The 56,540-nt window shown below is 73.8% G+C and carries 54 protein-coding genes and 1 other RNA gene (1 of these 55 running past the window's edge); 35 read left to right on the top strand and 20 right to left on the bottom strand.

Features of this window, described 5'->3' with window-relative positions; translation table 11 throughout:
• Positions 1 to 208: 208 nt before the first annotated feature.
• Positions 209 to 1,669 (top strand): FAD-binding oxidoreductase, encoded by a 1,461-nt coding sequence (locus tag HL189_RS02090; protein WP_369132043.1) that lies wholly within the window; start codon positions 209 to 211, stop codon positions 1,667 to 1,669.
• 49 nt (positions 1,670 to 1,718) lie between these two features.
• Here HL189_RS02090 and HL189_RS02095 read toward each other — a convergent pair whose 3' ends face one another.
• Positions 1,719 to 1,871 carry a hypothetical protein gene (locus HL189_RS02095; RefSeq protein ID WP_369132044.1) on the bottom strand — a complete coding sequence of 51 codons (153 nt, stop codon included), beginning with the start codon at positions 1,869 to 1,871 and terminating at the stop codon, positions 1,719 to 1,721.
• Between the two features lie 202 nt (positions 1,872 to 2,073).
• On the opposite strand from HL189_RS02095, the gene HL189_RS02100 reads away from it, so the two are divergent.
• From HL189_RS02100 to HL189_RS02140, 9 genes are all read left to right on the top strand, one after another.
• Positions 2,074 to 3,006, top strand: a complete 933-nt coding sequence (locus HL189_RS02100) for a hypothetical protein (RefSeq protein ID WP_369132045.1) — start codon at positions 2,074 to 2,076, stop codon at positions 3,004 to 3,006.
• Positions 3,007 to 3,549: 543 nt separating this feature from the next.
• Positions 3,550 to 4,218 (top strand): gluconate 2-dehydrogenase subunit 3 family protein, encoded by a 669-nt coding sequence (locus HL189_RS02105; RefSeq protein WP_369132046.1) that lies wholly within the window; start codon positions 3,550 to 3,552, stop codon positions 4,216 to 4,218.
• 2 nt (positions 4,219 to 4,220) lie between these two features.
• Entirely contained in the window at positions 4,221 to 5,993 is a 1,773-nt protein-coding gene (locus tag HL189_RS02110) for a GMC family oxidoreductase (RefSeq protein WP_369132047.1), read from the top strand.
• 13 nt (positions 5,994 to 6,006) lie between these two features.
• Positions 6,007 to 6,963: an aldo/keto reductase gene (locus tag HL189_RS02115; RefSeq protein ID WP_369132048.1), complete on the top strand. Its 957-nt coding sequence runs from the start codon at positions 6,007 to 6,009 to the stop codon at positions 6,961 to 6,963.
• 63 nt (positions 6,964 to 7,026) lie between these two features.
• Entirely contained in the window at positions 7,027 to 8,541 is a 1,515-nt protein-coding gene (locus HL189_RS02120) for a sugar ABC transporter ATP-binding protein (protein ID WP_369132049.1), read from the top strand.
• A gap of 152 nt (positions 8,542 to 8,693) precedes the next feature.
• Positions 8,694 to 9,752, top strand: a complete 1,059-nt coding sequence (locus HL189_RS02125) for an ABC transporter permease (RefSeq protein ID WP_369132050.1) — start codon at positions 8,694 to 8,696, stop codon at positions 9,750 to 9,752.
• Positions 9,749 to 10,792, top strand: coding sequence for a substrate-binding domain-containing protein (locus HL189_RS02130; protein WP_369132051.1), 1,044 nt, complete (start codon positions 9,749 to 9,751; stop codon positions 10,790 to 10,792). Before HL189_RS02125 ends, HL189_RS02130 begins: the two co-directional genes overlap by 4 nt.
• A gap of 213 nt (positions 10,793 to 11,005) precedes the next feature.
• Positions 11,006 to 12,166 (top strand): nitrilase-related carbon-nitrogen hydrolase, encoded by a 1,161-nt coding sequence (locus HL189_RS02135; protein WP_369132052.1) that lies wholly within the window; start codon positions 11,006 to 11,008, stop codon positions 12,164 to 12,166.
• A gap of 184 nt (positions 12,167 to 12,350) precedes the next feature.
• Positions 12,351 to 13,340, top strand: coding sequence for a LacI family DNA-binding transcriptional regulator (locus tag HL189_RS02140; RefSeq protein WP_369132053.1), 990 nt, complete (start codon positions 12,351 to 12,353; stop codon positions 13,338 to 13,340).
• A gap of 29 nt (positions 13,341 to 13,369) precedes the next feature.
• Here the strand turns inward: HL189_RS02140 and HL189_RS02145 are convergent, their stop codons facing one another.
• Positions 13,370 to 13,882 (bottom strand): DinB family protein, encoded by a 513-nt coding sequence (locus HL189_RS02145; protein ID WP_369132054.1) that lies wholly within the window; start codon positions 13,880 to 13,882, stop codon positions 13,370 to 13,372.
• A gap of 177 nt (positions 13,883 to 14,059) precedes the next feature.
• Here HL189_RS02145 and HL189_RS02150 point away from each other — a divergent pair, with 177 nt between their 5' ends.
• From HL189_RS02150 to HL189_RS02170, 5 genes are all read left to right on the top strand, one after another.
• Entirely contained in the window at positions 14,060 to 14,461 is a 402-nt protein-coding gene (locus HL189_RS02150) for a hypothetical protein (protein WP_369132055.1), read from the top strand.
• Between the two features lie 130 nt (positions 14,462 to 14,591).
• Complete coding sequence (locus HL189_RS02155) at positions 14,592 to 15,404, top strand: CPBP family glutamic-type intramembrane protease (RefSeq protein WP_369132056.1); 813 nt, start codon at positions 14,592 to 14,594, stop codon at positions 15,402 to 15,404.
• Between the two features lie 44 nt (positions 15,405 to 15,448).
• Complete coding sequence (locus HL189_RS02160) at positions 15,449 to 16,684, top strand: serine hydrolase domain-containing protein (protein ID WP_369132057.1); 1,236 nt, start codon at positions 15,449 to 15,451, stop codon at positions 16,682 to 16,684.
• Positions 16,685 to 16,810: 126 nt separating this feature from the next.
• The gene (locus HL189_RS02165; RefSeq protein WP_369132058.1) at positions 16,811 to 17,011 is read left to right on the top strand and encodes a hypothetical protein; all 201 of its coding nucleotides are present in this window, start codon (positions 16,811 to 16,813) and stop codon (positions 17,009 to 17,011) included.
• A gap of 46 nt (positions 17,012 to 17,057) precedes the next feature.
• Positions 17,058 to 17,369 (top strand): ATP-binding cassette domain-containing protein, encoded by a 312-nt coding sequence (locus HL189_RS02170; RefSeq protein WP_369132059.1) that lies wholly within the window; start codon positions 17,058 to 17,060, stop codon positions 17,367 to 17,369.
• Between the two features lie 15 nt (positions 17,370 to 17,384).
• Here HL189_RS02170 and HL189_RS02175 read toward each other — a convergent pair whose 3' ends face one another.
• A complete protein-coding gene (locus HL189_RS02175; protein ID WP_369132060.1) occupies positions 17,385 to 17,618 on the bottom strand; it encodes a hypothetical protein in 234 nt (77 codons plus the stop codon).
• A 99-nt stretch (positions 17,619 to 17,717) separates the two neighbouring features.
• Complete coding sequence (locus HL189_RS02180; RefSeq protein ID WP_369132061.1) at positions 17,718 to 17,954, bottom strand: hypothetical protein; 237 nt, start codon at positions 17,952 to 17,954, stop codon at positions 17,718 to 17,720.
• 247 nt (positions 17,955 to 18,201) lie between these two features.
• Here HL189_RS02180 and HL189_RS02185 point away from each other — a divergent pair, with 247 nt between their 5' ends.
• Positions 18,202 to 19,989 (top strand): putative bifunctional diguanylate cyclase/phosphodiesterase, encoded by a 1,788-nt coding sequence (locus tag HL189_RS02185; protein ID WP_369132062.1) that lies wholly within the window; start codon positions 18,202 to 18,204, stop codon positions 19,987 to 19,989.
• A gap of 26 nt (positions 19,990 to 20,015) precedes the next feature.
• Here the strand turns inward: HL189_RS02185 and HL189_RS02190 are convergent, their stop codons facing one another.
• Positions 20,016 to 20,303, bottom strand: coding sequence for a DUF6343 family protein (locus HL189_RS02190; RefSeq protein WP_369132063.1), 288 nt, complete (start codon positions 20,301 to 20,303; stop codon positions 20,016 to 20,018).
• 45 nt (positions 20,304 to 20,348) lie between these two features.
• Between HL189_RS02190 and prfB the strand changes: the two genes are divergently transcribed.
• The 8 genes from prfB to HL189_RS02230 all read left to right on the top strand — a co-directional run bounded on the left by prfB (position 20,349) and on the right by HL189_RS02230 (position 27,735).
• Positions 20,349 to 21,461 carry a peptide chain release factor 2 gene (gene prfB / locus HL189_RS02195; protein WP_369132064.1) on the top strand — a complete coding sequence of 371 codons (1,113 nt, stop codon included), beginning with the start codon at positions 20,349 to 20,351 and terminating at the stop codon, positions 21,459 to 21,461.
• Between the two features lie 122 nt (positions 21,462 to 21,583).
• Entirely contained in the window at positions 21,584 to 22,273 is a 690-nt protein-coding gene (gene ftsE, locus HL189_RS02200) for a cell division ATP-binding protein FtsE (RefSeq protein ID WP_369132065.1), read from the top strand.
• A 57-nt stretch (positions 22,274 to 22,330) separates the two neighbouring features.
• Positions 22,331 to 23,215 (top strand): permease-like cell division protein FtsX, encoded by an 885-nt coding sequence (gene ftsX / locus HL189_RS02205; RefSeq protein WP_369132066.1) that lies wholly within the window; start codon positions 22,331 to 22,333, stop codon positions 23,213 to 23,215.
• A gap of 148 nt (positions 23,216 to 23,363) precedes the next feature.
• Positions 23,364 to 23,840 (top strand): SsrA-binding protein SmpB, encoded by a 477-nt coding sequence (gene smpB / locus HL189_RS02210; protein WP_369132067.1) that lies wholly within the window; start codon positions 23,364 to 23,366, stop codon positions 23,838 to 23,840.
• Positions 23,837 to 24,757, top strand: coding sequence for an NADP-dependent oxidoreductase (locus tag HL189_RS02215; protein WP_369132068.1), 921 nt, complete (start codon positions 23,837 to 23,839; stop codon positions 24,755 to 24,757). The genes smpB and HL189_RS02215 overlap by 4 nt, the downstream gene beginning before the upstream one ends.
• Positions 24,758 to 24,837: 80 nt before the next feature.
• Positions 24,838 to 25,734, top strand: coding sequence for an amidohydrolase family protein (locus HL189_RS02220; RefSeq protein ID WP_369132069.1), 897 nt, complete (start codon positions 24,838 to 24,840; stop codon positions 25,732 to 25,734).
• A gap of 11 nt (positions 25,735 to 25,745) precedes the next feature.
• Positions 25,746 to 26,735: a GNAT family N-acetyltransferase gene (locus tag HL189_RS02225; RefSeq protein ID WP_369132070.1), complete on the top strand. Its 990-nt coding sequence runs from the start codon at positions 25,746 to 25,748 to the stop codon at positions 26,733 to 26,735.
• Positions 26,736 to 26,805: 70 nt separating this feature from the next.
• Complete coding sequence (locus HL189_RS02230; protein WP_369132071.1) at positions 26,806 to 27,735, top strand: FRG domain-containing protein; 930 nt, start codon at positions 26,806 to 26,808, stop codon at positions 27,733 to 27,735.
• A 22-nt stretch (positions 27,736 to 27,757) separates the two neighbouring features.
• Here the strand turns inward: HL189_RS02230 and HL189_RS02235 are convergent, their stop codons facing one another.
• Positions 27,758 to 28,573, bottom strand: a complete 816-nt coding sequence (locus HL189_RS02235; RefSeq protein WP_369132072.1) for an ArsR/SmtB family transcription factor — start codon at positions 28,571 to 28,573, stop codon at positions 27,758 to 27,760.
• Between the two features lie 63 nt (positions 28,574 to 28,636).
• Here HL189_RS02235 and HL189_RS02240 point away from each other — a divergent pair, with 63 nt between their 5' ends.
• The 3 genes from HL189_RS02240 to ssrA all read left to right on the top strand — a co-directional run bounded on the left by HL189_RS02240 (position 28,637) and on the right by ssrA (position 31,323).
• Positions 28,637 to 29,503: a hypothetical protein gene (locus tag HL189_RS02240; protein ID WP_369132073.1), complete on the top strand. Its 867-nt coding sequence runs from the start codon at positions 28,637 to 28,639 to the stop codon at positions 29,501 to 29,503.
• A gap of 248 nt (positions 29,504 to 29,751) precedes the next feature.
• Positions 29,752 to 30,888: a magnesium and cobalt transport protein CorA gene (locus HL189_RS02245; protein ID WP_369132074.1), complete on the top strand. Its 1,137-nt coding sequence runs from the start codon at positions 29,752 to 29,754 to the stop codon at positions 30,886 to 30,888.
• 58 nt (positions 30,889 to 30,946) lie between these two features.
• Positions 30,947 to 31,323, top strand: a transfer-messenger RNA (tmRNA) gene (gene ssrA, locus HL189_RS02250).
• A gap of 130 nt (positions 31,324 to 31,453) precedes the next feature.
• Here the strand turns inward: ssrA and HL189_RS02255 are convergent.
• Positions 31,454 to 32,269 carry an alpha/beta fold hydrolase gene (locus tag HL189_RS02255; protein ID WP_369132075.1) on the bottom strand — a complete coding sequence of 272 codons (816 nt, stop codon included), beginning with the start codon at positions 32,267 to 32,269 and terminating at the stop codon, positions 31,454 to 31,456.
• A gap of 58 nt (positions 32,270 to 32,327) precedes the next feature.
• On the bottom strand, positions 32,328 to 34,178 hold the full coding sequence (locus HL189_RS02260; RefSeq protein WP_369132076.1) for a helix-turn-helix domain-containing protein: 1,851 nt from the start codon (positions 34,176 to 34,178) through the stop codon (positions 32,328 to 32,330).
• 128 nt (positions 34,179 to 34,306) lie between these two features.
• Between HL189_RS02260 and HL189_RS02265 the strand changes: the two genes are divergently transcribed.
• From HL189_RS02265 to HL189_RS02285, 5 genes are all read left to right on the top strand, one after another.
• Entirely contained in the window at positions 34,307 to 35,500 is a 1,194-nt protein-coding gene (locus tag HL189_RS02265) for an NAD(P)-binding protein (protein ID WP_369132077.1), read from the top strand.
• A 48-nt stretch (positions 35,501 to 35,548) separates the two neighbouring features.
• A complete protein-coding gene (locus HL189_RS02270) occupies positions 35,549 to 36,580 on the top strand; it encodes an alcohol dehydrogenase catalytic domain-containing protein (RefSeq protein WP_369132078.1) in 1,032 nt (343 codons plus the stop codon).
• A 91-nt stretch (positions 36,581 to 36,671) separates the two neighbouring features.
• On the top strand, positions 36,672 to 37,811 hold the full coding sequence (locus tag HL189_RS02275) for a DUF3500 domain-containing protein (protein ID WP_369132079.1): 1,140 nt from the start codon (positions 36,672 to 36,674) through the stop codon (positions 37,809 to 37,811).
• Positions 37,812 to 37,872: 61 nt separating this feature from the next.
• On the top strand, positions 37,873 to 39,927 hold the full coding sequence (paaZ, locus tag HL189_RS02280; RefSeq protein ID WP_369132080.1) for a phenylacetic acid degradation bifunctional protein PaaZ: 2,055 nt from the start codon (positions 37,873 to 37,875) through the stop codon (positions 39,925 to 39,927).
• Positions 39,928 to 40,201: 274 nt separating this feature from the next.
• Complete coding sequence (locus HL189_RS02285) at positions 40,202 to 40,903, top strand: acetate uptake transporter (RefSeq protein WP_369132081.1); 702 nt, start codon at positions 40,202 to 40,204, stop codon at positions 40,901 to 40,903.
• 286 nt (positions 40,904 to 41,189) lie between these two features.
• Here HL189_RS02285 and HL189_RS02290 read toward each other — a convergent pair whose 3' ends face one another.
• The 7 genes from HL189_RS02290 to HL189_RS02320 all read right to left on the bottom strand — a co-directional run bounded on the left by HL189_RS02290 (position 41,190) and on the right by HL189_RS02320 (position 46,095).
• The gene (locus tag HL189_RS02290) at positions 41,190 to 41,957 is read right to left on the bottom strand and encodes an LLM class flavin-dependent oxidoreductase (protein ID WP_369132082.1); all 768 of its coding nucleotides are present in this window, start codon (positions 41,955 to 41,957) and stop codon (positions 41,190 to 41,192) included.
• 71 nt (positions 41,958 to 42,028) lie between these two features.
• Positions 42,029 to 42,217: a hypothetical protein gene (locus HL189_RS02295; protein WP_369132083.1), complete on the bottom strand. Its 189-nt coding sequence runs from the start codon at positions 42,215 to 42,217 to the stop codon at positions 42,029 to 42,031.
• Positions 42,218 to 42,601: 384 nt separating this feature from the next.
• On the bottom strand, positions 42,602 to 43,666 hold the full coding sequence (locus HL189_RS02300) for a DUF2254 family protein (RefSeq protein WP_369132188.1): 1,065 nt from the start codon (positions 43,664 to 43,666) through the stop codon (positions 42,602 to 42,604).
• A complete protein-coding gene (locus tag HL189_RS02305; protein WP_369132084.1) occupies positions 43,666 to 43,794 on the bottom strand; it encodes a DUF2254 family protein in 129 nt (42 codons plus the stop codon). Before HL189_RS02305 ends, HL189_RS02300 begins: the two co-directional genes overlap by 1 nt.
• 349 nt (positions 43,795 to 44,143) lie before the next feature.
• Positions 44,144 to 45,427 carry an NAD(P)/FAD-dependent oxidoreductase gene (locus HL189_RS02310; protein ID WP_369132085.1) on the bottom strand — a complete coding sequence of 428 codons (1,284 nt, stop codon included), beginning with the start codon at positions 45,425 to 45,427 and terminating at the stop codon, positions 44,144 to 44,146.
• Between the two features lie 130 nt (positions 45,428 to 45,557).
• A complete protein-coding gene (locus HL189_RS02315) occupies positions 45,558 to 45,890 on the bottom strand; it encodes a TraR/DksA family transcriptional regulator (protein WP_369132086.1) in 333 nt (110 codons plus the stop codon).
• A gap of 79 nt (positions 45,891 to 45,969) precedes the next feature.
• On the bottom strand, positions 45,970 to 46,095 hold the full coding sequence (locus tag HL189_RS02320) for a hypothetical protein (RefSeq protein ID WP_369132087.1): 126 nt from the start codon (positions 46,093 to 46,095) through the stop codon (positions 45,970 to 45,972).
• Positions 46,096 to 46,438: 343 nt separating this feature from the next.
• On the opposite strand from HL189_RS02320, the gene HL189_RS02325 reads away from it, so the two are divergent.
• From HL189_RS02325 to HL189_RS02335, 3 genes are all read left to right on the top strand, one after another.
• Positions 46,439 to 49,222: an AAA family ATPase gene (locus HL189_RS02325; RefSeq protein ID WP_369132088.1), complete on the top strand. Its 2,784-nt coding sequence runs from the start codon at positions 46,439 to 46,441 to the stop codon at positions 49,220 to 49,222.
• 99 nt (positions 49,223 to 49,321) lie between these two features.
• Complete coding sequence (locus HL189_RS02330; RefSeq protein WP_369132089.1) at positions 49,322 to 50,896, top strand: FAD-dependent monooxygenase; 1,575 nt, start codon at positions 49,322 to 49,324, stop codon at positions 50,894 to 50,896.
• A 108-nt stretch (positions 50,897 to 51,004) separates the two neighbouring features.
• Positions 51,005 to 51,400: a hypothetical protein gene (locus HL189_RS02335; RefSeq protein WP_369132090.1), complete on the top strand. Its 396-nt coding sequence runs from the start codon at positions 51,005 to 51,007 to the stop codon at positions 51,398 to 51,400.
• Between the two features lie 16 nt (positions 51,401 to 51,416).
• Here HL189_RS02335 and HL189_RS02340 read toward each other — a convergent pair whose 3' ends face one another.
• The 5 genes from HL189_RS02340 to HL189_RS02360 form a co-directional block, all read right to left on the bottom strand.
• On the bottom strand, positions 51,417 to 52,130 hold the full coding sequence (locus HL189_RS02340) for a Clp protease N-terminal domain-containing protein (protein ID WP_369132091.1): 714 nt from the start codon (positions 52,128 to 52,130) through the stop codon (positions 51,417 to 51,419).
• Positions 52,131 to 52,221: 91 nt separating this feature from the next.
• Entirely contained in the window at positions 52,222 to 52,899 is a 678-nt protein-coding gene (locus tag HL189_RS02345) for a fasciclin domain-containing protein (protein ID WP_369132092.1), read from the bottom strand.
• Positions 52,900 to 53,049: 150 nt separating this feature from the next.
• On the bottom strand, positions 53,050 to 54,711 hold the full coding sequence (locus HL189_RS02350) for a molybdopterin-dependent oxidoreductase (RefSeq protein WP_369132093.1): 1,662 nt from the start codon (positions 54,709 to 54,711) through the stop codon (positions 53,050 to 53,052).
• Positions 54,712 to 54,803: 92 nt separating this feature from the next.
• Positions 54,804 to 55,256 (bottom strand): DUF6869 domain-containing protein, encoded by a 453-nt coding sequence (locus HL189_RS02355; RefSeq protein ID WP_369132094.1) that lies wholly within the window; start codon positions 55,254 to 55,256, stop codon positions 54,804 to 54,806.
• Between the two features lie 136 nt (positions 55,257 to 55,392).
• Positions 55,393 to 56,540: the 3' portion of a glycoside hydrolase 100 family protein gene (locus HL189_RS02360; protein ID WP_369132095.1), read on the bottom strand. It continues 337 nt past the right edge of the window; 1,148 of the gene's 1,485 nt are visible here — the last part of the coding sequence; its start codon lies beyond the right edge, outside the window — the gene reads right to left on this strand; the stop codon is at positions 55,393 to 55,395.

A 56,540-nucleotide genomic window follows, 5' to 3' on the forward strand; every position in this document is an offset into this window, starting at 1 on the left:
CGCTGCATCGACGGCTGACCCGACGTGCTCCGGGTGACCTGTCGCGCTACGCGGCATGTCGGGTTCCCGGCGTCAGGACCCGCCCGGCGGGTCCAGGAGACTGCCGGAGCGGCGCCGTTGCGCGCCTCCGGGCCCGGTCGTTGTGCCAGCGTGCGACGTTCCCGTCGCGTTGCGCGGCAACGCGGCACTTCCTCCCTGGGGAGTTCCCATGACCCTGGATGAGAACGCAATTGCCACCCTCCGCACGAGCTTCGCCGGGGAGGTGCTGTCGCCTCCCGACGCCGGCTTCACCCAGGCCCGGGCTGAGCTCCTCTGGAACGGCGACGTCAGCCACCAGCCGGCGCTCATCACCCGGCCCACCTCCGACGAGGACGTCGCGGCGGCGATCGCCTTCGCCCGGTCCCACGGCCTCGACCTGTCCGTCCGCGGCGGCGGTCACGGCTACCCCGGCAAGGCCGTCGTCCCGGACGGCGTCGTCATCGACCTGTCCCGCCTCGACGCCGTCCGGGTGGACCCGGAGGCGCGGCTGGCCCACGTGGGCGGTGGCGCCACCTGGGCGGCTGTCGACGCGGCGACCGCCGAGCACGGGCTCGCGGTGACCGGCGGCACGGTCAGCCACACCGGCGTCGCCGGGCTGACGCTCGCCGGCGGGGTCGGCTGGCTGATGTCCCGGCAGGGCCTGAGCTGCGACAACCTCGTCGCCGCGACCGTGGTCACGGCCGACGGCCGCACCGTCACCGCCTCCGAGGAAGAACATCCAGAGCTGCTGTGGGGCTTGCGCGGTGCCGGCACCAACTTCGGTGTGGTCACCGAGTTGGTCTTCGCGCTGCACGAGGCCGACCCGATGGTCGACCTGGGGCTCTTCTTCTGGCTCCCGGAGGACGCCGCCGGCCCGCTCCGGTTCGCCCGGGACCACCTCTTCGAGCTGTCGCCCCAGCTGGGCGCGCTGATCGCCGGGATCTCCGCACCGCCCGAGCCGTTCGTGCCCGCCGAGCACCGAGGCGCCCCCGGGTTCGCCGTCCTCGTGGTGGGCTGGGGCAGCCCCGAGGAGCACGCGGCCGCGGTGGAGCCGCTGCGCAGCCGCGGCCCGGCCTTCGAGCTGGTCGCGCCCGTCCCGTACGTGGCTCTGCAGCAGATGCTCGACGGGGGCTCGCCGTGGGGTGCCCACGCCTACGACAAGTCCCTCAACTTCGACGAGCTCCCGGACGAGGCGATCGACGTCCTCGTCAGCTGGCTGCCCCGCAAGACCAGCCCGCTGTCCGTGCTGCCGATGTTCCCGCTGCGCGGCCGGGTGCGGGACGTCCCCGACGACGCCACCTCCTTCGGTCCACCGCGGAGCCGCCGGTGGGCGGTGAGCATGGAGGCGGTCACCACGGACGCGGAGACGCTGGCAGCCGACCGCCAGTGGGCACGCGACCTCTGGACGGCGCTGCGGCCGTACGCCCCGGACGACGGCGCCTACGTGAACTTCGAGTACGACACGGACGCCGCCCGCGTGCGCGCCTCCTACGGCGAGCGCAAGTACCGCCGGCTGGCCGCGCTCAAGGCGGAGTGGGACCCCGGGAACGTCTTCCGCTCCAACGTCAACATCGCACCGGAGCCGGCCGGGACCGACGTCCCGGGCCCGCGCGGCACCGCGGACACCTCGGTGACCGAGCCCAGCGGCTGAGTCCTCGCCGGGCGGCGGTGCATCGAGGACCGACGTCGCCGCCGTCTGCTCAGGCGTCCCTGTCCCGGATCGCCGTCACCAGCTCCGCGAGCAGGCGGTTGGTCTCGCGTTGCTGCTCGACCAGTGACTCGAGGAGTTGACGGGTGACGACCGCTTCGTTGAGCGGAGCGGTGCCGAAGCTCGACGAGATGGCCTTGACCATGGTCTGACGGTAGAGCGGCCGGACCGCCGGCGCGCGGCGGCGGCCGGTCCGGAGTCCTGTCGGCGAGCCCGGAACTCAGTCGTGGCGCGACGGGAGTGGCGGGCGGTGCCGATGGGGCGCGCAGACCCGACTGTCCTGGTCGGCGCGGGAATGGTCCTGACATGCTCCGCTGAGCCGATCGGCGCGATCCACGGGGGACACATTGGACAAGCTGCAGCGCGCCATCACCGTGGCCGCGATCGGCGGGGTCGGCCTGACCCTGCTCGCGAGCCCGGCACAGGCCAAGGGCGACGAGATGGGCGGGGTCGGCGAGCGGTACTTCCTCAACGACAGCTTCAACGGATCGGCCAACCACGTCCTCACCTACGGCGAGGGCCGCGACCGGGCCTACGTCGGGGACTGGGACGGGAACGGCACCGACACCCTGATGCTGCGCCGCGGCAACGCCTTCCACGTCCGGAACGGCAACACCACCGGTGGTGCCGACTCGACGTTCTCCTACGGTGATCCCGGGGACACCGTCCTGGTCGGCGACTGGGACGGGAACGGCACCGACACCCTGGCGGTCCGTCGCGGCGGCACGTACCACGTCAAGAACACGGTGAGCAGCGGATACGCCGACACCGTCTTCTCGTATGGCGACCCGGGTGACGCCGTCCTGGTCGGCGACTGGGACGGCGACGACGACGACACGCTCGTCGTCCGCCGCGGTGGTCGCTACTTCGTGAAGAACGACCTGAACACCGGGTTCTCGGAGAGCGACTTCTACTACGGCAACCCCGGCGACTCGGTGCTCGTCGGTCACTGGTCGGCCGACCAGGAGGGCGACGCCCTCGGGGTCCGCCGCGGCGGGATCTACCACCTGCGGAACTCGCTCACGTCCGGGCCGGCCGACACCGTGTTCGGCTACGGGAACCCGAGCGACACCGCCTTCGTCGGTGACTGGAACGGCGACGGGATCGACTCTCTCGGCGTCCGGCGGCCGACCAGCCCGAGCCGGGACCTCGACTGTCCCGACTTCCCGTCGAAGCGCGAGGCGCAGGCGTACTTCGACTACTACCACCCCTACTACGGCGACGTCGCCCGCCTCGACGCGGACAACGACATGGAGGCCTGCGAGTCGCACTTCGGCTGACCGACAGGCTCTTCCGGTATGGCCCGGGAATGGCTCGCGACAGCGGCCGTCCCGGGCCCTCGCCGTACCTGGACGAGCGGTCCGGCACGGACATCCACGCGCGCGGGACACGACCACCCCGAGCACGGTGGCCGGGGCCGCCGCGGAAGTCGCCGAGCGCCTGCGGGGCGGGCCGAGGTGCGGCGGCCGGTCGGGTCGCTCGGTCCGCCGGGCGTCCGTCGAGATGACCGCGCGGTCCCTGCGGGAGCGACCCGCTTGCACGGGACCCACTGAGAGCGCTCACATCGTTGCAACCCGGCAGGATCCGCAGCGGGCTGATGACGGCGCGTTCGAGCCCTTCACCTGCGTCTTCGCGAACTCTTCGGGACAGGGGCTTGACGCAGGCGGAGATAGCGCTAACTTAGAGCTAGTTCCACCCCGTGAGCCGGGTCACAGGACCTCCCGGGGATCGCAGCGCAGCGCACCACCGCACCCCAAACGCGCTGGTCGGAGCCTGCTGGCAGCGCTGCAACGTCGCTCGACTGCACAGAGAGGAACCCAGGGATGACCGTGCACGATGCCGCGACGGCACCTGACAGCTCGGTGGCGCTCACCTTCTTCAACGACGCCGAGGCGCGCACCGTGGAGGCGATCTCCGAGCGGATCATCCCCGACGGGGGTGACGGCGCAGGCGCGACCTCCGCCGGGGTCGTCTACTACATCGACCGCTCCGTCAGCGGCATCAGCCAGAACCTCCAGCACGTGTACCGGACCGGGCTGCGGGCCCTGGAGCGGTTCTGCCAGGGCGAGTTCTCCGCGCCGTACGTCGGCCTCTCCGCCGAGCAGCAGGACGGCGTCATCCGGCGCTTCTTCGGTCCCGAGGTGGTGGGCGCGGAGGAGACCCCGCAGATGTACGGCGACGAGGAGGAGGAGCGCGGGGAGCGCGGGGACCTGGACGCGGACCTGCCCATCCTGCGGCGGCTGTTCGCCGTCGTCCGGGAGCACGCGATCGAGGGCTTCTTCTGCGACCCCGTCTACGGCGGCAACCGCGGGGCCGTGGGCTGGCAGCTCGTCGGCTTCCCGGGTGCGTACTGGGGCTACACGGCCGAGCAGATGGGCCCCGGCTTCGACGGCCGCACGCTCCCCATCGCCACCCTCTCCGACCTGCGCCGGCAGCTGCAGGAGAAGTCCCTGCCCGACAACTCGACCTACTACGGCAACGAGGAGAACTGACCATGCCCGCGAGCAAGATCGACGTCATCGTCGTCGGGGCCGGCGCCTCGGGTGCGGTCATCGCCTCGGAGCTGGCGCAGGCCGGCCAGAAGGTCGTCCTGCTGGACAAGGGGCCCAAGCACACCACCGAGGACTTCCGGCTCAAGCAGGACGAGATCCGCTACTACGCCCGCGGCTCGCTCGTCCCGAGCATGGACACCGACCCCATCACCTGGCGCGAGACCAGCCAGGACGGCGACGGCGAGCTGGCCCCGTGGGCGGCCGGCCCGCTGGGCACCGCCAACCCGCTGCACCTCCCGCCGTCCCTGGGTGCCGGCGGCGGCACCATCCACTGGGGCGGAGCCTGCTGGCGGTTCCGTGAGACCGAGTTCCGGATGAAGAGCGAGATCGAGGAGCGCCTGGGCAAGGACGCGCTCCCCGAGGGCCACACGCTGGTCGACTGGCCGATCAGCTACGCCGACCTCGAGCCGTACTACGACAAGACGGAGTGGGAGCTCGGCATCTCCGGCCGCGGCAGCAACGTCGCCGGCCGCCCCGAGCTGAACGAGAACCCCTGGGAGGCGCCGCGCCAGCGCGACTACCCGATGCCGCCGCTGCGCCAGGGGACAGCGGACATCGAGTTCGCCGACGCCTGCACGCGCCTGGGTTACCACCCGTTCCGCACCGCCGCCGCGATCGCCTCCGAGCCGTTCAAGGGCCGGTCGGGCTGCACCTACTGCGGCTTCTGCCACGGCTACCCCTGCCACGTGGACGCCAAGACCTCGACCCACGTCGCGGCGCTGCCCTACGGAGAGGCCAGCGGCAACCTGGAGATGCGCGACTACTGCCGTGTCCACAAGGTGAACCGCTCGAACGACGGCAAGCGCGTCACCGGCGTCTCCTACTACGACGCCGACGGCCGCTCGGTCGACCTCGAGGCCGACCGCGTGGTGCTCGCCTGCTACGCCCTGGAGAACGCGCGGCTGCTGCTGGCCTCGGGCATCAACGCCAACGGCCAGGTCGGCAAGCACCTCATGACCCACGCCTTCGGGTTCTTCATGGGCCTGACCAAAGAGCCCTCCAACCCCTACATGGGCACCCTGGTCGCCTCGACGTCCATCGAGGACTTCAGCGGCGAGCTGGTCCACGAGTACGACCCGACCGTCCTGTGGGGCGCGCCGATCATCAGCTGGCCAGGGGACTACCAGCCGATCGAGATCGCGCACGCCATGCCGCCGAGTGCGCCGCGGTGGGGCGCCGGCTTCCGCGACTGGATGCGCGACAACTACGCCCACGTGTGGTCGATGTACTCCCAGACGGCGAACATCCCGACCAACGACACCTACGTGGACCTCGATCCCACCAAGAAGGACCCGTGGGGCCAGCCGGCGCTGCGCATGACGCACGGCTGGGGTGAGTGGGACCAGAAGATGGTCGAGTTCCTCCTCACCATCAAGCGCAGGATCGCGCAGGAGATGGGTCTCACCTACTGGTGGGAGGAGACCACCAAGCCGGACTACCACCTGTCCACGCACGAGGTCGGCACCCACCGCATGGGCGAGGACCCGGCGACCTCGGTCGTCGACGTCCACGGCCGGTCCCACGAGTGCGAGAACCTGTACGTCGTCGGCGGCGGCCAGTTCCCCACCTACCACGGCTACAACCCGACCGAGACGATCTGGGCGATGGCCTACATGACGGCCGACAACATCCTCGGCCGCTCCGCGCCGGCTCCGGTCGCCGCGCACAGCCACGACGGCCATGCCCACGCCTCCGCCCACACGCACGCCCACTGAGAGGGATTCCAGCATGCAGACGCGAGCACTGGGCAGCACCGGGCTGTCCGTCACCCCGCTGTGCCACGGCACGAGCCCGCTGGGCAACTTCCCGGCCCAGTACGGCTACGAGGTCAGCGAGGAGCAGGCCGTCGCGACGATCCTGCGGGTCCTCGAGGGGCCGATCAACTTCATCGACACGTCGAACAACTACTTCGACGCCGAGCGGCGGATCGGGATCGCCCTGCGCGAGCGGGGCGGCCTGCCCGAGGGCTTCGTGCTCGGCACGAAGGTCGACCCGGAGCACGGCAGCACCGACCTGTCCGGCGCCCGGGCGCGGCGGTCGGTCCAGGAGAGCCTCGAGCGGCTGGGGCAGGACCGCCTCCAGCTGGTCTACATCCACGACCCGGAGATCCACGACTTCGACGAGGCCACCGGCCCCGGCGGTGTCGTGGAGGCGCTGGTCGCCCTGCAGCAGGAGGGCCTGATCGACCACATCGGCGTCGCCGGCGGCCCGATCGACCTCATGCAGCGGTACGTCGAGCTCGACGTCTTCCAGGCCGTCATCAGCCACAACCGGTTCACGCTGGTCGACCAGTCGGCCCGGCCGCTGATCGACCAGGTCGCGGAGCGGCGCATGGCCTTCGTCAACGGGGCGCCGTACGGCGGCGGGATGCTGGTCAAGGGGCCGGACGCGCACCCGAACTACTGCTACGCCCCGGCCGCCGAGGCCACCAAGGACCGGGTCCGGGCGATGGAGCGGGCCTGCGCGGAGCACGGCGTGCCGCTCGCGGCGGCGGCCCTGCAGTTCTCGCTCCGCGAGCCGAAGGTGGCCTCCACGATCGTCGGGATGTCCACGCCGGAGCGGGTCGAGCAGACCCTCGCCTTGGCGGCGGCGGAGATCTCGCCGGAACTGTGGGCGCAGCTCGACGAGCTGGCGGCCCCTGGCCGGAACGGCGTCGAGGAAGCGGCTGCACAGACGGCCTCGTGATAGCGCTAACACGGTCAGTGACGCAGCACCAACGGCACTCCCCACTCCGGACAGGCGGTTGACATGAACGCGAGCACGGCGGCCCCGGCGCTGCGCGCCGTTGGGCTCACCAAGAGATATCCCGGTGTCACAGCGCTGGACGGCGTGGACCTCGACGTCCACGCCGGCCGGATCCTGTCGCTCTCGGGCGCCAACGGTGCAGGCAAGTCCACCCTCGTCAAGATCCTCTCGGGGGCGGAGCAGCCCGACGAGGGCCGGATCTGGGTCGACGAGCAGGAGGTCGACCTCGCCAGCCCGCACGCCGCGCGGCAGGCGGGGATCTACACCATCTACCAGGAGCTGAGCCTGGTCCCGTCGATGTCGGTCGTGGAGAACATCTTCCTCGACGACTTCGCCAGCGGCCTGCTGGTCCGCCGCTCGAAGCTGGAGGCGCAGGCCGAGGCGCTGATGGAGCGCCTCGGGGTGGACGTGGACGTCCGGGCCGCCGTCAACACCCTGCCGCTGGCCAAGCAGCAGCTCGTGGAGATCGCCAAGGCGCTGAAGTCCAACCCGCGGGTCCTGTTGCTGGACGAGCCCACGACCACGCTCCCGCCCCGGGACGTCGCCTCCCTGCTCGAGCTCATGCGCAACCTGGCCCGGTCGGGGGTGGGCCTGATCTTCATCTCCCACCGCCTCGACGAGGTCACCGAGGTGTGCGACGAGGTCGACGTCCTCCGGGACGGCCGGCGCGTCGGGCACTTCGACTCCGTGCCCGCACACCACGACATCGTCAAGGCGATGGTCGGCGACCGCCTGGAGAACTCGCTGTCGGCGGCCGTGGTGGAAGGCGCGGAGGGGACGCTCGGCGGGGTCGCCACCGACGAGGTCGTCCTGCGCGTGCGGGACCTCTCGGACGGGCACCGGCTCAGCTTCTCCTGCGACCTGCGGCGGGGGGAGGTGCTCGCGGTCACCGGCCTCCTCGGCGCCGGCCAGACCGAGCTCACCGAGTGCCTCTTCGGCATGCGGGAGACCGTCAGCGGGACCGTGGAGATGGAGGGACGGAAGGTCCGGGTCCGCTCGCCCCGGGAGGCGATCGGGGTCGGGCTCGGGCTCATCCCGGAGGACCGCAAGTCCCAGGGCCTGGTCCTGGACATGAGCGCCAGCAAGAACATGACGCTGGCCTCCCTGGGGTCCTTCACCCGGATGGGCGTGTTGGACCACGTGCGCGAGGCCAAGCACTCGCGCGGCCAGGTCGACGAGCTCGCCATCAAGTGCAGCAGCGTCAACCAGACCGCCCGGACCATGAGCGGCGGCAACCAGCAGAAGCTCCTGCTGGCCCGCTGGCTCACCAAGAACAGCAAGGTCCTCATCCTCGCCGAGCCGACCCGTGGGGTCGACGTCGCGGCCAAGGAGGAGATCTACCGCCTGATCCGCGCCTACCTGCGGCGCGGTGGTGCGGCGGTGGTGGTCACCTCCGAGGTCGCCGAGGCCGCGTTGTGCGACCGCGTGATGGTCCTGTCGGCCGGCCGGGTCGTCGCGGAGGCCTCGCACGAGGAGATCCGCAGTCAACAGCAGGACCTGCTCACCCACCTCAGATGAGCACCACTCCCGATCCGATGGAGGAACCCATGTCGGTCTCTTCAGAGACTGCGTCCCGGAGGCCACCGGGCCTCAAGTCGTCAGGGCCGACCTCCGGAGGCGGCGGCAAGCGGCGCCGGCTCAGGGTCGGCCCCCAGGGCTACCTGCTCGCGGTGTTCGTCCTGGTGGCCCTCGTCGGTTCCTGGACCTCGGAGTTCTTCTTCACCGTCCGGAACCTCGAGAACATCGTCGTCGCCGCCTCGGTGGTCGCCGTGCTCGGCGTCGCCCAGTTCATCGTGGTGGTCACCCGGGGCATCGACCTCTCGGTCGGGTCCGTCGCCGCACTGTCCACGGTCATCACCGCCGTGCTGCTGCGACAGGGGCAGGGCGTCCTCGTCACCGTCGTCGTCGCACTCCTCGCCTGTGCCTTCTGCGGCTTCATCAACGGCATCCTGGTCGTGTACGCCAGGATCGCGCCGTTCGTGGCGACCCTGGCCATGCTGAGCATCGCCCGCGGCGTGGCGTTCCTGGTGCAGGTCGGCACGCTGATCGTGATCAGCAACCGGGACTTCCTCGACATCTTCGGCGGACGCACCGGGTCCGTGCCGAACGTCGTGATCATCGCGCTGATCGTGACGCTGATCGCCGCGTTCGTCATGCGGTTCACCCCGCTCGGACGCCGGCTGTACGCCCTCGGCGGCAACCCGGAGGCCGCGCGGCTGTCAGGCCTCCCGGTCAAGCGGGACCAGGTCATGGCCTACACGACCAGCGGCCTGCTCGCCGGCCTCGCCGGTCTGATGCTGGCCGGGCGGCTGTCCCAGGGCAGCTCCCTGGTCGGCGCCGGCTACGAGCTGGACTCGATCGCGGCGACCGTGGTCGGCGGCACCTCGCTGTTCGGCGGCACCGGCGACCCGATCAGCACCGTCCTGGGCGCGCTGATCATCGGGATGATCGGCAACATCATGAACCTGGCCGGCATCCAGTCCGAGCCACAGCTGGTCATCCGCGGACTCGTCATCCTCGTCGCGGTCTTCCTCACCTCCGGCGGCGGCATCCAGCGGATCCGTGCCGGCCTCTCCAAGCTCCGTCGCGGCGGCCGGTCCGGCGCTGACGGCGGTGGTCCAACCCCTGCCCCCGCCCCACCCGAGCCGGTCGAGGCTGCGGGCCGCTCCGACCTCTCCGCAGAACCCCGTCCCACACCGCCACACGACAGCACGGAAGGAACCCGATGATGCGTACCACCACCGGCGTCGCGGTCACCACGGCCCTCGCGCTCGGCCTCACCCTCACCGCCTGCGGCTCCGGAGACTCCGGCGGGGGTGGCGGGGACGGAGCCTCCGCCGGCGACGGCGACACCATCCAGATCGGCTTCTCCCAGCGCCGCCTCGCCGGCAGCGACTGGTGGGCCACCCTGCTCCAGGGCGCCGAGGACAAGGCGAAGGAACTCGGCGCCGAGATCACCGTGACCGACGCGGGCGGCGACACCGTCAAGCAGAACTCCGACGTGCAGACCCTGCTCACCCAGGGCGTGGACGCCGTCATCATGAACCCGCACGACCCCACGGGCGTCGTGGAGGCGGTCAACGCCACGGTGCAGGACCAGGTCCCGCTCGTGGTCGTGAACAGCAACCTCTCCGAGGAGCTGGCCGCCAACCAGTTCTGCTACGTCGCCGAGGACCAGACGGCCGTCGCCGAGTCGCTCGGTGTGGCCATCGCCGAAGAGGCCAAGACCCGGTTCGGCAGCGAGCCGATCACCGCGGTCGTGGTCGGCGGGTACTCCGGCGAGACCGTCACGCAGCTGCGTGGTGACGGCGTGGTCGCCGGCTACGAGAGCGTCGCGGACGCCCCGCCGATCACCTACCTGCCCATCCGCTACGGCGAGTGGCTGCCGGACAAGGCGCTGAACCCGGTGCGCGACGTGGCGACCGCCAACCCGGACCTCGACGTCGTGTTCAGCCTGAGCGACGTGATGCTCCCGGGCATCAAGCAGGGCCTCCAGGACGCAGGCATCCTCGACCAGGTCATCATCGGCACCTACGACGGCCAGATGTCCGTCGTCAAGGAGATGATGGACAACCCCGAGGGGCCGGTCCAGGCGGACGCCTCCAACGAGCCCTACAAGATGGGTCAGACGGCTGTCGAGAAGGCCGTCGCGGCGGCCAAGGGCGAGACGCAGGACGACGTCTGCCCGGGTGGTGAGTTCTTCATCGACACGTTCATCGCCACCCCCGAGACTGCCTCGCAGTACTACGACGAGTCGCGGATGTACTGATCGCCGAACGCCTCGTCCCGCCGTCGCGCCCGGACGAGGAACCCCGCGGCCACGCGGCCGCCGCCCCGGGTCCGGATGCCCCCGGACCCGGGGCGGGCAGCCCCGCAACGGGGCAGCCGACACCTCCGTGGACCGGCATGCCGTGTCGCGGACCCACCAGCAGGACCAGTCGTGTGCGGGCAGATCTCCGTGCACTTGTTCGAAGGAGCTCCAGTGGTCGAGCCGTACTCCGTCGTCGCACTCTCCCCGCGCACCTTCCAGATGAAGGAGCGCAAGGACGGCATCGAGAACGTCAAGCGCATCAACACCTTCATGGACACGGCCGTCATGGTCGGCGCCTGGGAAGGCGCACCCGTCCGCCTCGTGGTCATCCCGGAGATGGCCATCCAGGGCATGATCGCCAACACCCCCGGCAACCGCGAGAAGGAGGCCCACTTCGCGGTGACCATCCCGGGGCCGGAGACCGACCTGCTGTCGGAGAAGGCCCAGCAGCTCAACAGCTACATCGCCGCCGAGCTGTACATGGTGAAGGACGACGACTTCCCGGACCGCTACTTCAACGTCGCGTTCATCATCGACCCGAACGGGGAGGTCGTCTACAAGCGCTACAAGGCGACCAGTGACGCCTACGAGGGCGGCATGCTCGGCAACATGAACCCGCACGACCTCTGGGACGAGTGGGTCGAGAAGAAGGGCGCCGGGAACGCGATGGACGCGATCTTCCCGGTCGCCAAGACCGAGATCGGGAACATCGGCATCGCCATCTGCCACGAGGGCGTGTACCCGGAGATCGCGCGCGGCCTGGCGATGAACGGGGCGGAGATCATCATCCGGCCCACGCTGATCGAGCCGGCCGTCATGAGCGGGATGTGGGAGATCCAGAACCGGGCGCACGCCTTGTTCAACGCGGCGTACGTCATCGCCCCCAACCTGGGGCCGGAGATCATGCCGGACGGCGGGATCCAGGACCTCTTCGGCGGGCAGTCGATGATCGTCAACCCGCGGGGCCAGATCGTCGTGCAGCAGAAGGGCTGGACGTCGGGCGACTCGTTCGTCTGCACGACCATCGACATCGAGGCGCTGCGCCGCGCGCGGATCGCCAACGGTCTGTTCAACCAGTTCAAGGACCTGCGGACCGAGCAGTACCGGGCCATCTACGACCAGCCGATCTACCCGAAGAACCAGTACCTCGACGCGCCGCCGACCGAGGGCTGGCTCGCCCGGGAGGAGGCCACGCGTGCCCGCAACATCGAGCTGCTCATCGATCGCGGGGTCCTGACCCCGCCGACCGGCTACCAGCGGAAGAGCGGGAACGGCGGGAACGGCGCGAACAGTGCCGTCGAGGAGACGGCGGAGAAGGTCCTCGACGCCTGACGGACCGGCGGGCGCAGCGGCGGGGCTCCTCCTCCGCCGCTGCGCCCGCCCCGGCCGACACCCACCCTTTCGGGCAATTCGCGCGGGTGCGCCGGCGACTACCGTCCGAGTGGGTGCTCTCGGCCGCCCGGGCGAGAAGGAAAGGCAGAAGATGACGGTCCACGGCGAATCACCGGCGCCCCGGATGATCGATGTAGCACGCTTGGCCGGCGTCTCGCAGCAGACCGTCTCCCGCGTGCTGAACCAGAACGCCTTCGTCAGCAAGGAACTGCAGGAACGCGTCGAGCGCGCGGTCCGGGAACTCGGGTACCGGCGCAACAACGCGGCCCGGGCGCTCGTCACCCGGCAGACCATGCACCTCGGCGTGGTCACCGCGGGTCCCATGCAGTACGGGCCGGCCCAGGCGCTGTTCGGGATCGCCGAGGCGGCGCGTGAGCTCGGCTACGCCACCAGCCTGGTCAGCCTGGGCGACACCGACCGGGACACCATGCGCCAGGCGCTGGACCACCTGGTCGCGGACGCCGTGGACGGGATCATCGTCCTGGCCCCGACGGTGGCCGCGGCCGTCGCCGTCGAGGGACTGGCGTCCTCCGTGCCCCTCGTCATGTTCGAGCCCGGTGCGCTGGACCGCCCGCGCACCGTGGCCCACGACGAGGTCATGGGCGCTCAGACGGCCACGCACCACCTCCTGGAGCTCGGCCACCCGACGGTCCACCACCTGGCCGGTCCACCGGGATGGCTCGGCTCCGCGGCCCGGATCGAGGGATGGCGCCGGGCCCTCACCAAGGCCGGCTGCCCCATCCCCGAGCCGCGGGTCGGCGACTGGACCTCCGCATCGGGCTACGACGTCGCGCTCCGGATGCTGCAGCGGGACAAGCCCACCGCCGTCTTCACCGCCAACGACCAGATGGCGATCGGGCTGCTGAAGGCGGCGTCCGAGCTCGGCATCCGGGTCCCCGAGGACCTCAGCGTGGTCGGCTTCGACGACATCCCCGAGGCGCAGTTCCTCAAGCCCGGCCTGACCACCATGCACCTGGACTTCATGGAGGTCGGGCACCGCTGCGTCGAGCGCCTGCTGCAGGACATCCGGGGCAGCCAGACACCCCCGGAGCCCGTGGTGGCCCCGTTCCTGGTGCCCCGCGCGTCGGCAGCGCCCTACCGGCCGCGCTCCTGACCTCGTCGGAGCCGGCTCCGGGCGCCAGCTCAGCCCATCGTCTTCTGGCCGTCGATCGACTCCCGCAGGATGTCGGCGTGGCCCGCGTGCTGGGCGGTCTCCGCGATGACGTGCAGGAACACCCGGCGGGCCGACCAGCGGGCGCCCGGCTCGAACCACGGCGCCTCCGGCAGCGCGTGGTCGGCGTCCAGGTCGGGGAGGGTGGCGACCAGCTCGTCGGTGTGCTGCGCGACCGCCTCGTAGTCGGCCAGCAGGCCGGCCAGCGTCTCCCCGGCCGCGAGGTGCCAGTGCCGGTTCAGCACGTCGGGGCCCCAGTTGCGGTGCATCGCCCTGGCCCCGCCCTCCGCGAACCGGACCCACTCCGCCTCGGTGGCCGACACGTGCTTGATCAGCCCGGCGAGGTTGAGCGCGCTGGCGGTCGGCCGCAGCATGGCCTGCTCGTCGGTCAGGTCGCGGACGGTGAACCGCAGGAAGTGCCGGTGCCGCCGCAGGGACTCGATCAGGTCGGCCCGCTCGCGGGTGAGGGTGGTCGAACCGGTCATGGGATCGCCTTCCGTCGTCCTCCGGTGCGTGGGTGCCGACGCTAGGGGCAGCGGGGGCCGGATGGACGGGCGGCGATCTCCGTCGACGGCGGATCCGGCGCGAACCCCTGGTGCGGCGGGTGCGGTGGGTCCTAGCCTCCGTGCCCTTGCCCCGCCACGGAGAGGACCACCGCCCCCATGACCGACGACGTCGCCCAGTCCTACCTCGTCAGTCCTGCGTGGCTGATCGGGGGTCTGCGCAACGTCCCGGGCTATCTGGGTGCGGGCGGTGGACGGCTGACCTTCGTCAGCGACACCCCGGTCTTCGACGTCCCCCTGGACGAGGTCACCGACGTGACCTGGCCCTGGTACTGGTTCGGCGGGGGCCTCAAGCTCCGCGCGGACGGGCGGCTGTACAAGGTGACGTTCGTCCGGCCGAACGGCATGCCCGACCCGGACCCCTCCATGCTGGAGGCCGGCATCGGCGTCTTCGGGTTCCTCACCGGGACCTGGCACGACGTCTCCGCGCTGCGCGGGCTGGCCGACATCGGCACCGGGCGCGCCGCCGGCAGGCAGTGGAAGCAGTTCCTCGGCGCCTGACCGCACCCGGTAGGGGGGTGGACCGCACCCGAGCCGTGCGCTCCGCCCCCCGGAGGCGTGCTGCTGGCAGCCTGTCGCCCGGCCGCACGGCTTCCTAGCGTCGTCCTCGAGATCCGCTCGAGGAGGAGACATGACCACCACGACCACCCCGACCACGGGCGGCGTCGCCGGGCTCGCCCGGCGGCACCCCGTCCCGGTCTTCCTCACCATCGCGCTCGGCTCCGGCTGGACCGCGCTGACCATCCCCAACATGGCCGGGCAGGAGAACGGCCCGTTCCTCGTGCTGATGCTCGTCGTCCTGGCCGGGGCCGCGCTCCTCGTGACCTCCTGGACCGGCGGGCCCGGCGCGGTCCGCCGGCTGCTGGGCCGGGCGCTGCTGTGGCGGTTCGAGCCCTGGCGGTACGCGGTGGTCCTGCTCGGCATGCCGGTCGCCACGCTCGCCGTCGGCGCGGTGATGGGGACCGCGGCGGTCCCCGACGACTGGGGCGCCTTCGCCGGCACCTACCTGTTCATGACGGTGGTGTTCGGGCTGCTGCTCGCGAACCTGTGGGAGGAGCTGGCCTGGACCGGCTTCCTGCAGTCCCGGTTCATGGCGCGGCACGGGCTGCTGCGCGGCTCGCTGATGACGGCCCCGTGGTTCTTCGCGATCCACCTGCCGCTGAGCTTCACGCCCGGCTGGACCTGGCCCGGCGCCGCGTTCAACCTGACCCTGGTGCTGCTCATCGCGCCGTTCATGCGGTACCTGCTGGGCATGCACTACCTGGACACGCAGGGCAGCCTGCTCGCCGTCGGGCTGCAGCACGCGGCGTTCAACGCCTCGGCCGACCTGGGCAGCGCGGGGTGGGAGTACGCGATCGGCCTGGTCGTCCTGACCGTCGTCATGGCGGTGCTCCGACACCGGACCCGGGGGCCTGGTGCGCCCCTCCGCCGTGCGGAACGCTGACCCGGCGCAGCCGATCCGTGCACGTCGACCCGCCGGAGTCCGGAATGACCGATCAGCGAGCCCGTGGCCGGACCACCCTCCTGGCGCCCCTCGTGCTGCTCGCGGGGCTCCTCGCCCCGCAGGTCGCCGTCGCCCCGGCATCCGCCGCGGCGCCCGACGACACCGTCCTGGAGGCGGCGTTGCAGGCGGACGTCGAGGCGTACCTCGCCGACCGCGGCACGGCCGAGCACGTCTCCGCCGCCGGGTTGAGCGTCAGCCTCGCCGACCGCGACGACAGCATCGACGTGAGCGCGGGGACGACCAGCATGGGCGGCTCGGAGCCGGTGCGACCCGACAGCGTCTGGCAGATCGGCAGCCACACCAAGGCGTTCACCTCGGTGCTGCTGCTGCAGTACGAGGCCGAGGGGCGGCTGTCGATCGACGACCCGCTGGGGGAGTGGCTGCCGCAGTACCCGCAGTGGGCCGACGTCCCGATCCGGCGACTGCTGGACATGACCAGCGGCATCGCCGACTACGACTCCCAGCCGGCCTTCCTCGACACCTACATCGCCGACCCGCAGACCCACTTCTCGGCCGAGCAGCTGATCGGCTACGCCGAGGGCGCGCCGGGCACGACGGGCTGGAGCTACTCGAACACGAACTACGTGCTCGCGGAGCTGGTCGTCGAGGAGGTGACCGGGAACAGCTACCGGGAGGAGCTGGAGGAGCGGCTGCTCGAGCCGCTGGACCTGGACGACACCTTCTACCGGGAGCACCTGTACCCCTCCGCGGTGACCGATCGGGAGCCGGCCGGCTACTTCGCGAACGACCAGGTGCCCGACCCGTACACGGGGTTCGTCGGGACGGACACCAGCCGGGACACGCTGTCCTGGGCGCGGGGTGCCGGCGGCATCATCGGGACGACGGGTGACCTGACCCGCTGGACCCGCGCGCTCTACTCCGGCGAGCTGCTGCCGGCCGAGCAGCAGGCCGAGCTGACCAGCCTGGTCTCGACCACGACCGGGCTCCCCATCGGGCAGACGTCCCCGGAGGACCCGAGCGGGTTCGGGCTCGGGGTCGCCCAGGTCACGGCCGAGCCGCTCGGCACGTTCTGGTTCTACGAGGGCGGCACCCTCGGCTTCCGGACGCTGCACGTGTACCTGCCGGAGTCCGGTGTGGTCATGGCCATGGGTCTGAACAGCGTGACCGCCGAGGACCAGATCATCGCCTTGGCCGTGGCGGTGCACGAGACCCTGGTCGCGCAGGGGGCGGTCCCCGCACCCGTCGCGGCGGCCGCCTGAACCCGGGGGCGCGGGCGTGACCGGCAACGGCGACAACGGGCCGCGGCGGGAGTAGAACAGCGGCGAGGACCTCAACTCCGTGGTCCTCCAGCCCGGTCGCCGCCGACCGCATCCCGGGGAGCTCCCATGAGCACTCCCACCCGCCCCCGCCGCCACCTGGGGACCCACCGCGCGCGGGTCCGCCACACCGGCCCGGGGGAGACCCCCTTCTGGGACCGGCACCACTGGACGGTCCCGGCGCTCGCCGTCGGCGCGGTCGTCGGCGCCTTCCTGATGATGATCGTGCTGACCGCCCTCGCCGGCGGCTCCACGCCCTTCACCGGCTGACCGGCGGGGTGGGGCATTCCCCACCCCGAACAGGCGGGTCAGCGCCATGGTCCGGGCCCGAGGCCGTCCCTGGCGTCGACCGCGACGGCGCCGCCAGCGCCGCGGTCCACGAGGAGACGACCGCACGGCCCACGTCCCCACCGCCCTCGACGGCGTCGACCTGGCGCTGGCCACGGGCAGCTTCACCGCCGTCATGGGGCCCTCCGGCTCGGGCAGGTCCACGCTGCTCAACTGCGCCGCCGGACTCGACCGGCTGACCACGGGCGCCGTCGCCGTGGCCGGGCTGCCGCTGGCCGGGCTGAGCGACGACCAGCTCACCCGCTTCGGTCAGCACCTCGGGTTCGTCGTCCAGGCCTGAGCCCGGCGTAGCGGCTCACTGCACCATGTCGCGGTTCTGGGTGTGCTCGCTGACCTGCGGCGGCACGTCCGGGCCGGACCGGCCGGCCTGCACCAGTGCGGTGGCGTGCGCCCAGCACAGCCGGCACAGGTGGGTCGGGTCCGGCGGCAGGATCGGGTGCCCGCCCAGCGGCCGCACCTCCACCCAGCCCACGGCGTCCGGGGACGCCGCGACGGCCCCGCACTCCTCACAGCGGTAGAGCACGCTCATGCGTCCGCCCTCCAGGCTGAGGAACGACGTCGGTCCCCGGGACGACCAGGGTGCCCCTTCCCGGCGCGGGCCGCAGGCGGCCCGGTCAGGGCCCCGCCGTCAGCCCCCGCGCTTCACCTCGGCGTCGACGACCCCGAGCAGCGCCGTCTGGAGGGCCTGGTCGGCGTGCTCGCCGCGGTCGAGCGCCTCGCGGGCCGGGCCGGGCAGCAGGCCCACCTCGATCTCGTCGAGCCAGACCGTCTCGCCCCCCACCTGGCGCCCCAGCCGCAGGGTGCTCCCCTCCCGCCGGACCTGGTACTCCTCGCCACCGAGCTCGATCGTCGTCGGTCCGTCCATGCCGCAGCCCTACCCGGGCCGTCCGCGGGTTCACACCCCCGGGGGACGTCGTGACACGCCGTACGCACGACACGCCGACAGCCGGTGACGACGCGCCCGGACCTGCGCCGGGGCGGCGTGCGGATCGTCACTCTTCCCGGGCGACCCGGCGTGGCGTCCTGCAGGCTGCGGCGGCAGGTGTCGATGGTGACAATGGACTGGTCGCGGGGACGGCGCCCGGCGTGTCGCCGGGCGGGCGGAGGTGGACGTGGCAGAACGACCCGGTCGGCCGGAACTGCCGCTGGACGTACGCCACAGCGGGTCAGCGGGCAGCCACGCCGTCCTCGTCGAGGCCGTCCTCGACGCGCTGCCCTCCCCGACGGTCCTGCTGGACGCCGACGGCCGGATCCTGCTGGCGAACACCGCCTGGACGGTGGCGACCGACTTCCTCGAGGACCCACGGCTGCAGGTGGGGGTCGGCGACGACTACCACGCGATGGCCCTCTCGATGCGCGACGACCTGCGCACCCGGATCCTCATCCAGCAGCTGCAGGAACTCGGCCGCGGCGAGCGCGGGACGGTCACCTTCGACTACGCCCTGCCGCACCGGAACGGCCCCCGCTGGTACCACCTGCAGGCATCCCGGGTCGACCAGGCCGGCCAGGTCGTCGTCACCCACACCGACATCACCTCCCGGGTGCAGGCCGAGCAGACCTCCGCCTGGCAGGCCCGGCACGACCACCTCACCGACCTGCCCAACCGGGCCCACCTGCACGAGCTCATCTCCGCGGAGCTGCTGCGGCCCGACCGCGGACCGGTCAGCGTGCTGTTCATGGACGTCGACGGCTTCAAGGACGTCAACGACACCCTGGGCCACGAGATGGGCGACCAGTTGCTCCGCGAGCTGGCGCGGCGGTTGAGCAGGCGCACCCGCTCGGAGGACACCGTGGGCCGTCTCGGCGGTGACGAGTTCGTCGTCCTGTGCCGCGACTGCGACGTCGACGGGGCGCTGCGGCTGGCCGAGCGGTTCCAGTCGACGTTCGACGAGCCGTTCGACCTCGACGGCAAGCGGGTCACCGGCCTCAGCGCCAGCATCGGCGTGGCCACCGCGGACGCCGGGCAGGTGCGCTCCACCGACCTCGTGCGCGACGCCGACCTGGCGATGTACGCCGCCAAGGCTGCCGGCCGCGACCGGGTGCGGGTGTTCAGCCCGGAGCTGCGCCAGGCGGTCGAGCAGAAGGTGCTCGTCGGCGGCGAGCTGCGGAACGCGATCGAGGCCGGTCAGCTCGTCCTGCACTACCAGCCGGTGATCTCGCTGCCCGGCGGCGGGATCTACGGCGCGGAGGCGCTCGTCCGCTGGCACCACCCCGTCCGCGGCACGCTGCAGCCGGCGGACTTCCTGCCGCTGGCCGAGCACCACGGCATGATCGTGCCGCTCACCCGCTGGGTGCTGGGTGAGGCGGCCCGGCAGGCGGCCGCCTGGGAACGGGCCGGGATGCCGCTCGTCGTCGGGGTCAACATCAGCGCCGCGCACTTCGGCACCGGCACGCTGGTCGCCGACGTCCACGACGCGCTGACCGCCGCCGGCCTGGCGCCCGAGCGGCTGGTCCTCGAGCTCACCGAGACCAGCGTCGCGGAGGACCCCCTGCGGGCCGCGGCCCAGTTCGCGCAGCTGCGCGTGGCGGGCGTCGAGGTGTCCATCGACGACTTCGGCAGCGGGTTCTCCTCGCTCGGCCAGCTGGTGTCCATCCCCGCGGGCGGGCTCAAGCTCGACCGGAGCCTCATCGCCCACACGGCCACCCGGCGCAGCGAGGCGGCGGCGGCCATCGCTGCCGTCGTCGGACTGGCCCGGGCCTGCGGCATGCGCAGCCTGGCCGAGGGCGTGGAGACCGCCGAGCAGCTGGAGCTGGTCGCCGAGCTCGGCTGCAACCACGCGCAGGGCTTCCACATCGGACGGCCGATGCCGGCCGAGGAGTTCGTCACGTGGCTGCAGGAGCGCCGGCTGGCAGGCACCCAGCCCGCGGCCGCCCCGGCCGACGACCTGCTGCGGGCCTGACCCGGACACCGGGCCGGCTCGCCCGGTCAGCCCGGCTCGCCGCGCATCTTGCGGCGGGCGACCACGACCAGGTCGACCACCGCGACGGCGGCCAGCACGAACAGGACGACGGCGAACCACGTCGGGGCACCCGCGGCCCGCACCAGGATCCCGCCGGCCACGCACACCACCACCCCGAAGGCCGCCAGCACCAGGCGCAGGGTGAGTGCGCTCTGCGCGGGCCGGGCGCCGCCGATGCCCGCGGTCGGGTCGTGGTGGTCGGGGAGGCCGCGCTCGTAACCGGCCCGGGAGCGCCGTCCTGAGGGCTCGCTCATGCTCCTCTAGGGTACTCACCCGACGGGCGCACTACCCTGGATCGAGTGGCAGCTGACTTCTCCGTCGTCCTGGGCGAACTCGACACGACCTTGACGTCGATCGAGGCGGTGCTGCGCGTCGACGACCTCCGCAAGCAGGTCGCCGAGCTGGAGGAGCAGGCCGCCGCCCCGGACCTGTGGAACGACGTCGAGGCCGCCCAGGCGCTGACCTCCAAGCTGTCCTACCTGCAGGGCGACCTGCGCCGGGTGGAGGACCTGCGCAGCCGCCTGGACGACGTCGGCCTGCTGCACGAGATGGCCGTCGAGGAGGGCGACGAGGCGACCCTGGCCGAGGCGGAGCGGGAGCTGGCCAACCTGCGCACGGCGATCGACGAGCTCGAGGTCCGCACCCTGCTCTCCGGCGAGTACGACTCCCGGGAGGCGCTGGTCACCATCCGGTCCGAGGCCGGGGGCGTGGACGCCGCCGACTTCGCCGAGATGCTGATGCGCATGTACCTGCGGTACGCCGAGCGGCACAAGTACCCGGTCGAGGTCTACGACGTCTCCTACGCCGAGGAGGCCGGGATCAAGTCGGCCACGTTCGCGGTCAAGCAGCCCTACGCGTACGGCACCCTCTCGGTCGAGCAGGGCACCCACCGGCTGGTGCGCATCTCGCCCTTCGACAACCAGGGCCGCCGGCAGACCTCCTTCGCCGGCGTCGAGGTGCTGCCCGTCGTCGAGCAGACCGACCACGTGGACATCCCGGAGAACGAGATCCGGATCGACGTCTTCCGGTCCTCGGGCCCCGGCGGGCAGAGCGTCAACACGACCGACTCCGCCGTCCGGATCACCCACCTGCCCACCGGCATCGTCGTCTCCTGCCAGAACGAGAAGAGCCAGATCCAGAACCGAGCGGCCGCACTGCGCGTGCTCCAGGCCCGGCTGCTGGTCAAGCGGCAGGAGGAGCAGCGCGCCGAGATGGACGCGCTGAAGGGGGAGGGCAGCAGCTGGGGCAACCAGATGCGCTCCTACGTGCTGCACCCGTACCAGATGGTCAAGGACCTGCGGACCGAGACGGAGACCGGCAACACCACCGCGGTGCTCGACGGGGACATCGACTCGTTCATCGAGTCCGGCATCCGCTGGCGGCGCCAGCAGGAGACCGCCGACGGGAGCTGACCCGGCCCCGGGCGGGGCCCGCGACGGGCTCGCGGGTCGGGCGGGCAGCATGGTGCTCCTGTTGCGTGGCGCGCCGTGCGGAGCGCCGGTGCCGCGGCTCGCGACAGGTACCGTGGCACCCCGTGATCGAATTGCAACACGTCACCAAGATCTACCCGACCTCTCCCCGGCCGGCTCTCGATGACGTCTCCATGCAGATCGACAAGGGCGAGTTCGTCTTCCTCATCGGCTCCTCGGGTTCGGGCAAGTCCACGTTCCTCCGGCTGCTGCTGAAGGAGGACAACCCGACCAAGGGCACCGTCCTGGTCAACGGCAAGAACCTGACCACGATGAGCAAGTGGCAGGTGCCCAAGCTGCGCCGCACCATGGGCTGCGTCTTCCAGGACTTCCGCCTGCTGCGCAACAAGACCGTCGCCGAGAACGTGGCGTTCGCCCTCGAGGTGATCAACAAGCCGCAGCGCACCATCAAGCGGGTGGTCCCCGAGGTGCTGGAGATGGTCGGCCTGGAGGGCAAGGAGAACCGCCTGCCCAGCGAGCTGTCCGGTGGTGAGCAGCAGCGGGTGGCCATCGCCCGCGCGTTCGTGAACCGGCCGCTGGTGTTGCTCGCCGACGAGCCCACCGGCAACCTCGACCCCGAGACCAGCCAGGACATCATGCTGCTGCTGGAGCGGATCAACCGCACCGGCACCACCGTGGTGATGGCCACGCACGACTACCACATCGTCGACTCCATGCGGCGCCGCGTGATCGAGCTGAACGACGGCATCCTCAGCCGCGACCAGTCCCGGGGCGTCTACGGCGTGGGCCGCTGAGATGCGGGCCGCCGAGATGACCGCCCGCCGCACGCTGCACCACACGACAGGGATCTGATGCGCGTCAACTTCGTCCTCTCCGAGGTGGCCGCCGGGCTGCGCCGGAACCTGACCATGACGGTCGCGATGATCCTGACGACCGGCATCTCGCTGGGGCTCATGGGCACCGGCCTGCTGATCGCCAACATGATCGGCGAGATGCGGGACATCTACTACGACAAGGTGCAGGTCTCGATCTACCTCGCCGACGAGGTCACCGACCCGCAGCGCGACGCCATCGCCGCGCAGCTGGAGGGGTCCGGCGAGGTCCGGGACTACATCTACGAGTCCAAGGCCGAGGCGTACGAGCGGTTCAAGCAGCAGTTCCAGGAGCAGCCGGCGCTGATCGCCAACACCCCCGAGGACGCACTGCCCGAGAGCTTCCGGGTCGAGCTGGTGAACCCCGAGCGGTACGAGGTCATCGCCGAGCAGTTCCCGGTCGGGCAGAACGGCGTCGAGGACGTCCGCGACGAGGGTGACTTCCTCGACCGGTTGTTCAGCCTGCTGAACGGCGCCCGCAACGCGACCATCGCGGTGGCCGTCGTGCAGGCACTGGCCGCGTTGCTGCTGATCTCGAACACGATCCAGCTCGCGGCGTTCAACCGGCGCAACGAGACCAACATCATGCGGCTGGTCGGCGCCTCCCGCTGGTACACCCAGCTGCCCTTCATCCTCGAGGCCGCGGTCGCCGGCCTGATCGGTGCCGGGCTGGCCATCGGCGGCCTGGTGCTCACCAAGGTGCTCTTCGTCGACAAGACCCTGGCCGGACCCATCAAGGCGGGGATCATCCCGCCGGTCGACTGGTCGGCGATCATCGCGATCAGCCCGGTCATCGCCGCGGTCGGCATCGGGCTGGCCTCGATCGCCGCGGCCGTGACGCTGCGCCTCTACGTCCGGCTGTAGGCCCGGGCCCTGCTGCCAGCCCGACCGCGATCATGGAGTTCGGGACGCGGCGCGCCGCCGTCCCGGGGTGCGTCGCGCCCCGAACCCCATGATCGCCGGGGTGGGAGCGGCGGCAGGCGCCCAGCGCGGTGGCCGGTAACCTGGGGACATGCCGCGTGAGACCGGGCGCAAGCTCATCGCCCAGAACAAGAAGGCGCGGCACGACTACTCGATCCTCGACACCTACGAGGTGGGCCTGGTGCTCACCGGCACCGAGGTGAAGAGCCTGCGTGCCGGGCGCGCCTCGCTCGTCGACGGGTTCGCCACCGTCGACGACGGTGAGGTGTGGCTGCAGCACGTGCACATCCCCGAGTACACCGAGGGCACCTGGACCAACCACGCGCCGCGCCGCAAGCGCAAGATCCTCATGCACCGCGCCGAGATCGAGAAGCTGATCGGCAAGACCAAGGAGGGCGGGCTCACGCTCGTCCCGCTGGACCTGTACTTCAAGGACGGCAAGGTCAAGGCGACGCTGGCGCTGGCGCGGGGCAAGAAGACCTACGACAAGCGGCAGGACCTCGCCGAGCGCGACTCGCGCCGGGAGATGGAGCGGGCCTTCGGCCGCTACGTGAAGGGACGCCGGTGAAGGGGATCGCCTTCGATCGGTTCGGGGACGCCGACGTCCTGGAGCTGCGGGACGACCTGCCCGAGCCGCCGGTCGGCCCGGACACCGTGCTCGTGCGCAGCCGTGCCGCCGGGGTCAACCCGGTCGACATGGCGATCCGCGCCGGGTACCTGGCCGGCGCCTATCCGCACCACTTCCCGATCGTCCCCGGCTGGGACCTGGCCGGCGTGGTGGAGGCGGTCGGGCCGGCCGTCGTCGACTTCGCGCCCGGCGACGAGGTGTTCGGCTACCTGCGCCGGGACGACGTCCAGTGGGGGACGGCGGCCGAGCTGGTTCCCGCACCGCAGCGCTGCCTCGCGCACAAGCCCTCCTCGCTGTCGTTCACCGAGGCCGGTGCCGTGCCGCTGGCCGGGTTGACCGCCTACCAGGCGCTGACCGAGGCGCTGGCCGTGGGCGAGGGGGACCGCGTGCTGGTGCACCGTGCCGCCGGCGGCGTCGGGTTCTTCGCCGTGCAGATCGCCGCCGCGCTCGGTGCGCACGTCATCGGCACGGCGAGCCCGCGCAACCACGCCTTCCTGGCCGACGCCGGGGCCGCCGAGGTGCTCGACTACTCCGCCGGGCCGATCAGCGAGCAGCTGTCCGAGCCGGTGGACGCCGTCCTGGACCTCATCGGTGGCCCGGCGCTCGCCGACGCGCCGAAGCAGGTCCGGGACGTCGCCCGGATCGCCAGCATCGTCGACCCGGTGGTCAACGAGATGGGCGGGCGGTACGTGTTCGTGCGGCCAGAGCGGCACGACCTCGAGGAGCTGGCGCGGATGGCCGACGCCGGCCAGCTGCGGGTCGTGATCGCGAAGGCCTTCCCGCTGGCGCAGACCGCGCAGGCGCAGGAGCTGGTGGCCGGCGGGCACGTCCGCGGCAAGGTCGTCGTCACCCTGTGAAGGCCGACGTCCCCGTGAGCACCGCAGGGAGCGCCGGGGGCCGGGGAGCGGAGCGGGGGCGGAGCCGAACCGACGACGCCGTGCTCCGACCGCCGGTCTCGGACGGCGACGTCCCGCGCTGGTGGCGGGAACTGGGCGTGCCCGGGCTGGTCGACGCGCACGTGCACTTCCTCCCCGAGCGGGTGCAGGCGAAGGTGTGGCGGTACTTCGCCGACGGCGAGCGGAACTACGGCCGGCCGTGGCCGGTCACCTACGCGCTGCCGGTGGACGAGCGGCTCGCCGTCCTCGACCGGCTCGGCGTCCGGGCGTTCCCGACGCTGCCGTACCCGCACAAGCCCGGCATGGCCCCCTGGCTCAACGACGAGGCGGCGGCCTTCGCCGCGGCGCACCCGCAGGTGCTGCAGTCCGCGACCTTCTTCCCGGAGCCGGAGGCGCCGGCCTACGTGGCCGCGGCGCTGGACGCCGGCGCCCGGGTGTTCAAGGTGCACGTGCAGGTGGGCCGGTTCGACCCGCGGGACCCGCTGCTCGACGCGGTGTGGGCGCAGCTGGAGGAGACCGGGACGCCGGTGGTGACCCACTGCGGGTCGGGGCCGCTGGCCGGGGTGCACACCGGGCCGGAGCCGATGAGCGGCCTGCTGGAGCGCTTCCCGCGGCTGCGGCTGGTGATCGCCCACCTCGGCATGCCCGAGTACGCCGCCTTCCTCGACCTCGCCGAGCGGTACGAGCGCGTGCACCTGGACACCACGATGTTCGCCACCGACTTCACCGAGCAGCTCATGCCCTTCGACCGGTCGCTGCTGCCGCAGCTGGGCGCGCTCCAGGACAAGGTCGTGCTGGGCAGCGACTTCCCGGCCATCCCGTACCCGTACTGGCACCAGCTGGCCGCGCTGCAGCGGCTGGGGCTGGGGGAGGACTGGCTGCGCGCGGTCGTCTGGGGGAACGGGGCGCGCCTGTTCGGGCTGACGGCCCGGCCGTAGGGTCCGGTGCCGTGCCCGAACTCGCCCTCCCCGCAGGGCTCGCCGCCCGGCCGCTGACACCCGACGACATGGCGGCCGCCGCGGACCTGCTGGCGGCCGCCGAGCTGGTCGACGACACCGGCGAGCACATGAGCGCCGAGGAGCTCGCGGGCTGGTGGGTCAACGACCTGGTCGACCTGCCGCGGGACAGCCGGCTGGTGCGGACCGCGGACGGCGAGGTGGTGGCCGTCGCGGTCGTGGACGCGCCGCCGACCTTCCGCGACGCCTTCACCGTGCACCTGGAGGGGTGCGTGCACCCGGGGTGGCGGGGCCGGGGGATCGGCCGTGCCCTGCTGGCGTGGCAGCTCGAGCGCGGGGCGCAGGTGCACGCCGAGCGGCACCCGGAGGCGCCCGCCCGGCTGACCGTCTCGGTGTTCAGCTCGATGCCGACGGCCGAGGCGCTGGTGCGCCGCGCCGGCCTGACCCCGCGGCGCTGGTTCTCCCACATGTCCCGGGCGCTGACCGGCCTGCCCGCGCCGCCGGCGGTGCCCGGCGTCCGGCTCGTGCCGTTCACCTTCGACCGGGACGACGAGGTGCGCCGCGCCCACAACGCGGCCTTCGCCGACCACTACGGCTCCAGCGAGCGGGACGCCGCCTCCTGGCAGGTGCTGTTCACCGGGCAGCACACCTTCCGGGCGGACGTCTCGGTGCTCGCACTCGAGGACGACGCCGTCGTCGGGTACACGCTCGCCTACGTGTCGGAGGCGGGCTTCCAGGCGACCGGCGAGCGGGAGACCTACCTCGGCCAGATCGGCGTGCTGCCGCGCGCGCGGGGACGGGGCCTGGCGAAGGCGACGATCGCGGAGGCGCTTCGGCTGGCCGCCGAGCACGACTGCTCCGTCGCCGCCCTGCAGGTCGACAGCGAGAACGGCAGCGGCGCGGTCGGCCTGTACGAGGGGCTCGGCTTCGCCACCCAGCGCACGCAGGTCTCCTGGGTGCGGGAGCTGCCGCCGTCGTCCTGAGTCGTCCTGTCGGTACCCGACGGCACACTCGCCCCGCCCGCGTTCTGCCGGAGAGGAGGGCTCCCACACCGTGGACGACCAGGCCGACCCCCGCTGGACCACCAGTGGCTGGGGGTACGGCGTCAAGACCCAGGACCAGGCCTTCCGGGCCGTCAACCGGATCGTCTCGCTCTCCGCCGGCCGGCGGTACGTGTGGCGGGGGAGCAGCGACCGCTCCCACCGGCTGCGGTCGTCCTTGCTGCGCGACCTGGTCATCGACGAGACCGAGCCGCTGCCCACCGAGCTGGAGCTGCGTCGGCGTGAGCTCGCCGTCCTGCGCGAGGCCCGGGAGTGGGGGGTGGCGCGGGAGCTGGGGCCGCCGGCGTCGGACCTGCACCTGCTCGCCCACCTGCAGCAGCACGGCGTGCCGACCCGCCTGCTGGACGTCACGCACAACCCGATGACCGCGCTGTGGTTCGCCTGCGAGAGCGGCGACGAGGCAGGTGTGCTGTTCGCCTTCGACGTCACCGACGTGCCGACCTACGACACCGCCGGGCTCCCGTCGGACCCGCTCGACTGGTCGCTGCGGCACGCCCTGGCCGTCTCGGCGAGGAGGGCCGCACCCTTCCTCGTCCGGCCGACCGTGCCCACCGCCCGGCTGCGGGCGCAGGAGGGTCTGTTCCTGTCGGCCGCGGTGCCGCTGGGGCCTGCGTTGCCCGGCGTCGACGGGATGCCCCTGCCGGCCGGGGAGCCTCCCGGCCCGGCGCGGCTCGCCGGCCTGTTCGCCCCGGAGGAGCGGGGAGCCGGCCGGCCGGCCCGGGTGCCGTTCTGCGCGGTGGTGATCCCGGCCCGCATCAAGAAGAAGGTCAAGGAGCACCTGGCCGCGCTCAACCGTCGGCGCAGCACGGTGTACCCCGACGTCGCCGGCTTCCGCGAGGCCCTCCGGGACGGCGAGGTGGCCCTCCACCCGCTGCCCGACGCCGTCCCGGCCTCCGAGGACACCGACGCCCTCGGCGCCTGACGTGCGGGACCGCCCGCTGGTCTCAGGCCGGGTCGTTGCCGGCCATCTGCGCCTCCCGCAGCTCGGCGTGCATCTCCCAGGGCGCCTGGGGGAGGACGTCCCCGGTCTCGAGGAGCGACTTCAGGTTGGCGAGGACGGCGGGCCAGCCGGCGGCCACGGCCGCCCGGTCGGCCTCCGTCGGCAGGTCCTCGTGCACGACGGTGAGCCGGACGATGTCCTGGTGGCGCTCGACCGTGAAGGTCACCCGTGACGGGCTCCCCTCGCGTTGCTCGTCCGACCCCGGGAACGTGAGCACGAGACGCTCCGGGCGCTGCGCCTCCAGGACGGTGCCGGTGACGTCGGCGATGCCGGAGCCGTCGGTGCGCACGTGCTGCCAGGTCGAGCCGGGCTGCCAGTCCGACTCGTTGCGGTGCCCCCAGTACCGGGCGGTGAGGTCCGCACTGGTCAGGGCCTCCCAGACCTGGTCGGGCGTGGCCCGGACGTAGGTGACGTAGACGTACGTGGGCGGGGTGGTCATGTGCTGCTCCTCTGCTGTGTGCCGGACGGCGCTGAGGACGCGCAGCCGGGGGGTCTCGAACTTGTCGATCCACCGCTCCTGGACCTCGTGCAGCGGCACGGGGTTCAGGTAGTGCAACTTCTCCCGGCCCTGCCAGACGGTGGTGACCAGGTTCGCCGCCTCCAGGACGCCGAGGTGCTGGGACGCCGACTGCCGGGCCATGGCCAGAGAGCCGCAGAGCTCGCCGAGGGTCTGGCCGTTCCGCTCGTGCAGCCGGTCGAGCAGCTGACGTCGGGTCGGGTCGGCCAGTGCCTTGAACACCGCGCTGAGGTTCTCGGGCACGGCGTCATCATGCAGGTATTCACCTGCATGATGCAAGAGGTCCGAGACCGTTACGGTCGCCGGGTGACCAGCGCCCAGCCGTTCCCCGACCTGCGGCTGGTCAGCCGCGCGCACCGGCGCCTGGAGCCGCTGCACTCGCACGTCTACTTCGCTCCCGAGCTGGAGGAGCGGCTGACGGCGGCCGGCCTGCGGCCCGGGCGGATGGCGTACTTCGCCGGCCGGGCCGCCGCGATGGGCGCGGTGGGTCCCGGCGTCGTGACGGCGACCTTCTACAACTTCGCGCCCGAGGTGGTGGCCCGGCACATCCCGTGCGCGTGGACCCTTGCCGCGCCCGAGCAGGTGCTCGACGCGCGGCACGCGGCCGCGCGGGCGTCGCTGACCCGGCTGCTCGGCGACGGCGTGGCGCCGGAGACGGCGGAGCTCGCCGACCTGCTGCAGGAGGCATGCGCGGCGCTGACCCCGGAGGGGCGCCCGCTGTACGCGGCGCACGCCGACCTGCCCTGGCCGGCCGACCCGGTGCTGCAGCTGTGGCACGGGGTCAGCCTGCTGCGGGAGCACCGCGGCGACGGCCACGTCGCCGCGCTGCTGCGGTCCGGGCTCTCCGGACTCGAGGCGCTGGTCACCCACACGATCACCGGGCGCGGCTTCACCCGGCCGGCGGCCCAGGCCAGCCGCGGCTGGTCCGACGAGGAGTGGGACGCGGCGACCGCCGCGCTGACCTGGCGGGGGCTGGTCGCCGACGGTGCGCTGACCGAGGACGGCGTCCGGCTGCGGACGGCGGTCGAGCGGGAGACCGACGAGCTGTCCGCGGCGCCCTTCGCCGCCCTGGGCGCGGAGCGCGCCGAGCGGGTCGGCGAGCTCGCCCGCGTGCTGACCGGCCGCGTGCTCGCGAACGGCGCCTTCCCGGCCGGGCTGCTCGCCGGCCGCTGACCCACCCGCCCGTGCGGGGGAGCGGGCGTGCGCCGTCGTCCCCCGGCGTGCCACGATGGTCGACGGCCCGCGGAACGGACGGAGCCCAGGGACGTCGGGAGGTGACCGGGACGATGCGCGCCGAGCCCCCCAGTTGCAGTCCCGAGGTCCCCTCCCGCTGACGCCCCGGTCGACGTCCGACCCGGTCGGGGTGCTGCGTGCGGGGACCTCCTCGACGTCCCCACCCCTGCGTCCCCCGGGAGTCCGTCGTGACCGACCGCCGCCGCAGCACGCCCCGTGCCGCACTGTCCACCCTGACCCGCCGTCCCCGTCCGGTGCTCGTGCCCCGGCTGCCCGAGGTCGCGCCCGAGCCGGCACCCCGGTCGCGGCTGGTCGACAACGCCGTCTACGCGGCCGGACGGCGGATCGCGACCCCCGCGTCGCCGGCCGAGAGCCACGAGTGGCTGACCGAGGGGTTCGACGACCGGATGGTGTGGCTGGGCCTGTACCGGCCCGAGCCCGGCGAGCTGGGCGAGCTGGCCGAGCAGTACGGCCTGCCCGAGCTCGCCGTCGAGGACGCGATCAAGGCCCACCAGCGGCCGAAGTTCGAGCGGTACGGCGACACGCTGTTCGTCGTCCTCAAGGCCGCCCGGTACCTCGACGCCGTGGAGGAGGTCGACTTCGGCGAGCTGCACCTGTTCCTCGGCAAGGACTTCGTCATCACCGTGCGGCACAGCGAGTCGCCGGACCTCTCCCGGGTGCGCCGCCGGCTGGAGAGCGACCCGGAGCTGCTGGCCCGGGGGAGCGAGGCGGTGCTCTACGCCATCCTGGACGCCGTCGTCGACGGGTACGCCCCGGTCGTCGCCGGCCTGGAGAACGACATCGACGAGATCGAGGTCGAGGTCTTCCGCGGTGACCCGCAGGTGTCCCGGCGCATCTACGAGCTGTCCCAGGAGGTCGTGGACTTCCAGCGGGCCGCGCAGCCGCTGACCGGGATCCTCGCCGCGATCACCGCCGGGTTCGACAAGTACGGCGTCGGGGAGGACCTGCAGAGCTACCTGCGGGACGTCGCCGACCACGTCACCCAGGTCAACGAGCGGGTGGAGGGCTTCCGGCTGCAGCTGCGCGACATCCTCACCGTGAACGCGACGCTGGTGGCGCAACGGCAGAACGACGAGATCCGCGAGCTCACCGAGGCGAGCATCGCCCAGGGCGAGGAGGTCAAGAAGATCTCCGCGTGGGCGGCCATCCTGTTCGCCCCGACGCTGGTCGGCACCGTGTACGGCATGAACTTCGACCACATGCCCGAGCTGCACTGGCAGCTGGGCTACCCGGCCGCGCTGGTGGCGATGCTGGCGGTCAGCATCGTGCTGTACCTGGTGTTCAGGCGCCGCGACTGGATCTAGGGGCGGCGGGGAACAACCAGGTGGCGGGGCCGGTTAGACTGGGCGCACAACTACACAGGGGGGCGATTGGTCTCGACTGCGGTCGGGTGACCAGGGGAAGCGAGCCGAGGAAGGCAACGATGAGCTCGTTAACCACGCGTTGCAAACAACACAAGCGCCGACTCCAGTCAGCGCGACTTCGCCCTCGCTGCCTGATAGCAGCGTAGGCGGGTCTGTCAGCCCGGGTTCGTCATCGGCCCGGATCCTGGCATCAGCTAGATGACTCACTGCACGTGCCGGTCACGGGTACGTGCAGGACACCAAACAGTGACTGGGCCCGTCACACCGACTCGTTCGTGGGATCGGTGGGGCCGAGCAGAGACAGAGCGGACTGCGCTCGGAGAAGCCCTGGTGATGCGTCGTAGGACGCGGGTTCGATTCCCGCCGCCTCCACCAACCCCCGAAGGTCCTGGCGGGATGCCGGGACCTGGTCGACGAGAGCCGGGGCCACCGCGGACAGCGGTGGTCCCGGCTCTCGTCGTCCATGGCGTCACCGCTGCCGGACGGTCGACGCGTCGTGGACCTGTCATGGGTGACCGGCAGCGTCCGCGGCGTCGTCCACGAGGCCGATCACCCGCTGCGGTACGTCGGCGATGGCGCTGTGGCCGGCGAAGGGGAGCAGGTGGAACCGGGCGCCGGGTATGAGGGCCGCCAGCCTCGCGGCCTGGCTGAGCGCGAGGACGTCGTGGCTGCCCTGCGCGATGCGGACCGGGCAGCCGATGCCCCGGTAGTCGATCGTGGCCTCGGGCACGATCGCGTGGCGCAGGAGGCGCCAGAAGTCCGGCGCCTCCGCGAACCCGCGGACCAGAGCTGCCGCCTCCCCTGCGGGCGTGTGCCACCCCCTCGCCCGCAGGAGGACGAGTGCGGCCGTGCGCGGGACCGTCCACCGCAGCAGCGGGTCGGCGGCCGGTGCCAGTGCGCTGAACCCGGCCCGTGCGCCCACGAGCATGGCCGCCTGGAACGCCCGCTCCGGCGGGCTCAGCGGCCCGGTGGGCGAGATGGCGACCACCGACCGTGCTCGCTGCCGCCGGGCCAGTTCGAGACCGACGCGGCCCCCGAGGGAGACCCCGAGCACGTGCGGCACGGTGACACCACGCTGATCGAGCTCCTGCTCCACGGCGTCGGTCAGCGCTGCGATGTCCGGCCGGACCGACGGGGGGAGGGCGGGGGACCGTCCCTGCCCGGGCAGGTCGACGGCGAGCACGTCGTAGCGCCGCGCGAGGTGCGGCACGATCGCCTGGAACTCCGCCAGTGTGGTGCCCAGGCCGGGGAGCAGGACCAGGGGCGGGCCGCTGCCCTCGCGGTGCACGTGCAGTCCCGGACGACGTGTCGGCCCCTCCACCCGGCCGATTCAACGCCACCCCGAGCTCCCGCGCCGGTCGCGGCGGTGCCGCGCTGCGCTATGCCGGGCGCTGTCTCAGCGCGTCGATCAGCAGTGCGGTCCGGAGGCTGGTCAGGTCCTGCACCCGGGCGAGGCTGACGTCCAGCACCGCCTCGATCCGCCTGGTCCGCAGCGTCACCGTGTTGGAGTGCACGAACAGCGCCCGGGCCGTGGCGGCCGTGTTGAGGTCGTGGTCCAGATGTGTCCGCAGCGTGCGGACCAGCTCGGTTCCCCGCCGCTCGTCGTAGCGCTGCAGCGGGGCCAGCCAGCGGTCGAGGAAGGAGCCCACCTGCCCGGTGTCGACCTGGGTGAGGAGCAGGCCGACGAGGCCGGCGGAGGACCGGGTCAGCACGCCCTCGTCCGCGGCGGGCGGCGTCAGGTCGAGCAGCGCGCGGCTGAGCCGCAGCGCCCCCGGCAGCTCGCAAAGGTCCGTGCACGGGGCACTGAGCGCCGCGCGGAGCCCGCCGGTGCAGGCAGCGGCCGTCGCCCGCAGGTGCTCGGCCACCGCTGCCAGGGTGCTGTCCGGAGGGTCGGGGAGCAGGACGACGACCTCGCCCTCCCGGGACGTGGCCAGTGGCCGGGGACGCTGCCGGGTCTGGGCCGCCGCCGACACGGCGCGGGTGGCGTGGGCGGTCCGCCGTGGGTCGGGGCGTTCGGGGCGCAGCACGAGCACGGCATGGGGCAGCCGCAGGTCGGCACCGAGGCGCTCGGCCAGGTACCGCGCATGGTCGGTGTCGAGCCCGGCGCCGCTGATCAGGTCTGTGACGAGATCGCCGCCGACCCGCCACACGGCCTCGGCCGCCGCCCGCCGGCGCACCAGCTCGAGCGCCAGCACCACAGCCGCCTGCTCGACGGCCCGGCGCTCCAGCTCACCCCACTCCGGTTCCCGGGGCAGCCACAGCAGGCCGGCGACCTCCTCGTCCAGCGTGACGGCGGTGACGGTCAGGTCCTCGAAGACGACCGGGCCGAGGACGGGCGCGGAGCTGTGGACGGCCCGCTCGTCCCAGTCCAGGCCGGAACGCCGGTCAACCGGCGGGAGCGGCACCTCCTGCCCGGCGTGCGCCACGGAGACCAGCGGCCGGGCGTCGGCGTCCTCGACCGCCACCGGCCGGGCGAGGAGGGCGGCCAGCGCCTCGGCGATCGAGCGCACGCCGCCGCTGATCGCCTCGACGGTCAGCCGCTGGTGGATCTCGTCCGCGCGCTGGAGCAGCGTCGTCTGCCGCTGGAGGAACTCGGTGAGCCGGGTCAGCTCGGCCACCCTCGCCCGGTCCCGGTCGAGCAGGGCCGTGGTCTCCAGCGCGATCCCGGCGTGGTTCGCCAGCACCTGGAGGAGCTCGAGCCCGGCGGGGTCCAGCTGGTGCGGCGTCGAGCTGTAGACGTTCACCGTGCCGATGACCTGGCCCCGGCTGCGCAGCGGCAGTGCCGCCATCGCGCGGTAGCCCTGCTCCAGCGCGGCGCGGTGCCAGGGGCCGAAGGTGGAGTCGGACGCGACGTCCGGCACGACGACCGGGGTGTCGGTGGTGAAGGCCCGCCGTGAGGGGCTGTCGCTGAGGTCGGTGCCACCGGACAGCAGCAGGGGCGCGTCGCCGTTGACGAGCTGCACGTACTCGGCCTGCAGGCCGTGGTGTCCCCGGATGCGCAGGGCGGCCCGGTCGTCGTCCGCCAGCAGCACCGCGCAGGACTCGTAGGTGAGCAGCCGGCAGGCGGTCACGGCGACCTTGTCCAGCAGGACGCCCAGCGGCGTGGCGCTGTTCACGGCGGCCGTCAGCTCGTCGATGGCCATCAGCCACGTCCGCATGGCCGCGACCGCCGGGCGGGGCAGTGCCGCCCGCTGGCGGCCGGCCACGCGGCCGTCCCGTGTCGGAGACATGGTCCGCCCCACCCCCTCGGCATGTGCACGGCACCATGCGGAGGCCCCGGTGCTGTTGCTCCACACATACGCGGCCCGCTGTGACCTGGTCAACACTCGACCCACCGGAGCGACGGGAGCGCGTGGACGTGACCACCTGTGCGGGGCAGCGAGCGGCCGTGGTCGGCGGGTCGATCGGCGGCCTCACGGCCGCACTGCTGCTGGACCGGCTCGGCTTCACCGTCGACGTGTACGAGCGGACGCCGGCCGAGCTGGACAACCGCGGCGGCGGGATCGTCCTGCAGCCGATCACCGGCCGCTGGTTCGAGGAGCACAGCGGCTCCGGGCTCGACCAGCTGTGCACCACCACCAGCCGCCTGCGGTACCTCGGCCCGGACGACGAGCTGCAGCACGACGAGGAGGCGCCACACCGATACACGTCGTGGGGGACCCTCTACCGGGCCTTGCTGGGCGACTTCGGCCGGGAGCGGTACCACCTCGGGGAGCACTGCGCCGGCTTCGACCAGCACGACGACGGCGTGGAACTGCGTTTCACCACCGGCCGCGTCGAGCGCGCCGACCTCGTCGTCTTCGCCGACGGCATCTCCTCCACGGCCCGTCGCGCGCTGTTCCCGGACGTCCGGCGGGAGTACGCCGGATACGTCGGATGGCGCGGAACTGTCCCCGAGGACCAGGTCAGCGACGGGACCAGGGAGCTGGTGTCCGACGCCTTGACCTACGGCGTCGCGCCGGGCACCCACATGGTCCTCTACCCGATCCCCGGCCTCGACGGCGCCGTCACGCCGGGGAGGCGGCTGCTCAACTACGTCTGGTACCGCAACGTCCCGGCGGGTGCGGCCTGGCTGGAGCTGGTCACCGACGTGGGTGGCTTCGTCGGAGAGGTCTCGGTGCACCCGGGCCGGGTCCAGCAGCGGTTCGTGGACGAGCTGCGCGCCGCCGCCGCCGGCACGCTGCCGCCGGCGATGGCCGAGGTCGTGCAGCAGACCGAGCAGCCGTACCTGCAGACCGTGATGGACGTGCGGGTGCCGCGGATGGCCATCGGGCGGGTCGCCCTCATCGGCGACGCCGCCTTCGCTGCTCGCCCCCACGCCGCCGCCGGGACGGCGAAGGCGGCGGCCGACGCCTGGGCGCTGCACGACCACCTGGCCAAGGGCGACGGCGACGTCCCGGCCGCACTGCGGGCCTGGGAGCCCGACCAGCTGGCGCTGGGCAACCAGCTCATCGACCGCGTGGCCGCCATGGGCACCCGCTCGCAGGTCACGAACACGTGGACGCCCGGGGACCCGGCGCTGCGCTTCGGCCTGTACGCCCCCGGTGTCTGAACCACCCAGCCCCTCCGCAACAGGGCGGAGACGAACAGAGGAGATGTCATGAAGGCGCTCGTCTACGACGGCCCGGGTCAGATCGAGTACCGCGACCACCCGGACCCCGGGCTGGTGGACGACGGGGACATCCTGCTGCGGGTCACGCACACCACGATCTGCGGCACCGACTCGCACATCATCAAGGGCGGCGTGCCCACCGTGCAGCCGGGCACCGTGCTGGGGCACGAGGCCACCGGGGTCGTGGAGGAGGTCGGCCGGTCGGTCCGCAACGTCCGTCCGGGTGACCGCGTGATCGCGTCCTGCGTCTCGGCCTGCGGCTACTGCCGCTTCTGCACCGTCGGCATGTACGGGCAGTGCCTCCACGGCGGCTGGGCCCTCGGCAACACCATCGACGGCGTGCAGGCCCAGTACGCCCGGATCCCGTTCGCGCAGAACTCCGTCCACCGCATCCCCGACGGGCTCACCGACGAGCAGGTGCTCTTCCTCTCCGACATCCTCGCCACCGGCTACGAGGTCGGTGTCCTGCGCGGTCAGGTCCGCCCCGGGGACACGGTCGTCATCGTGGGCGCCGGCCCGGTCGGGCTGTCCACCGTGGTGACGGCGAAGCTCTTCTCGCCCCGCAACATCGTCGTCGTGGAGCGGTCGGCGTTCCGGCGGGAGACCGCGCTCAAGTTCGGGGCCACGCACGCCGTCGAGGAGAGCCAGGCCGCGGCCACCGTCGCCGAGCTGACCGACGGTCTAGGCGCCGACGTGTCGATCGAGGCGGTGGGCTACCCGGACGCGTTCGAGCTGACCGCGTCGCTGGTGCGTTCCGGCGGCCACATCGCCAACATCGGCGTCCACGAGGGACCGGCCACCCTGCACCTGGAGACCCTGTGGGCCAAGCAGATCACGCTGACCACCGGCATCCCGTCGGGACTCACCATCCCGCAGCTGCTCAACTCGATCGCCACCGGTGCGCTCGACGCGACGCCCATGATCAGCCACCGGCTGGAGCTCGACGAGATCATGTCCGGCTACGACACGTTCACGCGCTCGGCCGAGACGGACGCCCTCAAGGTCGTCCTGACCACCTGAGGTCCGGGCGACCACCCCGAGAGACGAGGAGCCAGGTGAGGACCCGACACGACCCCCGCCGCGGCGGCCGGCGCCGGGCCGGGGACCGGGCGTGACGGGGGTCCGCGGCGGCGCCGGGACCCCCGCCGGCCGGATGTCGACCGCCGCGCGTGCCTGGCTGGCCAGCCTGGACGACGAGCAGCTCGGGCGGGCGGCGTGGGCCTGGGAGCCCGACGGCGAACGGCTGCGCTGGTTCTACACGCCCACCGACCACGGCGGGCTGCCGCTGCGGGACATGCGCCCCGCGCAGCAGAGCCTCGCGATGCAGCTCGTCGCGACCGGGCTGTCCTCCGCCGGCTACGTCACGGTGTCGACGATCATGGGGCTGGAGAACGTCCTCGACCAGGTGGAGGGCTGGCAGGTCGGCTGGGGGCGGGAGCGGGGCCGCGATCCCCAGCTGTACTGGCTGCGCGTCTTCGGCGACCCGGCCGGCCGCGGCCCCTGGTCGTGGCGGTTCGGCGGCCACCACGTCTCGCTCAACCTCCTGGTCGTGGACGGCGAGGTGCGGGCGACCACGCCGTGCTTCCTGGGCGCGGACCCGGCGGAGTCGCCGCTTCTCGGCCCGCACCCGCTGCGCCCGCTCGCCGGCGCCGAGGACCTCGCTCGTGACCTGGTGCGGTCCCTCGACGCGGCCCAGACCGGGCGCGCGCTGCTCGCCGGCACCGCCCCCGTCGACATCGTCGGTGGCAACCGGCCGCGGATCGGCGACGGGGAGCAGGTGATGCGGCTGCCCGACGTGTGGCGGGACCACTTCACCGACCCGGGCCTCGCCGAGCGGGTCGAGGCCATGCACCGCGGATCCGAGGAGAAGGCCGGACTGCGGCCGGAGGACCACGAGGCGGTCCGGTTGACCACCCGCCCGAGGGGCGTGCCCGCGGCCGACCTGACGCCCGCGCAGAAGGAGCAGCTGCGCGCGCTGCTCGGCGTCTACCTCGGGCGCATCCCCGACGAGCTCGCCGACCGGGAGGCGGCGAAGTTCGCCGGTGACCGGCTCGACCGGGTCCACTTCGCCTGGGCGGGCGGCACGGCGCGGCACGAGCCGCACTACTACCGACTGCAGGGCCCCCGGCTGCTCGTCGAGTACGACAACACCCAGCGCGACGTGAACCACGTCCACACCGTCTGGCGCGATCCGGAGGGCGACTTCGGGTTCGACGCCCTGCGCCAGCACCTGCGGGAGGCGCACCGCTGAGACGGCCCTCGCCCCGCCGGCCGGACTCGACTGCCGACTGCTGGGTGACGAGGATGTCGACATGACCGCCACCGCGCCCCTGCTCGAGAGCTACGTCGCCGGTCGGTGGTACGGCGCGCCGGACGACGGCATCCCGATCGCCGACGCGGTGACCGGGCAGACCGTCGTCCGCGTCAGCAGCACCGGCCTCGACGTGGCGGCGATGCTCGACCACGCCCGCACGGTGGGCGGCCCGGCGCTGCGCGAGCTCACGTTCCACCAGCGCGCCGCCCTGCTCAAGCAGCTGGGCCTGCGGCTGATGGCCGGCAAGGACCGGTTCCACGCCCTGTCCCGCCGGACCGGCGCCACCGACCGGGACAGCGTGGTGGACGTCGACGGCGGCTTCGGCACGCTGCTGTCCTACGCCAGCAAGGGGCGGCGGGAGCTGCCGGACGACACCGTCGTCCTCGACGGCCCGGTCGAGCCGCTCGGCCGGCGCGGTACGTTCGCCGGCCAGCACCTCTACACGCCGCTGCGCGGGGTGGCGGTCCAGATCAACGCCTTCAACTTCCCGGTGTGGGGCTTCCTCGAGAAGCTCGCCCCGGCCTTCCTCGCCGGCGTCCCGACGATCGTGAAGCCGGCCAGCCAGACCGCCTACCTCACCGAGGCGGTCGTCCGGGAGATCGTGGCGTCCGGGCTGCTGCCCGAGGGGTCGCTGCAGCTGCTCGCCGGCAGCGCGGCCGGCGTGCTCGACGGCCTGGCCGGCCAGGACCTGGTGTTCTTCACCGGTTCGGCGACCACCGCGCGCAAGCTGCGCAGCCACCCGGCCGTGGTGGCCAACTCCGTGCGGTTCAACGCCGAGGCCGACTCGCTGAACTGCTCGGTGCTGGGCCCCGACGCCACCCCGGGGACGCCGGAGTTCGCGCTCTTCGTGGCGCAGCTGGTCACCGAGATGACCGTCAAGGCGGGCCAGAAGTGCACGGCGATCCGCCGCGCGCTGGTCCCCCGGGCACTGGTGGACGACGTCGTGGAGGCGACCCGGGCGCGGCTGGACGAGGTCGTCGTCGGAGCGCCCGGAGCCGAGGGCGTGACCATGGGCGCGCTCGCCAGCCTCGACCAGCGGGAGGAGGTGCTGCGTTCGCTCAAGGCGCTGCGCGGGGTCGCCGAGCTCGTCGCCGGCGACCCGGAGCACTTCGAGGTGGTCGGTGCCGATCCGGACCGGGGGGCCTTCCTGCCGCCGATGCTGCTGCGCTGCGACGACGTCTCGGCAGTCGAGCCGCACGACGTCGAGGCGTTCGGCCCGGTGAGCACCGTGCTGCCCTACGACGGCATCGCGCACGCCGTCGAGCTGGCCGCGCGCGGGCAGGGCAGCCTGGTCGGGTCCCTCGTCACCCACGACGAGTCGGTCGCCCGCGAGTTCGTCCGCGGCGCCGCGCACGCCCACGGCCGCATCCTGGTGCTCGACCGGGACGACGCGGAGGAGAACACCGGGCACGGCTCCCCGCTGCCGATGCTGGTCCACGGTGGCCCGGGCCGGGCCGGCGGCGGAGAGGAACTCGGCGGCATCCGCGGCGTGCTGCACCACATGCAGCGCACCGCCGTCCAGGGCTCACCCGACATGCTCACCGCGATCGGGAGCCGTTGGGTGACGGGCGCTCGCCGCACCGGGGACGCCGTGCACCCCTTCCGCAAGTCGCTGGCCGAACTGCGCATCGGCGACTCGGTGACCGCCGGCCCGCGCGCGGTGACGCTCGAAGACATCGAGCACTTCGCCGAGTTCACCGGCGACACCTTCTACGCGCACACGGACGAGGAGGCGGCCGCGGCCAACCCGCTCTTCGGCGGCCGCGTCGCGCACGGCTACCTCATCGTCAGCTGGGCCGCCGGCCTGTTCGTCGACCCCGACCCGGGCCCGGTGCTGGCCAACTACGGCGTGGACAACCTGCGCTTCCTCACCCCCGTCAAGCCCGGGGAGGAGCTGACCGTCACCTTGACGGCGAAGCAGATCACCCCCCGCGGGGACGCCGACCACGGCGAGGTGCGGTGGGATGCCGTCGTCGTGGACACCGAGGGCCGGCCCGTGGCGACCTACGACGTCCTGACGATGGTCGCCAAGACCTGGCCGCCGGCGGGCTGACTGCCCGGGTGCTGCCCCCGACCCCGGTCCGGGGACGGGCCGCTACGGGATCAGGCCGTTCAGCGAGGGGTGTCTCCGCCGACGCTCCGACACGCCGAGCGGTCTTGACGGTCGGCTGCGGTCGTCGTCACTGTCGTGCAGGAAGGCGCCCGATCGCGAGGTGACGCCGAGAGCCTCGGCCACGACCGTCGGCTCGAGGGACCGCAGAGGCCGTACTCCCGCCGGCCGGGCGTCCAGCCGTGCCATCTCCCAGCGTTGATCAGGAGGGCCCGTCGTGGCACGAGAGGCGGCAACGCACCCGGGGACGCGGAACGTCGACGCCGGCGGCGAGTTCCTGGCGGACCTGAGCGACCCGACCGCCGGTCGGGTCGCGATGGCCAGGGAACTCGCCTCGGAGAACGTCCGGATGATCGCCGACCCGGCGCCGCTCGGCCTCGGCTGCTTCGCGCTGACGACGTTCCTGCTGAGCCTGTTCAACGCCGGTCTGTTGCCGGCGGCGGGCGAGCCGATCGTCTTCGGCGTCGCACTCGCCTACGGTGGCGCCGCCCAGGTGCTCGCCGGCATGTGGGAGTTCCGGAAGGGCAACGTCTTCGGCGCGACCGCCTTCACGTCCTACGGCGCCTTCTGGCTCTCGTTCTGGGCGTTCGTCACCTTCTACGCGGCGGACATCCCGGACGCCGACGACCGGGCGAGCGTGGTCGGCTGGTACCTGATCGGCTGGGGCATCTTCACGGTGATCCTGTGGGTGGCCTCGTTGCGCACCACCGCGGCGCTGGCCCTGCTCTTCACACTCCTCGCTGCGACGTTCTTCGTGCTCGGTCTCGGGGACGTGGCGCACAGCGAAGGGATGACCAGGGTCGGCGGCTACCTGGGCCTCGTCACCGCCGCAGTCGCCTGGTACGCGTGCCTCGCCGGGGTGGCCGCGTCGACCTTCGGGCGCGCGGTGTTGCCGAACCCGCCGCTGTACCGGCTCTGACCCGCCGGGACGGTCCGCTCGACCACGTCAGGCGGCGCGGGTCATCGCGGACTAGTAGCCCCCGCCCGGCCACTGCCGTGCGCCGGAGTCGGTCGTGCCGTCGGCGTCGAACCGCCCCTCGAAGCGGGCCGGTGAGCCCGGTCCGCCGAACCAGATGGTGAGGAGGTCACCCTCGAGCCGATAGGTGTACTCGAAGATCTCCCCGCCGGCGCCGGAGAAGTGGGAGCGGAGCTCACCGCCGGCCTCGTCGTAGCCGAACTCATCGGGATGGCCACGGCCCCGGCCGCTACCCGGCCCGGTGCCCGGGTACCGGTGCCGACGCCAGCTCGCGCAGCTCGTCGAGCCAGCCGGTGAGGAGCACCCAGGTGGCACCGGCGTCCTCGTACGCGGCGGGATCGGTCCCGGCGGGCGCGGCCACGACGATGTCGGCGGGCGCATCCGGACGGGCGGCGACCTCGGCCACCGCCTCGGCGGGGAGCACGGCCATCCCGCCGTCCTCCGTCATGCTGCCGAGCAGGACGCCGTCCCACCGCGCGGCCCGGCCCAGCGTGCGCTCGTTGCGGGTGATCGCCGACACCCACACCGGGATGCGCGGCAGCTGGAGCGGCGGCGGCAGGAACTGCACGTCGTCGAACGTGTAGTGCGCGCCGTGGTGGGTGAACGGCCGGCCCGACCACAGTCCCGACACGACCTCCAGCCCCTCGTCGAGCATGCCGGCGAGGGTGCGGCGGTCCGCGCTGCGGCCGAGCGCGGTGTACTCCGCGGGCGGCTCGCCGAGACCGACGCCGAGGACCATCCGGCCACCGGACAGCCGATCGAGGGTGACCGCCTGGCGGGCGACCTCCTGCGGCTGGTGCCGGGGGAGGGCCGTGATCGTCGTGCCCAGGAGGATCCGCTCGGTCCGCGCCGCCAGCGCCCCGAGCAGCACCCACGCGTCGGAGATGGGCACCGCGAAGTCGGGGGTGCCGACGACGTGGTGCCACAGGAACACGCCGTCCCACCCGTTCGCCTCCGCGGCGGTGCCGAGGTCCACCAGGGCGGACGGCTCGTCCATGACGGGGACGCTGAGACCCACTCGCACGCGGCCGACCGTAGCCAACGGCGTCGTCCCGGGTGGGGCACCCGCTACTCGCGGACCACCCACACCTCGGCGGGTCCCTCGGGGGTGTCGCGCACCTGGATCGGCTGAAAGCGTTCGTAGACGCCGAACCAGCGGGGGCCGTCGTAGACCAGCACCGCGGAGGCGAGCGCGGCGGCGGGCACGTCGGCGATCTCGCCGTGCCGGGGGCCGCCCCAGTGGAAGATCAGCGGCATGCCCCGACGGTAGCCGAGCGGGGGCGCCGGGGGTGGAGCGGCCCCGGGGGTGCCGCGGCCGGCCCGGTGGACGGCGGTCGGCGGCCCGTCGTCGCCCGACGCCGGCCAGCCGTCCCGCACTGCCGGTCGTCGGTCGTCGTGCCGGGTCGATGCGGCCCGCGGGTCCCGTTCCCGTTGCCTGCCGTCGGCAAGGCCGTCCTACACCAGCTCACCGGTGGCGGCACTGGTCCACCGGTCGTCGCGGCGGCATGGTGGGAGCAGGAGGTGGACCGTGCTCAGCACTCACGAACAGCGGATCTGGGACGACGTCGAGCGGTACTACGCCATCGAGGCTGCTGCGCCAGAAGACCGCGGTGCACGGTCCAGCCGCGGCCCCCCGCCCGTTCAGCGACCGTGGACCGACCCCTGCTGATCGGTGACGGTCCAGCGGTCGCTGTGGTCGGCGGGGTCGGCGTCGGCGGCGATCGCCTCGAGCCGGGCGAGGTCGGCCGGGTGCAGGTCGGGGGTCCGGCGCAGGGCGTCGAGCAGCTGGTCGGCCTGGCCCTGCAGCGCCGGCACGAGCTCGGCCCGCCCGGCCTGCTCGACGTGGTCGACGAGCATGCGCAGCACGCGCAGCAGCGCCGCGGCCACCTGCGGCTGGGCCGGGGCGGCCTGCCGCAGCTGGTCGAACCCGTGCGCGATGAACTCCTCCGGTGAGAGCTCCCACGGCCGCAGCAGCAGCCGGCCGCCGTCCCCGGCGATCGCCTCGGCCGGTGGCTCGGTGACCAGCAGCCGGCGGAGCAGGCTGCCGATCCGCAGCGTCACCTCGACCGCGGTGGTCGGGTCGTTGATCGCCGCGCTCAGCGCGCGCAGGCCGATGTCGACCAGCTGGCGCAGGGCGAAGTCCACGTCGTACTGCATGGTGCGGGAGTCGGCGATCAGCACCGAGGCCGTCAGCCGGCGCCCGACGACCTCCGCCTCGCCGGGCACCGGCCACACGGTGACCAGTGCCTCGCCGGCGTGGATGTAGGCCCCTCCCCGGGTCTCCAGCCGCACGGTGGTGCCGGGCGGGACGGCGGCGAGCAGCCGGTCGCTGGGCGCCTGGGTGATCCACCCGTCGTGGGGCGCCGGGACCGGCATCGTGCGGCTGCCGGCGGGCGGGGTGCGGGCCTCGGCCGGCTGCTCGGCGTCCGTCGCCCGCCGGGAGGCCCGGAGGACCTGTTCCCCTTCGCCGGAGATCCGCCGGACGACCTCGCCGACCTGCAGCCCGTGGGCGAGGTGGTCCAGGTGCGCCACGATCAGCAGGACGGTGACCACGGTGAGCAGCACGGCCACGGTCAGCGAGATGCGGGGAGCCGGCCCTGGCCCGTCGCCGTCGACGCGGCGCAGGATGAGCAGGCAGTAGACGAACGTGGCGATCAGCAGGCCGATGACGACCTGGCTGAGGCGGTCGCGGATGAACGACCGCATCACCCGCGGGGAGATTGGCTGCTGGCCAGCTGCGGGCTCACGACCGTCAGGGAGAACACCACCCCCGCGGTGGTGATCATCGCGCCGGCGACCGTGCTGAGCAGCCAGGCGGCGGTGCTGCTGCTCATCGTCAGCGTGCCGGGCACGCCCCGGCTCGCCGACGGCCCGGTCGACCGCGCCGGCGGCCTCGGCCAGGACGATCCCGCCGACCACGATCAGGGCCGGCAGCGCGAACAGGCTCTCCCGGAACCGGTAGGCCGCGGCGGTCAGCCGCATGGGCAGCGGGGACCGCACGCGGCTCACCGGCACACCCGCTGCCGGCGCGTCGGCGCAGGCCGTCGCGGCGTGGGTCGCGGGCGGGCCGGGGTCCCGCTGCCCCGCGGCGGCGGGTGGGAGCCGTCGGCCGGACCGAGGGGCACCCGGTCGGGAGGGGGGCGGGGACGGCGGGCACGGGCGGCTCCCCGGGGATGGCGGGCGTCAGCGCAGCGGGTCGAACGGGGCGAGCTCCGGCGGGGCCTCGCCCTTGAGCACCGTCTGGGCCAGCAGCTGCCCGGTGATCGGGCCGAGCGCGATGCCCCACATGCCGTGCCCGCCGGCGACGAACACCCGCGGGGCGGCGGTGGCGCCGACCAGCGGCAGCCCGTCGGGAGTGCAGGGGCGGGAGCCGACCCACTCGTTGCGCCGGTCGTCGAGGTCGACCCCGCTGAGGAACGGTCGGACGGCGTCGACGATGGCGGCGATGCGCCGAGGGTCGAGCGGGTCGGTGGGGCGGCGGAACTCCATCATCCCGGCCACCCGCAGTCGGCCGCTCAGCGGCGTGCACGCCACCCGCTGGGCCGGGAAGTACAGCGGTCCGCGGGGCAGGTGCTCGGCCGGCACGCTGAAGCTGTACCCGCGACCGGCCTGGACGGGCTGCCGGACGCCGAACGGGCCGGCCAGCCGCCCGAGCTCGGCGCCGGTGGCGACGACGACCGCGTCGTGGCGGTGCCGCTCGCCGGTGGTGGTGACGACGGTGACCCCGCTCCCGGTGTGCTCGAGGTCGGCCACGCCGGTGCCCTCGATGACCTCCGCGCCACGGGCGCGCACGCCCTGGCCGAGGGCGCGGACGTACTCGGGCGGGTGCACGAAGCGCTGGCCGGCGATCTGCACCGCGGCACCCACCCGGTCGGTGAGCGCCGGCTCGACGGCCCGCGCCCGCCAGCCGGTCACCGGGGAGAAGGAGACGTCCTGGCCGGCGTCCCGGATGGCCTCCAGCTCGGCGAGCAGCGGTGCGGCCTGCCGCTCCCGGGCGAAGCAGGCCAGGAAGGGCCGCGCCTCGTGGGTCTGGGCGAGCACACCCCCGGCGGCGAGGACGTCGAACGCCTCCAGCGCCCGCTCGTTGAGCGGCACGTAGGCGTCCATGCCCGCCCGCCACCGACGCGGGGTGCTGTGCGCGACGAAGCCGGTCAGGAAGCGCAGCAGCGTCCGGTCGGCGCGCAGCGGCAGGTACACCGGCGACCGGGGACTCGCGACCGCGCGCAGGCCGTAGCGCAGCACGGCCGGCTCCGGCAGCGGCGCGGTCAGCGCCGGGGTGAGCCATCCGGCGTTGCCCCAGGAGGCGCCGGCGCCGACGGAGTCGCGCTCGTAGACGGTGACGTGCACGCCGGACTCCTGGAGGAACCAGGCGGTGGCGAGGCCGACCATCCCGGCTCCCACGACGGCGACCTGCCGCGGGGTGCCGGGCGCGAACGCCGGGGTGTGCTGATCGTGGGAGGAAGGCATGTCCGCTCCTTCCCCGGCGGTGGGCCGGGGGACTGGTGTGGCCGGGCTCGCCGCCTCGACGGGCGGGTGCCGGTCGGGCCCGTGGTGTCAGGGGAAAGGCGGCTGCGGGGGTGCGGCGGCCACGCGTCGCTCAGCGCGTCTGCTGGCAGGAGACGCAGCCGGCGGCGAACGGGCGGAACTCCAGCCGCTCCAGGGGGATGGGCGAATCGCAGTGCACGCACCGGCCGTAGGTGCCGGCGTCCAGCCGGGCCAGCGCGGCGTCGATCTCCTCGATCGTGTGGAGCAGGGTGGCGGCCCGGCTGAGGGCGACGGCATCGGGCACCGAGGTGACCGTCTCGGCCAGGGCGAGCTCGCGCTGGTCGACGCAGTCGGCGCGGTGGGTCTCCAGCAGGGCCCGGAAGGGCGCCCAGTCCGGAGCCGAGGTCGCAGAGGTGGGAGCAGCGGTGGGGAGCAGTGCGGTCATGGGTGTTCTCCTGGGACGACGAACGAACGCGTCCCGCCGGAGCGGGACGCGGAGGACGGGGACGGGGCCCGGTGGGGGGTCAGCGAACCCCGGGCGGCGCCCGGTCCGAGTTGCGGCGCAGCACGTCCAGGCCGCGCAGGCCACGCGCGCGCAGGCTCATCGCCAGGGCCAGCCGCGCCCGCCGGGAACCGGCGACGGACGGCACCCGCGGGGTCGCCGGAGGGTGACCGGAGCGGTGGGCCCGGTCATGGGTGCGCGCATCCGGGATCACCTCCTGGTCGCCGTGGGTCGCGGTGGGTCGCCGTCGGTCGTGGGTCGGCGGCACGGGCGCGGTCGAAGGGCTCGGAGTCGGGCTCGCCCCAGCGCCTCCGCGGGTCTGAGCTCAGCCTGCCCGCCCGCGGTTGGCCGGGAAAGGGCAACGACCGGCCAACCGGCGCGGACCGGAGCTGCCGACCACCGGCAACTTCCTCGGTCGCGCCACGCCCCCTGCGGCAGCCGGCGGGCCGGGGAGCGGTGACACCGTGCGTCCCGAGCGGTAGGACGGAGGGGTGGACGCGGCGCCACTGATCGGCCGGGCCGACGCCATGGCCGTCGTGCGGTCCGCCGTCACGCGCGTCGGCGCGGGCAGCGGCGGGGTCCTGCTGGTCGTCGGAGAGGCCGGGGTCGGGAAGTCCCGGCTGCTCACCGAGGCGGCGGGGCTGGCTCGGGAGCACCGGGTGGAGGTCCTCCGCGGACGGGCCACGGACTCCGGGGGCGCCTACCGGCCGCTGACCGAGGCACTGCTGCGCGGGGGAGCCGGCGACCTGGACCCGGCGACCGTGCCCGCGCCGTACCGCGCCGCCCTCGGCCGCCTGCTGCCCGGCTGGGCCACGGTCTCCGCGACCGCGCCCGAGGGCAGCGTCGACCCGGTGCTCGTCCTGGGTGAGGCGGTCGTCCGGGTGCTGGACGCGCTGGTCGGCGGACCCTGCCTGCTCGTGCTCGAGGACCTGCACTGGGCCGACGCCGACACGCTGGCGCTGCTGGAGTACCTCGCCGATCGGCTGCGCGACCGGCCCGTGCTGGTGGCGGCGTCCGCGCGCGACGACGAGCCGGGGTCCGCTGCGGTGGACCGGCTGACCGCCGGCCCCGGTGTCCGCACCGTGCCCCTCGCCCGGCTGAGCGCGGCGGAGCTCGCTGCACTCGCCGACCAGCGGGCGGCCCACCGGTTGGGCGCGGACGAGCTCGCCCCGCTCGTCGCGCGGGCCGACGGGCTGCCCCTGCTGGCCGAGGAGCTCGTCGACGAGGCGGTACGGACGGCCCGCGTCCCGGGGCCGTCCGGCCTCCCGGGGCCGTCGGTCCCGCGGACGATGACCGCGCTGGTCCGGCGCCGGCTCGGCCGCCTCGACGCCATGGCGCAGGAGTGCCTGCGGGCGGCCGCCGTGACCGGCACGGACCCCGACTGGGAGCTGCTGCCGACGGTGGTCGGCCGGCCGGAGGACGTCGTGCTCGGCGCCGCCCGTGCCGCCGCAGACGCCCACCTGCTCCACGAGGACGCCGGCCGGCTGCGCTGGCGCCACGCGCTGATGCGCGAGGCCGTCCTCGCCGGCCTGCTCCCGCCCGAACGTGCGGCCCTGGCCCGGCGGGCCGCCGAGGCCCTGCTGGCCCGCGGCCGGGCCGAGGACGTCGCCCGTGCCGCCGAGCTCCTCGCCGAGGGCGACGACCGGGACCGGGCCGCGACCCTCTTCCTGGGGCTGGCGCGACAGGACCGGGCGACCGGCGCGCTGCGGCGGGCCGAGCAGCTGCTCGACCAGGCGGCCCGGACGGGCGCCGCTCCGGCTGAGGTGGCCATCGAACGGGTCGCCGTGCTGACCGCCGTCGGCCGCATCGGGGAGGCGCTGGACGCCGGGGTAGAGGCGCTGCCGTCGGCGACGGGCGAGCTGCACGCCGAGCTGTGCCTGCGGCTGGCCCGCACGGCCGTGGCCGCCCGGCGGTGGCGGGACGCCGAGGACTACGTCCAGCGGGCCGGACGCCCGGAGGACCCGCGCTCGCTGCTGCTGGCCGCCGATGCCGCGTTCGGCGCCGGCGACGTCGAGCGCGCCGGCCCGCTGGCCACCGCTGCGGTGACGCGGGCGGAGGGGTCCGGCGGTCCCGCCGTCCTCTGCGAGGCGCTGGACGTCGCCGGCCGGGTGGCCCGGCTGCGCAGCCCACCGGCCGCGCGGGCCGCGTTCTCCCGGGCCGGGCAGGTGGCCGAGGAACACCGGCTCGTCCCGCAGCTGGTCACCGCCCTGCTCGGGCTGGGGACGGTGGAGCTGCTGGAGGGCGAGGTCTCGCAGGCGCTGCCCCGGGCCAGGGAGCTGGCCGCGGCGGCTGGTCTGCTCGGCCAGGCCAGCGCCGCCGACGTCATCCTCTTCGACTCGGTCGTCGTCGAGCGGGGCCCGCGGGCCGTGGAGGAGCCGGCCCGGGTGCTCCTCGACCGGGGGACGCGGCTGCGCATGCCGGAGGTGCAGGCGGCCAGCGCGTTCGGCGTCGCCCTCGCCCGGGCCGCGTCGGGGGACCCGGCGGGCATGGAGGCGGCGCTGGCCCGGCTCCCGTTCTCCGCGGCCTGGCCGGATGCCGACCCGCTGGTGGCCGGCGTCCGCGCCCTCCCCCTGCTGCTGGCGCACGACCTCGCCGGCGCCAACGCGGTGCTCGACGTGGGCCTCACCCGCCTGGTCGGGCACCGGGTGGCCGCACCGCTGCACCAGTTCGGGCTGTGGGCGCTGCTGCGGACGGCGGTCGACGACCGGGGAGCGGCCGCCCGGGACGTGCTCCGCGAGCTGCCGGCGGTGCTGCGGCCGGCCAACCGGGGGGCGCTGCACTACGCCGACGCCGTCGCCGCCGGGCGCCGGGGCCGTCCCGACGAGGCCGTGGCGCTCTTCGCCCGGGGGGAGGTCGACCTCGCCGGCGTGCCCTGGCTGCACCGGCTGCTGCGCCTGCTGGCCCTCGAGGCCGCGGTCGCCGACGGCTGGGGCGATCCGGTGCCGCTGCTCCGCCACGACCTGGCCGAGCACGAGCGGGCCGGCGAGCACCAGCTGGCCCGCACCTGCCGGGACCTGCTCAAGCGGGCCGGCGCGCCGACCCGGCGCGGCCGCGGCACGTCGGCCGTGCCCGGCGTCCTGCGCGCCGCCGGCGTCACCAGCCGCGAGATGGACGTCCTCACCCTGGTGTCCTCGGGGTTGACCAACGCCGAGATCGCCGCCCGGCTGTACCTCTCGCCCCGCACCGTCGAGACCCACGTGGCGAGCCTGCTGGCCAAGCTCGGCGCCGCCGACCGCGGCCAGCTCCGCAGCCGGGTCGCCGCACTGACCCCGTAGCCGGGTCGCTTAACTCCGTGGCCGGTACGGATCCGCTCGCACGTCCCCCCCGGCGACCGTGGAGCGCACACGACCGCACCCGACCGGGGAGAGCTCCTGATGTCCCATGACCACCAGACCTACGACGTCCTCGTCGTCGGTGCCGGCCCGGCGGGTCTCACCACCGCCGCCGGCCTCGCCCGGGCCGGGATCCGCGTCCTGGTCGTCGAGAAGCACGCGGGTACGTCGATCTTCCCGAAGGCGTCCGGCGTCCGGCCGCGGACCATGGAGATCCTCCGGTCCTGGGGCCTGGAGCAGCGCGTCCTCGCGGTTGGTCAGGACGTCCGGCTGGAGCTGGGGATCTCCTCCGTGCTGGCCGCTCCCCTGGTGGCGGTGGAGTCCCTCGGCGCCCCCGCCGCGCACTACGTCGCCACGATGAGCCCGACGTCGTTCGCCTTCGTCCCGCAGGACGACTTCGAGCCGGTGCTGCTCGAGCACGTGACCGACCGCGGCGGGGAGGTGCGCTTCCGCACCGAACTGGCGGGCTTCGGGATCGACGACGGCGGCGTGCGGGCGAGGCTGCGTCCCCGGGCCGGCTCCGCGGCGGAGTACGAGGTCCGCGCCCGGTACCTGGTCGGCGCGGACGGCCCGCGCAGCAGCGTGCGCCGTGCGCTGGGCATCGAGATGGAGCACCTGGGGTCGGAGGGGTGGCACCTGACGGCGCAGTTCGCCGCCGACCTGGACGCGGTGGTCCCGGACCCGCCGTTCGCGCTGCACTGGGTGACGGCACCCGGTGCGGAGGGGCTCTTCGTCGCCTCCGGCCGGCACCGCTGGGGGTACGGCTGGGACGCGGGGGCCGACGACGTCGCCATGCCCACCCCCGAGCAGGTGGCCGAGCGCATCCGCGCGTCCGCCGGCCTCCCGGATCTCGACGTCGAGGTCCAGGGCGTCTTCGCCTGGGCGTTCGCCGCCGAGAACGCCGCGCGCTTCCGCAGCGGTCCGGTGTTCCTGGTCGGGGACGCGGCGACCCGGACGACGCCGCGGCGGGCCACCGGGATGAACACCGGCATCGCGGCGGCGCACAACCTGGCGTGGAAGCTCGCCTGGGTGCTGCGCGGCTGGGCCGACGAGGCGCTGCTGGACACCTACGAGGAGGAGCGCCGCCCGGTGGGGCTGGCGAACGCGCTGCGGTCGCTCCAGCTGCGCGAGGGCCCGCACGAGGCGTCGGGTCGCGAGGACTTCGGCGTCACCTACGCGTCGGCGGCCATCGCGCCCCCCGAGCACGTCGATCCACCGGCGACCATCGGTGAGCGGGCCGCGCCCGGTCGCCGGGCACCGCACGTCTGGCTGGACGTGACCGGTCGCCGGATGTCCACGCTCGACCTCTTCGACGGCCGGCTGACGCTGCTCACCGGCCCGGGGGGCAGCGACTGGTGTGCCGCCGCGCAGCAGCTCGCGGCCGGCGGACCGCCGCTCGCGGTGCTCCGGTTGGGGCTGGACCTGCCCGATCCGGACGGCTCGCTGGCCCTCCGGTACGGCGTCGGGGAGCGCGGTGCCGTCCTGGTGCGTCCCGACGGGTTCGTGGCCTGGCAGACCTCCTCGGCCGCGGGCGACCGGGCGGGGCTGCTCGGGTCGGCGGTCGACCTGGCGACCGGGCGCTCGGCCGCGATCGACGTCGCCCAGCTGTCGGCGTGAGCCGGCCGGCACCCGCCGACCGGTCGACCGGCGATCGGGACCGGCCGGACGGAGCCCCGCGGACGTACCGTGGGGCTCCGCGCCTGTCGAGTCCTCAGTGGAGGCGACATGACTGCCTCTCTCGTCCACCTCGGGCTGATCGTCGGAGGTGTGGTCGCCGCCGTGGGCGGGATGGGCTGGCTGGCCCGCCTCGCCTTCGGGTCCGCGGAGCTGCCGGGCCGGGGCCGGCGACCGGTGGAGCCGGCCCCGCCGCCGCACCGGCCGATCGAGGTCGTCGCCGCGGACCTGCGCCGGCTCGCCCGGCAGCTGGAGCGCGTGCCGGCCGGTGTGCCGATGGCCCGCCGCCGTGGCCTGCAGGCTGCCTACGACGACGTCCTGGTCGAGGCGGCGCTGCTCCTCGCGGTGCCGCACACGCTGGCCGACCGGCCGGACGGGCGGGCCCGCGACGTGGAGCGGCTGCGGCTGCGGGCGGCCGTCTCCGACGCCGGGCTGGTCTGCGACTGAGTTCCCGCGACGCGGCTCAGGACCGGTCGGCCGGCCCGGCGACGTCGGCCTCCACCGCGGCTGCGCCGACGCCGAGAGCGGCGAGCACCCCGGTCCCGTCCTCGACGGCCAGGACGGCGAGCAGCAGGTGCTCGCTGCCGATCGATCCGGCGCCCAGGCGCTGGGCCTCCGTGAAGGTGCGCTCGAGCGCGTCGCGGGCGTGGGCGTCGAACGGGATGAGGTCGGGCACGGTCGCCACGGCGGGCGGCAGGGTGGCCGAGGCGGTGCGGACGACGTCGTCCAGCGAGGCGCCCTGGGCGGTGACGGCGCGCGCGGCAGCGCTGCCCGGGTCGGCGACCAGCGCCAGCACCAGGTGGTTGACGGTGATGGTGTCGTTGCCGGCCGCGCGGGCCTTCTCCTGCGCCGTCACCACGGCGGCGCGCGCCTCGTCGGTGAACCGGCTGAACCCCTGACTGGGGTCCAGCGGCGCGACGCCGGACTCGCCGCGGGCGACGAAGCGCTTCTGCGCCGCCTGCTTCGTCACCCCCATGCTCCGGCCGATCTCCGACCAGGAGGCACCCGCCCGCCGGGCCTGGTCGACGAAGTGGCCGATGAGGGAGTCGGCGACCTCACCGAGGTGCTCGGCCAGCACGACGGCGTCGGTGAGCCGGTCGAGGGGTTCGGCGTGCGCGCCGGCGATCGCGCCGATGAGGTCGTCGAGGCGGACCTGAGGGCCGGGGGAGGCGGTCATGCGTCAACCCTAGGTTGACGGCGCACACCCGTCAACTGGTGGTTGACGGCCGTGGAGCCCGGCAGATCTGCCGACCTGCCGGGCCCGGCGGTCAGGCGGCCGGCGGCGCGAGCACCTGGTCGAGGATGTAGACGGTCGCGTTGGCGGTCTGCACGTCGCCGCAGATGACACCGGCGTCCATCTGGCCCAGGACGGTGCCCTCGGCCGCGACGGTGAAGTCCTCCCCGGAGCCCTCGATCGTCACCTGGTCCCCGTTGAGGGTGGTGTGCGTGCCGGCCAGCTCGTCCGGGGCGAGCCGGCCCTCGATCACGTGGTGCGTCAGCACCGCGGTCAGCTGCGCCTGGTCCGCCAGCAGGGCGTTCAGCGCGTCGGCCGGGACCGCCTCGAACGCCGCGTTGGCCGGGGCGAGCACGGTGATGTCGGCGGCGGAGTTCAGCGAGTCGCCGAGCCCGGCGGCCTGGACGGCGGACACCAGGGTGGACAGCGCCGGGTTGTTGCTGGCCGCGGTGGCCACCGGGTCGTCGGTCATGCCGGCGAAGCTGCCCTCGCCGTCGGCGGGCACCGCCGCGCAGCCGGCACCGAACGGCTCGGCCATGGCGGGCATCGCACTGCTCTCGGCCGACGGCGAGGAGCTCTCCATGCTGCTGCTCGTGTCGCTCGCGGGGGCGCTCGCGTCGGCGGAGTCCTCGGCGCCGCAGGCGGTCAGGCCGAGGGCCAGGACGGCCGCGGTGCCGAGGAGGGTGCCGCGGGTCAGCAGGGTGTTCTTCACGGGATGGTGCTCCTGTCCTGTCGGGGGCGACGGCCGGATCCGGCGTCGCGGTCAGGTGGTGCACCGGCCGCAGGGTGCGACCGGGGAACGTCCCCGGCGGGTGCCGGGCACGGGTCTGGGGGAGGGGTCCGGCGCAGGGGCCGGAGGGCGTCAGGCGGCGGTCACCCGGATCGAGTGCCAGCCACTGGCGCCGTCGGGGAAGGGGTCGGCCCGCCGCTCGGTCTGCACCTCGCCGTCGGCCCCCGTGGCGCGGACGGTGAGGGTGTGCGGACCCGGTGCGAACTCGACGGGGAGCACCCACTGCCGCCAGAGGTCGGCGTCCACCGCGGGGGAGAGATCGGCGTCGGCCCAGTCCTCGTCGTCCACCCGGACCTCGACCCGGGCGATGCCGCGGGTCTGGGCCCAGGCGACGCCGGCGACGGCGCGCCGTCCGGCGGGGAAGCGGCGCAGCGCAGCCGGGGTGTCGATGCGTGAAGCGGTCTTGATGGGCGCCTCGGCGGCCCAGTCGCGTCGGACCCAGTACGGGTCGAACGCGTCGAAGGTGGTGGCCTCGATCCGGGTCAGCCACTTGCACGCCGACACGTAGCCGTACAGGCCGGGGACGAGCATGCGCACCGGGAACCCGTGCTCGACCGGCAGGGGCTCGCCGTTCATGCCGATCGCGAGCATCGCGTCCTCGACCGCCAGCGCCGCCCGGGTCGGGGTGCCGATCGTCATCCCGTCCACCGAGTGGCAGACCAGCTGCGAGCTGCCGCTGCGCACCCCGTTCTCCCGCAGGAAGGCGCCCAGCGGCACCCCGAGCCAGCGGGCGGTGCCGGCCAGCCCGCCGCCGACCTCGTTGGAGACGCAGGTGAGGGTGATGTCCCGCTCGATGAGGTCCGTGCGCTCGTACAGGTCGGCGAGCGTGTAGCTGCCCGGGGAGTCGAACATGCCCGCGGTCTCCAGCCGGTGGTCGTCCGGCCGCACCAGCGGCGCGACGATCGCGGTGTCCACCCGGTAGAAGTCCCGGTTGGCGGTGAACAGCGGGGTCAGGCCCGCGACGCCGGCGGCCAGGTCGGCCCCGGCGGGCACCGCCGGGGCGGGGGATGCCGGGCGCGGCAGGGTCAGGGCCGCCCGGGCCTCGGCGACGTCGAACCGCCGGTTCAGCAGCCGGCCACCGAACCCGCCCGCCGCGGCCACCCCGACCGCCACCCCGCTGGTGAGGAAGAAGCGGCGCCGGTCCAACGCCACGCCCTTGCGGTCGCCGTTGGCCAGCACCTCCCGCAACCGGTCGACGGCCTGCCCGTCGCGCGGTCCGGCCGCGGGACGGCCCGCCGACGGTGCCGACCCGGCGACCGGGCGGGTCAGCGACCGGAGGAGCAGGAGGAGCACGGTGATCCCGGCGGCGGCGCCGGCCACCGAGGGGAGCGCATCCAGGGCCCTCCCGGCGGGCCGCAGGACTGCCGCGGCGGCGCCGAGCAGGCCGAAGGCACCGATGCCGGCGACGCCGAGGCGGGCGCTGCGCAGCGAGCCCAGGCCCAGCAGCAGCGCGGCGAGCGCGAGCAGCACGAGGGTGCCCACGACCAGGGCCACCTTGTCCTGCTCGCCGAAGGTGGCGATGGCGAACGCCTTCACCGGCTCGGGCGTCAGCGTGATCACGACGTCGCCGACCGCGACGACCGGGGACGACGACGGCCCGACCAGGCCGGCGACCAGCTCGGCCACCCCGAGGGCCACCGCGGCCGAGACCAGGCCGGCCAGCGCGCCCAGCGGCCGGCGGCCGGCGGGGCGTGCCGGCAGCTGCCGGTTGGGCCGCTCCTCGGTGGTGGTCACGGGAGTTGTTCGTGCCCGACCGCCCGATCGGATTCACCCCACCGCGAGATCGGGTGCCTCAGGCGCCGGGCAGCGGCTCCGCGCGGTGCGGCTCAGCCCTCGACGACCGCCGGGCTCAGCCGGGACCGGCCGGCCCGCGGGTGCGGCCCCGGAGCGGCCGGGACCCGCCGGCAGGGCTCGGGCACGATCCGCTGCAGCGCCGCGGGCAGCCGGTCCCAGGTCGCCGCCTCGAGCCAGACGCCACCCAGCGCCTCGACCCACCGCGGGTCGGCGGCGCACCGCTCGGTGAAGGCGTCGGCGTAGGCGTCGGTGTGGTGGGCCAGCAGGTCCTCCAGCGGGCCGGCCGCCAGGTGCGCCAGGTACTCGGCGTCGCCGTCCGGGTCCCGCACCATCGCGTCGAGCACGTCGACCGGCAGGTCGCCGTCCCGGACGGCGTCCTCCACCCGATCCAGCGCCCACCGGTGCCCGCCGGCGTCCCCGCCCCCGCGGGAGAGCTCGTGGTGCCGGCGGTAGGCCGGGACTGCGTCCGCCCACGTCAGGTCCATGGCCGCACACCCTGCCGCATCGGAGGCCGATCTTGAAGAGCTCGCTCCGCGCCCGGGCGAGCGGTGCGATCCGCCGGTGACCACCTCGGGTGAGGGCCGTTCCCCGTCGCGGGGAACGGCCACCGGGGCGAGGTGATCACAGCGGGCGCGGCCGCGGCGCGGGACCGGACCCCGGGGACGGCGCCGGCGGCCCGTCCGGGCGCTGCGCCGGGGTGATCCGCGGCAGCTCGCTGGTCAGCCAGCGGACCGGGCGGCGCTGGGCCGGCCGGCGGGCGGCCAGGAAGTCCAGCGCGATCGCCGCCGTCCACGACTGGTCCCGGCTGCCCAGCGTCTCGCCGGTCATCGGCTCGTAGTACTCGGCGAAGTCGCAGTCGATGAGCTGGGACAGCCCGGCCAGCCGGAGCTGGTTGGCCGCCTCCTGCTCGCCGGACCGGTTGAGCGCCCAGGCCATCAGCCAGTTGAGCACCGGCCACTGCGGCCCCCGCCAGTAGGTGCGCTGCCGGAAGGCCGGGGAGGCGGGGGAGACCGACGGCACCACCGGCCACCGCAGCCGGGGGTGCCCGCACCAGCGCGGGCCGAGCAGCAGGTCGCGCTGCCGGCGGGTGAGCGCCTCGTCGCCGCCGCACAGCAGCGGGGCGAAGCCCGCGGCGCTCTCGACGTCCAGCCACTTCCCGGTGCGCAGGTCCAGGTCGCGGGCCAGCCCGGTGCTCGGGTCGACCGAGCGCAGCACCCCGGTGCGGAAGCGGCGGGCGATCGACCGGGACCGCTCGACCCCGCCGGCGGCCCCGCCGCCGATGCCGAGGTCCTCGCCCATGTCGGCGAGCAGGTCGCTGGCCGCGGCGAGCAGGGCCGAGATCAGCACGTCACCCACGACGAAGTCGCCGGTGGCCCGGTAGACGGCGTCGTCGTAGCGGCTGAGCACCTTCTGCTCGAGCAGCCAGAGGTAGCGGGCGTACTCGGCGTCGGTGGGCCGCTGCGAGGGGTCGGCCACGTGGGCGAGGTCCGCGCGCACGAACGGGGGCATGTCCGGCTGGGGGTGCACGTGGGCGTACGGCTCGTCCCAGCGCGGCGAGTCGTCCATGCCGGACTCCCAGCCGTGGTGGATCTCGACCAGGCCGTAGGTGTAGGGGTCGCGCGCGGTGGCGAGGTACTCGTGCCAGGCCAGCCACTGGTCGAAGGTCTCGACGACGAACTGCTCGGCGAGCTCCTGGTCGGCCCCACCCCGCCGCCGGGCGTCGTGCAGGATCCGGGACAGCGCGATCACGTGGATCGGCGGCTGGCAGA

This window comes from Modestobacter sp. I12A-02662 (assembly GCF_041028325.1).
GTDB lineage: Bacteria > Actinomycetota > Actinomycetes > Mycobacteriales > Geodermatophilaceae > Modestobacter.

What these genes read in the sequence shown, in the direction of transcription:
- HL189_RS02095 (WP_369132044.1), bottom strand. Translation starts at nt 1,871, where the DNA reads ATGGTCAAGGCCATCTCGTCGAGCTTCGGCACCGCTCCGCTCAACGAA.
- HL189_RS02335 (WP_369132090.1), top strand. Translation starts at nt 51,005, where the DNA reads ATGACTGCCTCTCTCGTCCACCTCGGGCTGATCGTCGGAGGTGTGGTC.
- HL189_RS02315 (WP_369132086.1), bottom strand. Translation starts at nt 45,890, where the DNA reads ATGACCGCACTGCTCCCCACCGCTGCTCCCACCTCTGCGACCTCGGCT.
- HL189_RS02105 (WP_369132046.1), top strand. Translation starts at nt 3,550, where the DNA reads ATGACCGTGCACGATGCCGCGACGGCACCTGACAGCTCGGTGGCGCTC.
- smpB (WP_369132067.1), top strand. Translation starts at nt 23,364, where the DNA reads ATGCCGCGTGAGACCGGGCGCAAGCTCATCGCCCAGAACAAGAAGGCG.
- HL189_RS02260 (WP_369132076.1), bottom strand. Translation starts at nt 34,178, where the DNA reads ATGTCTCCGACACGGGACGGCCGCGTGGCCGGCCGCCAGCGGGCGGCA.
- HL189_RS02150 (WP_369132055.1), top strand. Translation starts at nt 14,060, where the DNA reads ATGACCGACGACGTCGCCCAGTCCTACCTCGTCAGTCCTGCGTGGCTG.
- HL189_RS02090 (WP_369132043.1), top strand. Translation starts at nt 209, where the DNA reads ATGACCCTGGATGAGAACGCAATTGCCACCCTCCGCACGAGCTTCGCC.
- HL189_RS02175 (WP_369132060.1), bottom strand. Translation starts at nt 17,618, where the DNA reads ATGAGCGTGCTCTACCGCTGTGAGGAGTGCGGGGCCGTCGCGGCGTCC.
- HL189_RS02310 (WP_369132085.1), bottom strand. Translation starts at nt 45,427, where the DNA reads ATGCCTTCCTCCCACGATCAGCACACCCCGGCGTTCGCGCCCGGCACC.
- HL189_RS02330 (WP_369132089.1), top strand. Translation starts at nt 49,322, where the DNA reads ATGTCCCATGACCACCAGACCTACGACGTCCTCGTCGTCGGTGCCGGC.
- HL189_RS02180 (WP_369132061.1), bottom strand. Translation starts at nt 17,954, where the DNA reads ATGGACGGACCGACGACGATCGAGCTCGGTGGCGAGGAGTACCAGGTC.
- HL189_RS02110 (WP_369132047.1), top strand. Translation starts at nt 4,221, where the DNA reads ATGCCCGCGAGCAAGATCGACGTCATCGTCGTCGGGGCCGGCGCCTCG.
- HL189_RS02160 (WP_369132057.1), top strand. Translation starts at nt 15,449, where the DNA reads ATGACCGATCAGCGAGCCCGTGGCCGGACCACCCTCCTGGCGCCCCTC.
- HL189_RS02140 (WP_369132053.1), top strand. Translation starts at nt 12,351, where the DNA reads ATGATCGATGTAGCACGCTTGGCCGGCGTCTCGCAGCAGACCGTCTCC.
- HL189_RS02170 (WP_369132059.1), top strand. Translation starts at nt 17,058, where the DNA reads ATGGTCCGGGCCCGAGGCCGTCCCTGGCGTCGACCGCGACGGCGCCGC.
- HL189_RS02115 (WP_369132048.1), top strand. Translation starts at nt 6,007, where the DNA reads ATGCAGACGCGAGCACTGGGCAGCACCGGGCTGTCCGTCACCCCGCTG.
- ftsX (WP_369132066.1), top strand. Translation starts at nt 22,331, where the DNA reads ATGCGCGTCAACTTCGTCCTCTCCGAGGTGGCCGCCGGGCTGCGCCGG.
- paaZ (WP_369132080.1), top strand. Translation starts at nt 37,873, where the DNA reads ATGACCGCCACCGCGCCCCTGCTCGAGAGCTACGTCGCCGGTCGGTGG.
- HL189_RS02130 (WP_369132051.1), top strand. Translation starts at nt 9,749, where the DNA reads ATGATGCGTACCACCACCGGCGTCGCGGTCACCACGGCCCTCGCGCTC.
- HL189_RS02295 (WP_369132083.1), bottom strand. Translation starts at nt 42,217, where the DNA reads ATGCCGCTGATCTTCCACTGGGGCGGCCCCCGGCACGGCGAGATCGCC.
- HL189_RS02305 (WP_369132084.1), bottom strand. Translation starts at nt 43,794, where the DNA reads ATGAGCAGCAGCACCGCCGCCTGGCTGCTCAGCACGGTCGCCGGCGCG.
- HL189_RS02165 (WP_369132058.1), top strand. Translation starts at nt 16,811, where the DNA reads ATGAGCACTCCCACCCGCCCCCGCCGCCACCTGGGGACCCACCGCGCG.
- HL189_RS02270 (WP_369132078.1), top strand. Translation starts at nt 35,549, where the DNA reads ATGAAGGCGCTCGTCTACGACGGCCCGGGTCAGATCGAGTACCGCGAC.
- HL189_RS02340 (WP_369132091.1), bottom strand. Translation starts at nt 52,130, where the DNA reads ATGACCGCCTCCCCCGGCCCTCAGGTCCGCCTCGACGACCTCATCGGC.
- HL189_RS02155 (WP_369132056.1), top strand. Translation starts at nt 14,592, where the DNA reads ATGACCACCACGACCACCCCGACCACGGGCGGCGTCGCCGGGCTCGCC.
- HL189_RS02290 (WP_369132082.1), bottom strand. Translation starts at nt 41,957, where the DNA reads ATGGACGAGCCGTCCGCCCTGGTGGACCTCGGCACCGCCGCGGAGGCG.
- HL189_RS02120 (WP_369132049.1), top strand. Translation starts at nt 7,027, where the DNA reads ATGAACGCGAGCACGGCGGCCCCGGCGCTGCGCGCCGTTGGGCTCACC.
- HL189_RS02355 (WP_369132094.1), bottom strand. Translation starts at nt 55,256, where the DNA reads ATGGACCTGACGTGGGCGGACGCAGTCCCGGCCTACCGCCGGCACCAC.
- HL189_RS02145 (WP_369132054.1), bottom strand. Translation starts at nt 13,882, where the DNA reads ATGACCGGTTCGACCACCCTCACCCGCGAGCGGGCCGACCTGATCGAG.
- HL189_RS02300 (WP_369132188.1), bottom strand. Translation starts at nt 43,666, where the DNA reads ATGCGGTCGTTCATCCGCGACCGCCTCAGCCAGGTCGTCATCGGCCTG.
- HL189_RS02190 (WP_369132063.1), bottom strand. Translation starts at nt 20,303, where the DNA reads ATGAGCGAGCCCTCAGGACGGCGCTCCCGGGCCGGTTACGAGCGCGGC.